Raw genomic sequence first — 57,278 nt, forward strand, 5'->3', positions numbered from 1 at the left:
CCTTTCAGAATGCTGACCGTGTGAACGTTGTAGGGAAGTTCAAGCTCCTCGAGGGCGATGGAGACCTTCCAGCCATTGGGAGTATCGGATGTGTAGAGTTCAATCATGAGAACGCTTTGCTGATGTTTCGGTGCGAGGGGCAGACTTCGTCGTCGTCGGGCCGTGGCGGCACGTGAAGAAAGTATGGGAGAGGAGAGGTCTGGGATAAAGACAGCTGGAAGAGACTGACTGTCGAACGTCAGGCGCCAATGCGAAGCGGCGGGACGGTTCTCGCAGGCCTCTGGTCCCGCATCGTCTGGCGTGGCGGAATTATCGACGGACTAGCGCCGCCGGCGCCCCTCGTTATTCGGCCAAGGGGCGTTCGGCGGCCAGAGCGGGCCGAAGGTTAGCCGGAAATCGCCCCGGCGCCTGCCTTGGCAACCAGGGCATCCTGTGCGGCCTGCACGCCCGAGACCCCGACTGCGCCCACAACCTGGCCGTCGACGACGACCGGCACGCCACCTTCCAGGGTGCCAGACAGCGGTGTGCTCAGGAAGGCCGTGCGTCCACCGTTAATCATGTCTTCATAGACTTTCGACTCCCGACGGCCCAACGCGGATGTGCGTGCCTTTTCGGTGGCAATGTAGCCGCCAATCGGCGCGCACCCATCGAGCCGAAGCAACGCAAGCGGATGGCCGCCATCGTCGACGACGGCGATGGCAACCTTCCAGTCGCTCCGCTCAGCCTCGGCGCGAGCTGCCTCAAGAATATGCGTGACCTCGGCAATGGTCAGTACGGATTTTGTGAGCATGAGGGTGTTCCTGATAAGGGAGTGGGAATCTGTGTGCAAACAACTTACGGAAGCGCCTCTTCGACGAGCTCAATCCAATGCTTGACCGGACGCGCGGAGCCACTCTGAAGATGGACCTGACAGCCGATGTTTGCAGTCACAATCTGGTCGGGGTTGCCGCTTCCAAGCGCTTTCAACTTGTTGTCGCGAAGCGTCGTCGCGAGTTCAGGCTGGGTTATGGAATAGGTTCCCGCGGAGCCGCAGCACAGATGCGAGTCCGGGACGGCAGTGGTCGTGAATCCGAGGCGCTGAAGTATTGCCTCGGCTGACCCATCCAGTTTCTGGGCATGCTGGAGTGTGCACGGGCAATGAAAGGCCACGCGCTTATCAGTTGCTGCGCGTAGCCGTTCAAGAGGCTCACCCCTCAGAACCTCAACGAGGTCCCGTGTCAGTTCGCTGACGCGTTGCGCCTTGGCCTGATACAACGGGTCGTCACGCAGGAGATGACCGTATTCCTTGACGAAGGCGCCGCACCCGCTCGCCGTCATGACGATTGCCTCCGCGCCGGCCTGAATCGCTGGCCACCAGGCGTCGATGTTCCTGCGCGCCCGTGCAAGCCCGGCTTCCTGTGCGTTCAGGTGATAGTCCGTCGCGCCGCAGCAGCCTGTCTGTGGTGCCGCGGTTACACTGATGCCCAGTCTGTCCATTACGCGCGCTGCGGCAGCGTTGGTGTTGGGTGACAGGGTAGGTTGAACACAGCCTTCGAGCATCAGTACCTTACGCGCGTGCTTCGATTGGGGGCGTTCCTTCGCGGCATCAATTCGTTCCGGAATTTTCGCCTGCATCGCCGCCGGCAACAGCGCGCGCGTCAGACGGCCGACGCCGAGTAAGGTCCGAAACAGCTTTGGCCGGGGGATGACCTGGCGTAGTCCTGCTCGCAGGACTCGCTCCTGGAGCGGCCGGGTCACCCGGCGTTCGACTTCCGCGCGGCCCACATCGAGTAACGCGTGATAGTTCACGCCCGACGGACACGTTGTCTCGCAGTTGCGGCAGGTGAGGCATCGGTCCAGATGGCTCTGTGTCTTGCGGGTGACTTCCTCGCCTTCGAGCAGCTGCTTGATAAGGTAGATGCGCCCGCGCGGCCCGTCGAGTTCGTTGCCAAGTACCTGATAGGTTGGGCAGGTGGCATTGCAAAAACCGCAGTGAACGCAGGAGCGCAGAATCGACGCCGCTTCTTCTGCACGCGGCAGAGCCTGTGCGGCTGCACTAAGATTGGTCTGCATCAGGTTGTCTGTCCTTCAGAGTGCCGCGTACATACGCGCCGGATTGAAGATGCCGCGTGGGTCCAGCTGTCGCTTGATGCGCTGATGGAGGCGTAGCATGGCCTCGGGCATTGGATGGAATGGCTCAGCGTCTGCCCGCTGCGAGAACAAGGTCGCATGTCCGCCGAGCTGCTCGGCATCAGCGCGAATGACGGCGGCTGGTGCATCACTCTTCAACCAGCGCTGGGCGCCGCCCCAGTCAAGAAGCACGGAACCTGGAAGAGGGGTGAGCGGGGCGGTTTGCGGTACCGAAATCCGCCAGAGCGGGCGGCGGTCAGCAAAAAAGGGCAATTGCTGGTCGCGTAGCTCATCCCAGAATGCAGGCTCGAGGTCTTCTCCGCCAATCTCCCGCATGGCATTCGCAACAAGTCCGTTGCCGCCTTCCACCCGGACGTGCAGCCAGCTGTCCAGATGACTTGCACCTGTCACTGGCAGCCCAGCATCGCGCCACGCACGCAGCCTTTTCGGGATGTCGGCGGCAGGGAGTTCGAGCAAAAGGCTACGCGTGGCGCGTGGCTTCGGAAGTACCTTCATCGAGACCTCGGTGACGAGGCCCAGGCAACCAAAGCTGCCGACGACGAGTCGCGAGACGTCATAGCCTGCCACGTTTTTCATGACCTCGCCGCCAAATCGAAGGTGTTTCGCCTCCCCGGTGATGACACGGCAGCCGAGTACAAAATCGCGTGTCGCGCCAGCGTAAGGTCGTCGGGGGCCGGACAAACCCGTGGCGACCATGCCGCCAACCGTGGCCTTGCCGTCAAAAGAAGGGGGCTCCCACGGCAGCATTTGTCCATTTTCCGCCAACAAGGCGTCGAGTTCGGCGACGGAGGTGCCGGCGCGGGCCGTGACGACCAGCTCTGTCGGGTCGTAGCTCACAATGCCGCGGTGGGTGCACGTATTCATGTCGATACCATCGACTACGCGACCGGGAAACGGCTTGCTATTGCCGCCACGAATTCGAAGGGCTTTGCCGGTGCCTGCGGCCAAGGCAACTTCAGCGAGCAAACGCCGGCTGTCATCGAAGGAGCTATTATCGGGGTGCATCAGAATCGCTCCAGCTCTGGAAAAGGCACGGCGCCATGGTGAACGTGCATCGAGCCGAATTCGGCACAGCGATGCAGCGTAGGGATGTTCTTGCCCGGATTGAGAAGGCCGCCCGGGTCGAATGCAGCCTTGACGGCGTGAAAAAGCGACAACTCGTCAGAGCTGAACTGGGCGCACATCTGGTTGATTTTCTCGCGGCCCACTCCGTGTTCGCCGGTAATGCTGCCGCCGACGGCCACGCAAAGCTCAAGGATGCGGGCGCCCAACGCTTCGGCCAGGTCCATTTCCCCCGGTGTGTTCGCATCGAAGAGGATGAGGGGATGCATGTTGCCGTCGCCTGCGTGAAAGACATTAGCCACGCGCAAACCGTGTTCGACCGACAGGTCTTCGATGCCCTTGAGCACACGCGGCAACTCTCGTCGCGGAATGGTGCCGTCCATGCAGTAATAGTCGGGCGAGATGCGGCCGACTGCCGGGAACGCGTTTTTCCGGCCCGCCCAGAACCGCTGCCGTTCTGCTTCGCTCCCAGCCAGCCTCACATCGGTTGCGCCCACTTTGCGCAACAACGCGTCGACCATTGCGCAATCTTCGTCGACATCGCTTTCAGCGCCGTCGAGTTCGCACAGGAGAATAGCCTGCGCATCAACCGGGTAGCCCGCGTGAATGAAGTCTTCGGCTGCCCGAATCGCGAGGTTGTCCATCATCTCGAGGCCGCCGGGGATGACCCCCGCGCCGATGATTTCTGCGACCGCAGCGCCGGCCTTGCCGATATCATCGAATGAGGCCAGCAATACCTTTGCGCTTCGCGGTTTGACCAGAAGTTTGACCGTCACTTCCACGACGATGCCCAGCATGCCTTCCGAACCGGTCATGAGGGCCAGCAGGTCGAATCCTGGCGAATCGAGCGCGTCCGAGCCGAAGGTGAGCTGCTCGCCTTCTATCGTGAGCACCTCGAGTTTTTGGATGTTGTGCACGGTCAGCCCGTATTTCAGGCAGTGCACGCCCCCTGCGTTCTCGGCTACGTTGCCACCGATTGAACAGGCTATCTGCGACGACGGGTCCGGCGCATAGTACAGACCGAAGGGCGCGGCCGCCTGGGAGATGGCAAGGTTACGCACCCCGGGCTGAACACATGCTGTGCAAGCCTCAACGTCAACATCAAGGATGCGATTGAACCTGGCCATCACGAGGAGAATGCCCTTCTCAAGCGGTAGTGCACCTCCCGACAGGCCGGTGCCGGCGCCGCGCGCGACAATTGGGATGCTGCGCGCGTGAGCGAAGCGCAGTATTGCCTGCACTTGTTCGACGCGTTCGGGAAGCACGACCATCATCGGCGTCGTTCGATAAGCAGAGAGACCATCGCATTCGTAAGGGCGCAGGTCCTCCAGCTCATGCAGAATATCCAAATCGGGCAGCAGAGAGTGAAGCTCCGCGACGGCCCGCGTCTTGTCATAAGACGCCAGCGCGCCGTCGAATTTTTCGTCGTATTGATATGACATTCGGTATGCTCAATTCCAAGGCGAGAGCTTGGCGAAGCGCGTGTTGCGCCTCAATGCGATGCGTTCACTATTTCAGCGAGCGGCCGCCTTGCCCATCATTTCTGCAGCAAAATCCCTCTCGATGTCGTACGCGGTCCAAAGGGAATTTTCATCCTGATGGTTCATCACCGACCTGATTTGCTGACCAAGGGGATTCGCAAGGTTTTTACTGATATCGAGAGCCATCGCGATTGCCCGGTCTAGCACCGCCTGCGCGTCGGCGGCGAGTTCCTGAACAAACCCCAGGTCGAACGCGCGTTGTCCACTGACGGGCGAGCCGAGTAGGGTCATCGCCCGAGCCACGCCATGCGGGAGGTGCTCCTTCACCATCGCGTAGCCACCGTAGGCTCCAACCTTGACCTCCGGAAGCGCCAGGCGCGTGTCGGCCGTCGAGAGGCGGATGTCGCATGCGCCGGCCAGAATCATTCCGCTGCCCATGACCGCACCATGTAGGGCCGCAATGGAAGGAAGAGGGCTCGAAACAATCGCCTTCATCGCGTCGCGGACCATACCAATGCCGCGCATCGTCTCAGCGCAGGTAATGTTCTCGAACTCCCGAACGTCATTGCCTCCACAGAAATGCTTTTGCGGCAGGCCACTGAAGACGAGTGCTGTAGCCCCCTGTTTTTTTGCACTCGCGATGACGCCAGGCAGTTCACCCCAGGCTGCGAAGGACATTGCATTGACCGGGGGAGCGTCGAGGTGAATAACGGCGATGCCGTTAGCGAGTTCGAGTCGAAACATGGCGGGAGTCCTTGAGCATACTGATTGCTGGGAGCTTGACGCGGCCGCCCAGCCTGGCTGGCTGGCTGGCCGGGCGGCGTAGCGTTAGCTTGGTCTTAGTCCTTGCCGAAAACCGGCTTGCGCTTCTCGGCGAAGGCATCGATAGCTTCGGCGTGGTCGGCGCTGAGGTTCGTGAGGCATTCATAAGCGACACCGGCATCCATGTGTCCGTGGGCGAGCTGACGCAACGGGATGGTGTAGCCCGCCTTCGTCCACCGAATCGCCTTGGTCGCGCCCTTGCGCAGCTTGGCGACGATACTGTCCACCTTGGCATCCAGTTCGGCAGCCGGAACCACGTGGCCGATTGCGCCGAGACGCTGCGCCTCTGCGGCGCTTAACAGGTCACCGGTAAGCAGAAGTTCGCGGGCCTTGCCGAAGCCAATAATCTGCGGCCACAGGAAGCCGCCGCCGTCGGCCGCGTTCAGGCCGACGCGCACGTGAGGGTCACCGATACGTGCGGTGTCGTCAGCGACCGTGATGTCGCAGAGGAGTGCGAGCGTGGCGCCGAGGCCAACGGCGTCGCCGTTGATGCGACCGACGATGGGGATTTCGCAATCGAGCATCGCGTAGACGATGCGCTTGGCTTCCCATGTGACGATTTCGAAGCTTTCCGGGTCACGCACAGCCGCGCGCATCCACTCGATATCGCCGCCGGCACAAAATGCGCGACCCGCACCCGTCAGCACGATGGCCGACAGGTCCCGCCGGGCACCAAGGTCAATGAAGATTTTGGACAGGTCGGTATGCAGCTCGCCATTGACCGCGTTCAAGGCGTCCGGGCGGTTGATGGTGACATAGGCAACGCGGTCGCGAACTTCGAGCAACAATGCTTCAGACATGGCAATTCCTTTCTACAGTGACAAATCGACTTTCGGGTCGGGTTGGTGCTCAGGCAGGTACCTTCGCGGATGATGTCGATGAGGCAAGGCTGTCGCGCAGTTCGCGCTTGAGCACCTTGCCCATCGGGTTTTTCGGCAGCGCGTCCAGCACATGCCACTGGCGTGGTCGCGCATAGTCGGCAAGCTGGCTGGCACAGTGAGCAGCAAGCGCCTCGATATCAAGCGTCTGCCCTGCCGCTGGTACCACGCAGGCGGCCACATCCTCGCCCAGCCCCTCGTGAGGTACCGCAATGACGGCCGCCTCGGCGATACCGGGAAAGCTGTACAGGACGCTCTCCACCGCGGCCGATGAAATCTTGAGGCCACCGCGGTTGATGATGTCTTTTATCCGGTCGACGAAATGGAGTACGCCCTCGTCATCAAAGCGCCCGATGTCGCCGGTGTGGACCCAACCGTCGACAAACGCTTCGCGAGTCGCGTCCGGATTGCCGAAGTAGCCGAGAGCCATTGAAGGGCCACTGAACACGATTTCGCCCAGTTCCCCTTGCGGCACGGGTAGTCCGTCGCTCTCGACGAGGCGCACCGAACACGTTGGCATGGGGAACCCAATCGCGCCTGCTTTACGTGGCAGGAGGTGCGCGGGAAGATACGTTCCGGCTGGCCCTGTTTCCGTCATACCCCAGACATGAACCTGGTCTGCCCAGTGAACACGGGTGGAAATCTTCTCGATGACTTCTGGGGGCATGACCGAGCCGCCGTAACCGAACCGGCGTACCCGCCGCAGGTCGTAGGTGTCCTGGAGGTATTCGTCGATAAGGAAGTGAATGATGGATGTGACGCCGTGGTAGACGGTCGTGCCTTCAGTCTCGATGAGTCGAAGACGTTCCGCGTTGGACAGGGGTACCTGCTCGAGCACGACGCAAGCGCCACTGACCCACGAGGACATGCACGCCATGCTCATGACCGAGCTCGTGAAGAACGGCCATGCCCCCTGATACCGGTCCCCGCGCTCCAGCCCAACCGCGCCACCCATAGCCTGACCAGCATGCAACATGCTGCGGTGGCTATGCATGACAGCTTTAGCGCGGGCGGTAGTGCCCGAGGTGAACAGGAGGCAGGCCAGGTCCGTATGAATGACTTCCACGGGCACGGCGTCGGCCACGAACGTGCGCTCAGGGTCCGGCCAGTACTGTGGAGATTCAGTCGGTGCGTCGAGCAGCATCAGGCTGGCTGCCGGATACAGTTCGCCAAGCCTTGCAGCGGACTCCTGCATGCAGACCACGGCGACCGGTTCGGTCAGTGTCAGCGCGTGCCGGAGCTCTTCGTCGGAAGAGCGTGTGTTCAGCGGCACCACAACGGCGCCAATTTCCAGGCAACCCAGAGCGGTCAGTACGCACTCGCGGTTGGCGTAGTTTGTGAGAAACACAGCCACGCGGTCGCCGTGCCGCACGCCGCGGCGATAAAAGGCGCGCCCCATCATCTCCATCCGGTGGACCAGCTGGTCGTAGCTCAGACGGTCCCGATGGCCCTGCCAGGAGTGCCCGGAGAAAGCCGCGGCTTGCGGTATTTCCGCGGCACGCCGGCGAAGTAGCGCCGGGATGGTCAGTCCGTGAAGCTCGTTGTAGCTCATGAATTACCTGCAATACGTTGTTCGGATTCCCCGGCCGTGGACACAACGTCCGGGGCCGGGTGTTAAGCCACCTTCAGGCAACCGTGTCGACAACGCCACCGTCCACGCGCAGGGCAGCACCTGTGGTTGCAGATGCCTGGGGCGACGAAAGGTAGATGACCAGGTTGGCGACTTCTTCCATGCTCGCCGCGCGGCGGATGAGTGAGGTGGGGCGATGGGCGACGACAAACGCTGCCGCCGTCTCTTCCATCGACAGCCCCGACTTCTCCTGCTCTTCCTTCAGGAGCGCCTGCAGACCGTCGGACAGCGTCGGACCTGGCAACACCGCGTTGACGGTGACGCCTGTGCCGGCCATGCGTTTTGCGAGACCACGTGAGACCGTCAGGTTTGCTGTTTTCGTCGTGGCGTAGTGAAGCATGTCAACCGGAACGTTGAGCGCCGATTCCGACGAGATGAACACGACGCGACCCCAGCCGCGCTCCGCCATGCCCTGAAGATAGGCGCGTGCGGTTCGCACGCCTCCCATCACGTTGATTTCGTACATTCGAAGCCATACGTCGTCGGGTGTCTCGAAGAAGTCCTGCTGGCCATAGATGCCTGCATTGTTGATGAGAATGTCGACTGCAGGCACTGCAGCCTTCAGCGCGGCCACACCTTCAGCAGTGGCGACATTGGCGACAACGCCGCTGATTTCGGCGGTTGGCAATTCTGACTGCAGTCTCTCAATCGCGTGGTCGACTTCATCCTTCGTTAACCCGTTCAAAACCACCGATGCTCCAGCGTTAGCCAGCCCACGCGCAATGGCGAACCCGATTCCCTGGGTGGACCCGGTGACCAGCGCCGTCTTTGAGGTTAAGTCAATCTTCATGGATAGCACTCCTATTTATCGAATATGGATTATTTAAACGTTTAACCGGAGATATCTTTTTCTAGCTAGATGACCGAGTCGAGCAGGTGCGACGAGTGGGACGCTACGAGATGGCGGGCGGGCTCTTCCATCTGTTTGAAATATTGAACGGTAAAATCGACGAAAGTCTTCACCCGTGCTGTAAGACGCTTTGAGCCATCCGTTAGAAGGTGAAAACGTTGGGCTGGCAGGTGGTAGTCCTCCAGCACAGGAACGAGTCGCCCGGCCTTAACGTCAGCGCCGACTTCCCAGGCCCCTTTCCATAACACACCCAAGCCTGCAACGGCCCATTGACGCAGGGCATATCCGTCGTTGGTCATCCTGTTGCCCTTGACCTGCACCGAGGTCGAAAAGCCGTCCTGCATGAACCGCCAGCGGTCGAGCGGAAAGTCATCGCGCAGCAGAATCAAACAGTTGTGATTTCGCAGTTCATCGAGCGTGCGGGGAGGACCGTGCCTATCGATGTAGTCAGGTGAGCAGCAAACGACTGGTCGGTCGTTGCCAAGGGGTCTGGCCACCATTGAGCTATCCGGAAGGTTTCCCCAACGAAATGCAATGTCGAGACCGCGGTCGACGAAGTTCAGCACCTGGTCGCTGAAGTTGATGCGGAAAATAACCCCCGGATTCTCGGCGATAAACGCGTCAATCAATGGAGAGAGGTATTGCCGGCCGAGGTCGATGGGGCAGGTGATTCCGATTGTGCCCTGAAGGTCGGCGTGACCGCCTTTAATCGCGCGGTCGAGCGATTCGACGTCGTCGATAATGCCCACCGAATTCTCGAACAGGTATTGGCCTTCGGGCGTTGTGCTCAATCCGCGGGTGCTCCGCTTGAGCAGGGGCGCTCCGTATTGCTCCTCCATGGCCTTAAGCCGGCCGCTCATGGCCGCAGGCGAAAGGCCTAGTTGCCGTCCTGCGGTTGAAAGTGACCCTGTCTGGACGACCAGACGGAAGAGTCGCATGTCCTGTATGCGGTCAGCCATGGTGCGTTTGTCTCAAGTGTCGTTTTAATTCTGGTCGCTGATGTCGTCGTGATGTCAGCCCAGTACGAGCCAGTATAGGCGGAAGTGCACTCGCAAAGAGGCTTCAGCTTTTCGGAAAAGGCGAAAAGTTATTTCGCTAAATATGAAAACGGTTTTCGGTGATTCCAGTGCTAATGTTTAACGACACAAAGTCGTGACAGTGAAACACGAAGGAGACACAGATGCACGCATATAGCGCGGCGACTGTTGCAACGCCCGAGCTCGCAGCAGGATTCAAATCCGCCATGAGCCGGGTCGCATCGTCCGTAATGCTCATTACCACCGTCGACAGCGACGATTACCCCCACGGTCTTGCGGCCACTGCATTTTCATCGGTCTCGATGGAACCAGCGTCTGCCCTGATTTGCGTGAATCGCTCTGCCAGCGCCTCCCCGATTATCAAGGAAACCGGACTTTTCTGCGTAAGCCTGCTTCAGGCTGCGCACGAGCAGATTAGTACGATTTTTAGCCGCTCGGATATGCGTACCCAGCGATTCGTTGAAGGTGACTGGAAAACCGGCGTCAGAGGCATCCGCTACCTCGCTGACGCTCAGGCTGCGATTTTCTGCGAAGTCGCGCGCGAAATCGAACATGGCACCCACACCATCATCATCGGCAACGTCATCGACGTGGTATTGCCGCAGGTGAGCGAACCGCTGGTGTATGTGGGTGGCCGTTACCGTCGGCTCGACAGCTGAAAGCTAAGTAGTGTGAAGAGTAGTTCCTTGGAGAGTGGCAGTCGGTACTCACTCTGGTCAGCAGAGTCGAAGTTCGCCAGCCACTAAAGTCTGAACCGCCGACGAGCCAGGCTTGCGGCGCGCTAGCGGTTTATCAAGTTGAAAGATTCAGGAGATGATATGAAACTTGGAATGTTCATGCAGCCGTTGCACCTTGCCGGCGCGCAGTATCACCAGATGTACGACATGGATGTAGCGTGCGCGATTCACGCCGACAAGGTTGGGTTCGACGAGCTGTGGGTGGGCGAACATACCTCGCAGCGCACCGAGCCGATTACCAACGCGCTGCAGTTTCTGTCAGCTCTGATTCCGGTTACCCAGCGCATGAAATTGTGCACCGGCGTGTTGAATCTGCCTCATCACCATCCTGCCCGAATCGCGGCCGATGCTGCCATGTTTGACCACATGTCGAAGGGCCGCTTCATCATGGGCATAGGCCCCGGCGGTCTCGCGTCGGACTTCGAAGTCTTTGACAGTGACCACAAGGCAAGCGGCGCGATGCTGGCATCGTGTTACGCCATGATTCGCGCCATCTGGAATACGGACGCACCGTATGACCTCGAGACGGCACATCACAAGGTGAGCATCAAGAACACGGTGAACGAGGCGCTCGGCGTCGGGCTGATGCCCGTTCCGTACCAGAACCCATTCCCGCGCGTGGCGACTTCGGCGATGAGCAACTTTTCCAGCACAGCAAGGCTGGCGGGTGCCAACGACTGGGACGTGATTTCGGCTAACTTCAACCTTCCGTCGACCGTGGCCACGCACTGGCAGTCATACAGCGAAGGCGCGCAAGGCGCGGGTTTCAAGGCTGACCGACGCAACTGGCGAATCGCCCGTTCCGTCTTCGTCGCCGACTCCCAGGCAGAGGCCGACGAATACCTAGCCCGCGAATCCAACGCGCTGGCCAAGTACTTCGATTTCATGGTCACCCACTTGAAGGCTATCGGCTACGCAAGCATCTTCAAGTCGCGCCCCGACATGTCGGACGACGAGGTGAACATCGAGCATTGTATTCGCGAAATGGTTATTGCCGGCGACGCAAACTCGGTTGTTGACCAGCTGGTGGCATTCAGCGAGAAAACCGGCCCGTTCGGTACTCTCCTGACGACCTTCCATGAATGGGATGACGAGGCGCTGTGGCGCCGTTCGATGGAGCTGACGGCGAAGCGGGTGATGCCAAAGCTGAGCGAATACATGGAGCCCCGACTAGCGGAGGCGCAACAGGTCGAGCACGCATAATAAGGAATTTGCGTCTGCTATCGCGGCGTCTGCCGCGATAGCAAAGGGCATCCGTCGGCGCTGCTACGAATGTATCGAATTACTGCGGTGCAATGCACAAACTCTGCGTGCTGCCCCGGAACGCTGAACCTCCATGTTTCTCGATTGAGGAACCGGGGAATCTCCTTGTGCTGGTTTCGCCGTTCGCGTGCATTCCAAGGGCACGCGAGCGGCTTTTTTATTTGGTAAGGCTGGAGGCTCAAATCACCGATGCAAGACATCCTTTTAAATCAGAGTGCTGGCGTGCTGACCATTACATTCAACCGCGCCGGGAAGAAAAACTCCTTTACTGCAGCGATGTACACGGACATGGTCGCTGCGTTAGAAAACGCAGCGGGTGACGACCAGGTTCGCGCTGTCGTCTTTCAGGGCAGCCAGGAGGCGTTTTCGGCTGGCAATGATATCGACGAGTTCATTTCTAACCCGCCCGTTGAGCCGGATGCGCCGGTCTGGCAATTCATCCGGGTGCTTAGTACTTTCCCAAAGCCTGTTGTTGCTGCGGTCAATGGCGTGGTCGTCGGAATCGGGGCCACCATGTTGCTGCACTGCGACCTCGTCTATGCGGCGACCGATGCCCGTTTCCGCGTGCCGTTTGTGAATCTCGGAGTGTGTCCTGAAGCCGGGTCGAGCCTTCTGTTGCAGAAGATTTTTGGATACAGGAACGCAGCCGAAGCTCTGCTGCTCGGAGGGCAGTTCAGCGCGGAAGAGGCGCTCAATGGCGGACTGGTGACCCGGTTGCTGCCTCCTAATGAGGTCCTGGCCTATGCGCGGCAAGAGGCAGCGAATCTGGCTGACAAGCCAGTCTCCGCGCTGATGGAGACAAAACGCCTGCTGAAAAGCCACGACGCTGAGACTGTCAGCGTTCGAATCGAAGAAGAGACCCGCCTGTTTCAGAAGATGGTGACGCAGCCTGCAGCTCGTGAGGCCTTCGCCGCCTTTGGCGAGAAGCGAAGACCCGATTTCCGGAAGGTCGGCCAATAAGGCGCGAATCACTTTTAATACCCCAAGGAGTTGAAATGGAACGCGAAGTAGTTGTCGTAAGCGGCGTACGTACCGCCATTGGAACGTTTGGCGGTAGCCTGAAGGACATCGCGCCGACAGAGCTCGGCGCGCAGGTGGTGCGTGAAGCGCTGCGACGGGCTTCAGTTGGCGGTGATGAGGTCGGACACGTTGTCTTTGGCAATGTCGTTCATACCGAGCCGAAGGACATGTATCTGGCTCGTGTTGCAGCGGTGAACGGCGGAGTGACACAGGACGCACCTGCGCTCACGGTGAATCGCCTTTGCGGCTCTGGTCTGCAGGCGGTCATCTCGGCGGCACAAACAATCCTGCTGGGCGACGCTGACATTGCTGTCGCAGGTGGTGCGGAAAACATGAGCCGCGCGCCATACGCAGTCCCGCAGGCGCGCTTCGGGGCACGCATGGGCGATACACAACTGGTGGATATGCTGGTTGGGGCGCTGAGCGACCCGTTTCATCGATTCCATATGGGTGTCACCGCGGAGAACGTGGCACAGCAGTTCGGTGTGACCCGGGAGCAGCAGGACGCGCTAGCTCTCGAATCCCATCGGCGCGCATCCAATGCCATCGAAAGGGGATATTTCAAGGAGCAGATTCTGCCCGTTGAAGTAAAAGGTAAAAAAGGTCCGACATTGTTCGAAGTTGACGAACACGTTCGCACAGCCCCCGCGTTCGAAGACTTCGCAAAGCTGAAGCCGGTTTTTACGAAGGAGAACGGCACGGTTACCGCCGGCAACGCTTCCGGAATCAATGACGCCGCAGCGGCGCTGGTACTGATGGAGCGAAAAGTGGCCGAGAGCCGTGGTTCAAAGCTGCTGGGCAGGCTGGTCGCCTATGCACACGCCGGCGTCGACCCGAAAATTATGGGAATCGGTCCCGTTCCGGCCAGTCGGGCCGCGCTCGCACGCGCAGGTCTCACCATCGATGACATTGACGTCATCGAGGCTAACGAGGCGTTTGCTGCCCAGGCGTGTGCTGTCGCACGTGAGCTTGGACTGGACCCGGCCAAGGTCAACCCGAATGGTTCGGGTATTTCGCTCGGTCACCCAATTGGCGCCACCGGCGCGCTGATTACCGTCAAGGCGCTCTATGAGTTGCAGCGTACGGGTGGGCGCTACGCGCTGGTCACGATGTGCATTGGTGGCGGCCAGGGTATTGCGGCCATCTTCGAACGGATTTGAGGAGGCGCCGTGGGAATCCAGAATCAGGACAGTACGCCGGTCGCCGCACTGGCAGTAAAGTCGGTCGGCATCGTGGGCTCCGGCACGATGGGGCAGGGAGTCGCGCAGACCCTAAGCGTTTCAGGCTTGCAGGTTGTGCTCATCGACATCTCGACCGCAGCGCTGGAAAAGGGCGTTGGAAAGATTGACACCGCGCTTGGTCGTCTGGTCGAAAAGGGGAAGTTGACTGGCGCAGACAAAGACGCGGCACTTGCGCGGGTAACGACGTCCACGGACTACTCAGTGCTCAAGGACGTTGACTTCGTGATAGAGGCGGCGACGGAAAACGTGGACGCCAAACTTCGCATCTTCGAGCAGATTGTGAAGGCAGTGTCGGCGCAGACCATCGTCAGCTCCAATACGTCATCAATTTCCATCACGCGGCTCGCTGCTCACATCGGGGTGCCGTCGCGCGTAGTCGGCATGCACTTCTTCAACCCGGTGCCACTTATGCCGCTCGTCGAGGTTATCCGAGGGCTTCAAACGAGCGACGTTGCAGTGGAAACCGCGCGTCAGCTCGCCATCGCCGCGGGGAAGACACCCATCGTGGTCGCAAACTCTCCGGGCTTTGTCGTCAACCGCCTGCTGGTGCCTATGATTAACGAAGCGTTTTTCCTGCTTGGAGAAAGGGTGGCTACGGCCGAGGAAATCGATGCGGGTATGAAGCTGGGCGCGAACCACCCGCTTGGGCCGCTCGCGCTTGCAGACATGATTGGTCTGGATGTCTGCCTGTCGGTGATGGAAGTTTTCCATGCCGATTTCGGGGACCCCAAGTACCGTCCGAGCCCTCTGCTGCGCGAGATGGTGACCGCCGGCCGCCTGGGCCGCAAGACTGGACAGGGAGTCTATTCGTACGCGGCTTAGAACCTGCTGCTCGTGGATGAACAAAGGCCCGCTGCATCGAGCGGCGGGCCTTGGATTCTCGGTCGGTCTGGCTGAGGCTCAAGCCGTTGCGAGCGACGCAATCTTGTTGACTGTCTGGACGCAGGCTTTCGCCACCTCTACCCCTTTGACCACGAAATGGTCACGGAAGAACGTCACATGTTCTTCGGACGAGTGAAAGTTGTGCGGTGTAAGCACGGCAGAAAAGACGGGCGTACCGGTCTCGAGTTGAACCTGCATGAGTCCGTTGATGACTGCGGTCGAGACAAAGTCATGACGATAGATTCCGCCGTTAACGATGAGACCCGCAGCCACGATGCCGGCGTATTTGCCACTTTGAGCCAGCATCTTCACATGCAACGGGATTTCGAAGACGCCCGGCACCTCGTAGAAGTCGATGTCGTCTAGCGCGTAGTCTTGCGACTGCATGGTTTCGAGAAAGGCAGTCTTGCACTGGTCGACGATATCCTGATGCCAGCAAGCCTGGATAAACGCAATGCGGCTGCGCGGGCCTTCATCTGCCTTGTTGGACAGCGCGTATTGGGTATCAAAAGCGTTCATTGCGTAGGACCTTGGATAGAGCGAATACGCACGATGCTACCGCCGCGAACGGCTGTGTGGCCTACGAATCACGTGAAGTCACTTTTCACATTATCTGAAAAATGCCGGCACCGTCTGGCGCTGTGCCGCCCGCACAGTGCGGATGGGATAAAAAAGACGTTTGAGTTTGCGAATGAATGATTGATTGTTCATAAAATGACTGTTGACTCATTATTCGTGCGGACATATCTTTCTCACATCTGCAGAACTGCAACCAGGAGAAAGTGTGGACTTCACTGAATCAGGCGAGATGCAACAACTTCGCGACACGCTGCGCCGCTTTGTCGAAAAAGAGATGCCCCGGGAAGCTGCGGCAAAGTGGGACCGGGAAAACGTGTTCCCGCGAGACGTTTTTACCAAGCTCGCATCGCTGGGAGTACTGGGTCTGACCGTCCCGGAAGAATACGGTGGAGCGGGTCGCGACATTGTCGCGACGATGATGGTCATTGAAGAGTTGTCGCGTCGCAGCCTTGCCGTCTCGGTGCCGTACATCATGGCGGCCTGCTATGCCGGCATGAATCTAGTCGAGTGTGGCTCAGAGGAGCAGAAGCGGGAACTGTTGCCGAAAGTCGTCGACGGCAGTCTGCTCTTTGCGTATGGCTGGACGGAACCCGACATCGGTGCTGACCTCGCGAGCGTGAAGACCCGGGCAGAGCGGGTGGGTGACAAGGTCGTCATCAGCGGAGCAAAGCGTTTCTGCTCCGGCGCGTCAGTATGCGATTACATCTTCACGCTGGTCCGCAGCGGGCCGGAGGGTGAGCGGCATCGCAATCTGTCCATGGTGCTGATTCCCCCGAACACGCCGGGCGTAACCATCACCGAAATCGACAGCCTCGGTATGAAAGGCGTGGGTACAACGGATGTCATCTTTGACAACGTCGAAGTGCCAGCGTGGAACATTGTTGGCGGTGACGCAGGATGGCATCAAGGGTGGTCGATGCTGGTTGGCTCCGGGCTCGATGTCGAGAAGCTGGAGGTCGCGGCAGTTGCCACCGGCGTTGCGACCGCGGCATTCGAAGACGCATGGGCATATGCGCACGAGCGCCGGCAGTTCGGCAAGTTGATTGGCGACTATCAGTCCATCAATCACAAGCTCGCGGACATGAAGACCAGCCTGCACGCTGCGCGGCTGATGCTCTATCACGCTTCGTCGATGGCAAACCGGCATGAACGGTGCGCGGTGGAGACCTCCATGACCAAACTGTTTGCCGCAGAAGCCGCGAAGGACATTGCGCTTGAATGCCAGACGATTATGGGCGCGTACGGCTATGTGAAGGAGTTCGGCGCGGAGCGCTATGTCCGGGATGCTCTGCTCATTCCGATTATGGGAGGCTCATCGGCGATTCAGAGAAACAACATCTACAAGTGGACCAACGCGGGGCTCTAGTCCAGGTGCTTCGCGTCGCTTTTCGGGTAGTGGTTTGAACAGTCAAGGATAACTTCATCGTGGATTTCACAGAGTCGGACGATATTCGTCAATTGCGCGACACCCTCCGTCGATTTGTCGACAAGGAGATGCCTCGGGACCTAGTAGCGAAGTGGGATAAGGAAAACCGGTTTCCTCGCGAGGTTTTCGAGAAGCTAGCCGGACTCGGCGTACTCGGGCTGACAGTGCCCGAGGAGTACGGCGGTCTCGGTCGCAACATCATTGGCACGATGGTGGTCATTGAGGAGCTCGCGCGAAGAAGCCTTGCTGTTGCCCTCCCGTATATCAACGCCGCCTGCTACGCGGGGATGAATATCGTCGAGTGCGGAACCCAGCAGCAGAAAGAGGAGATTCTTCCGCGGGTGGTCGACGGTTCCATGATTTTCGCCTACGGATGGACTGAGCCGGATGTAGGCTCCGACCTCGCCAGCATGAGGACGAGGGCCGAGCGCCGGGGAGACACCATCGTCGTCAACGGGGCCAAGCGCTTCTGTTCCGGGGCAGGCGTGAGTGACTACATCTATGCCCTCGTGCGGACCGGGCCAGAGGAGGAGCGCTACCGGAATCTGACGCTTCTCCTGATTCCGCCGACCCAGGCCGGCGTGACAATTGAGCCAATCAACGGTCTTGGCCTGAAGGGATTCCCCACGACTGACGTGACGTTCGAAGATGTGGAGTTGCCGTTGTCGAGCATCGTCGGAGGCGTGGAAAAGTGGAATGGCGCCTGGCCAATGGTGCTTGGCTCGGGCCTTGATGTAGAGAAGCTCGAAGTCGCGGCCATGGCAATCGGCATCGGCCAGGCCGCACTCGATGATGCCTGGACGTATGCGGGCGAGCGGCAGCAGTTCGGCAAGGCGATTGGGAACTATCAGTCTGTCCAGCACAAGCTGGCGGAAATGAAGACCCGCCTTCACGCGGCCCGCCTGATGCTTTATCACGCGGCGAGCCTCGCAGACCGGCATTTGCCGTGCACCGGCGAGACTTCGATGGCCAAGCTCTTTGCCACAGAAGCCGGCAAGGCGATTTCTCTCGAGTGTCAGACCATCTTCGGCGCGTATGGGTACGTCAAGGACTTCGACGTCGAGCGATACGTTCGCGACTCGCTTGCCCTGCCAATCATCGGCGGTTCGTCGGCTATCCAGCGTAACAACATCTACAAATGGATGAAGCGGCAATGAAGCAAGTGGCGAGGCACCGGTAATATCGTGTTTTCTGGGACCTGGGATGACTATGACCTGAGCCGTAAATCGCTGGGCGTCATCTCGCCCTTTGGCAGATGGCAGATAGCGGACACGACATGAACGAGGCAGCCGGTATGACTTCTGAAGTGACAGACAAGGACGTTCCTCGCCCGGCGGGCAAGGCAAGACGCTCTACCCGAGAGATGCGGGCTGAGGAACTGAGAAACAGGATATTTGCGTCGGCATCGACGGTTGTCGGGCGGCATGGGTACGCGGAAGCATCCATCGGCCGGATTACCGAGGAGGCAGGCATTGCGCAGGGCACCTTCTATCTGTATTTCGAATCGCGCCAGGCGCTCTTTGATGTGCTGCTCCCCCATGTGGGTGTCGACATGCTTGCGTACATCAGCAAGAAGGTGCATGGGGCTGAGTCCTTTCTGGAAGTCGAGGAGCGCGGCTTCAGAGCGTTCTTCTCCTACCTGCGGACCAATCCCGGATTTGTTCGCGTGCTAAATGAAGCCGAGGTTGCGGCGCCAATCGCCCACGCGGCGCATATGAAGTTGCTCACCGAGCACTACGTTCATTCTCTTGAGCGAAGCGTGGCCAACGGTGAAATCAAGCGGTTTGACGGTAGGGAGCTCGAGGCGCTGGCCTACATCTTCCAGTCGGCCCGAAGTTATCTGTACATGAGATATGTAAAGGGCCATGAGAAGTCGAAGCTGCCTGAGTGGGTAGTGGACACCTACATGAAGCTCGTACGGCATGGTCTGAAGTAAGGCTGCTCGTAGGCAGCGGACTCTGGGGTGTCAGGCTCGCCTCTGTTCTATCTCGTAACGCCGTTCGACCGTAGTTGCTGTTATTTTTTCTTTTGCGGAGTAAGCCTTGAATCCCAGACTGTTCTCTTCACTGACGCTGCGCTCGGTGTCCTTGCCCAATCGCATTGTCATCAGCCCGATGAGCACCTATTCGTCTGAAGACGGATTTGCCAACGACTGGCATCTCGTCAATTACGGCAAGTTTGCGCAGAGCGGTGCCGGGATGGTCATGGTCGAAACCGCAGCGGTTTCTCCTGATGGACGCGGCACATACGGAGACCTGGGGCTCTGGAGCGACGACCACGTCGCCCCACTGGCACGAGTCGCAGCCTTCATTCGTTCGCAAGGCTCCGTCCCGGCATTGCAGATTGGCCACTCAGGCCGGAAGGGCAGCATGCAGCGCCCGTGGGAAGGTTACGGTGTTCTGACCGATGTAGAGGCTGCGCGCGGCGAGCCCGCCTGGCAGACCGTTGCGCCCTCAGCCATTGCGGCTGCCGATGGCTGGCCCGAACCGATGGAGATGAGCCGGCGTGAACTGGAAGAGGTTGCGCTCGCATGGGAGGCTGCCGCCCGTCGCGCGGCTGACGCGGGCTTTGACGTTCTGGAAGTTCACTGTGCCCACGGCTATCTTCTGCACGAGTTTCTTTCCCCGGTCGCCAACCAGCGTTCCGACGAATATGGCGGTGACGCAACGCGCCGCATGGCGTATCCGCTCGAAATTGTGAAGCGGGTACGCGCGGTCTGGCCGGCGGAGAAACCGTTGATGTGCCGCGTTTCGTCGGTTGATGGCGTGGAGGGTGGCTATGACATCGAGGACACCGTGGCATTCGCGCGAGAGCTTAAAGCACTGGGTGTCGATGTTGTCGACTGCTCGTCGGGTGGAATCTCCGGGTTTGCGACGGTCTCCAGTCGCCTGCCACGCACGTATGGGCACCAGGTGCCATACGCCGCCCGTGTCCGCGCGGGAGCGGGCATCTCGACGATGGCTGTCGGGCTCATCATCAACGCACAGCAGGCCGAGGAAGTACTGGAGGGCGAACAGGCGGACCTCATTGGCATCGGCCGTGAGGCGCTTCACAACCCGAACTGGGCATTGCATGCGCGACACGAGCTGGGGCAGGACACCTTTGATGGGTGGCCCGCTCCTTATGGCTGGTGGTTGGCCAAGCGTGCGCGCCTGATTAAATCGATGGACGAAGCGGGCGTACCGCGACCCGTAGGTCACCAACATGTCTACTGACACCACGCCTGAGATTGATTCCGAGCTGGAAACGGCCGGTTGGGTCGTCCCAGCCGGTTTCCGCCCCGTGCCATCGGAAGACTTTCTGGACACGGTAGGCCCGGTCTATATGCGGGAGGATGCTGGGGGCAGCCTGTGCATTGCCAGCCGGATGCTTGAGCGCCATCGTAACCAGGGCGGCAACGTTCACGGCGGAATGCTCGCGACATTGGCCGACTATGCCATCGGTTTCAACCTGCTCCAGATTGGTCCACGCCCTACCAGATTTGGAACGGTCAGCCTGAATATCGATTTTGTCTCGAACGGCCGCATTGGCGAGTGGCTTGAGGCAACCGTGGCCATTGACAAGGCTGCGGGCCGTGTGAGATTCGCGTCGTGCGTCATTCGCGGCGAGGGTGGCCGATTGGTGGTGCGGGCGAGTGGAGTGTTTTCGGCGTCGACGTCCGAGTAAAGACATCCGTCTGGAAGATTAAACAGCCATAGCAAAGAGGTTCTGAATTGAAAGTTCTCGTTCCAGTGAAGAGAGTGGTCGACTACAACGTGAAAGTGCGTGTGAAGTCGGATGGGTCGGGCGTTGACCTTGCAAACGTCAAGATGTCGATGAATCCGTTCGATGAAATTGCCGTTGAAGAGGCCGTGCGCCTGAAGGAGGCTGGTGTTGCGACGGAGGTCATCGCAGTGTCCGCCGGTGTCGCGCAGGCGCAGGAGACGCTCCGTACAGCCCTAGCGATTGGGGCAGACCGTGCCATCCTCATTGAATCCGGCGAGGAGCTGCAACCGCTCGCGGTGGCCAAGCTGCTCAAGGCGCTGGTTGACAAGGAGCAACCGCAGCTCATCATCCTTGGCAAGCAGGCTATCGATGATGATTCGAATCAGACCGGGCAGATGCTGGCTGCGCTGGCCGGACTCCCTCAGGCTACGTTTGCCTCGAAGTTGACCGTGACGGACGGCAAAGCGCTGGTGTCTCGCGAGGTCGATGGCGGCGCAGAGACGCTCTCGTTGACACTGCCTGCCGTCGTAACGACGGACCTGCGACTCAACGAACCGCGATACGTGACGTTGCCCAACATCATGAAGGCGAAGAAGAAGCCTTTGGAAACCCTCAAGCCGGAAGAACTTGGTATCGATGTTTCGCCGCGGCTCAGGACGCTTAAGGTGGTCGAGCCGCCGAAGCGCTCTGCCGGCGTCAAAGTTCCTGACGTCAAGGCGTTGGTTGAGAAACTGAAGAACGAAGCCAAGGTGCTGTGAAGACATCCGGAGAAACAGGGAAATGACGATTCTGGTAATTGCAGAGCATGACAACTCGGCCCTTAAAGTGGCCACACTGAACGCAGTTGCTGCCGCGCAAGCGATAGGCGGCGATGTTCACATCCTGGTCGCCGGCTTCAATGCGCACGGCGTAGCGGAGGCCGCCGCAAGGGTAGCCGGCGTAACCAGGGTCCTTCATGCTGATTCGCCGCATCTCGAAGCCGGGCTCGCGGAAAACGTAGCAGAGACCGTTCTCGCTAGTGCGGCAAACTATTCGCACATCCTCGCCGCGGCGACAGCTTCCGGCAAGAACGTCACGCCGCGCATTGCTGCAAGACTTGATGTGGCGCAAATCAGCGACATCATCGCGGTCGAGAGCGCGGATACGTTTCAACGCCCCATTTACGCGGGCAACGCCATCGCTACGGTCCAGTCTCACGACGGCATCAAGGTCATCACTGTGCGTACGACCGGCTTCGACGCCGTCGCTCATGAAGGCGGAGCGGCGGTGGTCGAGACTGTCGCTGCTGGACCGGATGCCGGAACGTCGCAATTCGTGAGTCGCGAGGTGACCAAACTCGACCGGCCGGAGCTGACCTCCGCGAACACTATCGTGTCAGGCGGACGCGGGCTCGGCAGCGGGGAGAATTATACGAAGGTGCTTGAACCGCTGGCCGACAAGTTGGGCGCAGCGCTTGGTGCCTCGCGGGCAGCGGTCGATGCCGGCTTTGTCCCCAACGACTATCAGGTCGGCCAGACCGGCAAGATTGTCGCGCCGCAGCTCTACGTTGCGATAGGCATATCGGGCGCCATTCAGCACCTTGCCGGGATGAAAGACTCCAAGGTCATCGTCGCCATCAACAAGGACCCTGAGGCGCCTATCTTCGGTGTCGCCGACTACGGACTTGTTGGGGACCTCTTCTCGGTGATTCCGGAGCTGGCTGAAACGCTCTGATGGAAGCGGAAATCCGGTGCGCAGGGCAACGGAAAGCCGCTTCGGACCCGGTGCTCCATTTCTTCGGCGCCGGGTTCGGGTTCCTCTGCTGGGTCGTCAGGAAAGAACTTGTTTTTGCGCGCTTGCTAGTCTCGCGCTGATTGTCAGCCCGCGACGAAAAATTAATTCGGCAGGTCGACCTTTCGGCGTCCCGGGGCCATCACGTATAGTCCGCCTGCGCTTCTTTTTGTCTGGAACGGCGCATGTCTAATGGAGCTAGCGATGGTGGACCGTGCAGATGTATCTATTCCAGAAATCACGGCTTTTGAGGCGGTTGCGCAGACGGGAAGCTTCACGAAAGCCGCTGAAGCACTCGGCACCGGCAAGTCCAATGTAGGCAAGATTGTTCAGCGGCTCGAAGAGCGCCTGGATACCCGACTGTTCCAACGGACCACTCGTGCGGTCCGGCTGACAGAGGATGGTGAGACGTATCTGCAGGCGGTACAGTTGGCGCTAGGCGGATTGCGCGAGGCAGAGCGGGAACTCGCGGCTCGCCGGAACGAGGTAGTCGGCCGGGTGCGACTGGACCTGCCGGCATCGTTTGGAAGACTGCTTTTCCCGACGTTCGCGACGTTGCGCCGCCGCTATCCGAAATTGACGCTTGAGCTGGCATTCAGCGACAAAATGTCTGACCCCACGGCAGATGGCTGGGACATTGTGGTGCGAATTGGTGAGCTTCCCACAGACAGCGACATGACTGTGCGGAAGTTGTGCGAGACCCGCTTTGGTCTCTATGCATCTCCGGACTACCTGGCTGGACGCGGAATGGTCCACGCTGTCGGCGATTTATCGTCGCACGATGCAGTCCTTTTCCGTGGCACGTCGGGTCGGCTACGGCCATGGGCACTTAACGAAAATGGCCGCATTCGCAGCGTTTTACCCGAGCCCGCGATTATTGTTGAGGACGGTCAGGCGCTTATCGAGGCACTCTCGAACGGACTGGGCGTCTCTCAGCTTCTGGACCGAATCGCGCAACCCCATGTTGAAGCAGGTCGGCTTCAGCACGTTCTGCCGGGCGCGGATGTGGATGGCTTGCCGGTTCACGCCATTATTCCCTTGGGTCAAAAGATGGCGACAAAGACACGGGCGGTCCTGAACCAGCTCGCGGAAGACCTCCAGCATGACACTCGATAAGACAAGCCAGCCCGTTTCTTTATGGTTCGCGGCAGGACGCGTGTCCCGTCGCTCGGATATTGACAACAGGCTGGCGCAGGCGTGCTTTAGATGAGTCCGTTCAGCACTTCCGGATTCAAGTTATTCAGCTGGTCGATGCGGCCTTCGCGAACCTTGTTCGCCCAGTCCGGATTGACCAGCATGCCGCGGCCCACGGCAATCAGGTCGAAGTCGCCGCGGTCGGCGAGTTGCAGCAGGTTGTCGAGCGACGCAACATTACTGCCGTCCCCCATGAGTGTGTCGATATGCTCACCCGTCATGCCGATGGAGCCCACCGTAATGGTCGGCTTGCCGATGCCACCGAAGAGCCCTGACGGACCGACGCGACGCGGCGGCTTATAGTCCGCGCCCTTAGCCTCATACAGGCCATCGACCGTATGCTGTTTCATCTGACCGACGTGCCAAAGCTGCGCAAGAATGGGCGTGCCTTCGGCGTGTACTGCGTCGACGACCTTCTTCCAGCCCGCGAGCGCTTCGACGCCGTACATACGGGGAACGCCCACTTCGTTCGCTGCTGCGTCGTGCGGGACCCACGTGCCTTCCGTGATGATGAGGCCTGCACCGCCCGCAGCCCGTTTGCGGTACTACGCTGCATTCGCCTCACCGGGCACGCCCGCCGGCGCCATCGTACGGGTCATCGGCGACATGATGACGCGATTCTTCAGGGGCAGGCTGCCAACGTGTACCGGCTCGAATAGCTTCGCGGTACGTTCCGCGGCGATGGGTTCTACCGGTTTGTTGGAGTGGTGTGCGCTCATGTGAAACTCCTGCATCGGAATCCAGCTTTTGTCTTAGAGGGGCACCCGACCGTGACTGGGCGCAATGAGGCTTTTCCGGCGACACGACACCGAGAAAACTGCAAGGGCGCATTCGCTCCCGTCTGGTATAGGCGCGTCGAATCTGCTCTGTCCTGTTCACGAGCTAGATGCGGCATCCATCATGGCGATGTGCCAGAGGGAGTGCGAACGGCCCTTGCCGCGGTGAGCTGCGGAGGAACCGTTCGCGCTCGCTAAATACTGGCTTAGAACTCGGGTGAGAAAAAGCCCTTGTCGGGAGACCCTCTGTCGCTTCGCGGGAGTCAATTCTCTATTGCGTCGCGCGCGGCTTTCGTCTAACCGGGGTGAGGTGAAGGCAAGAACGAAGCACCTTCTACGCAATATTCTTTGGTTGGCTTTTCGGCCAGAGCAGGTAGCGCGACGAGTAGGGACTCGGTGCGCCGAAGTCCTTGAACGGTCGCGATACTCCCTTAGGATTGGGCTGTGTCCTTACTGGTGGACGTTATCCACGGCATCGTTGCTGTCTCTCAGACCGGTTGCAGCCTTTGCACGGTGCTCCAGCACGCGCTGTTGTGCAGCCTGTAGACCCCTCGGGTATTGGGTGCGCTCGGAACCGGGCTGGTAGCCGACACTGACAAGTTCTTCGAGCTCCGCGGAAACCTGTGCGCGGGTCTTCGGAGTTTGCTGCGCGGATGCCGGCGCACAAAGAAATACGGTTGCAGCAGTCAATACCGCGGAGATAGTCACTTTCAACATTTTAGGAATTTGAACGGGATAAAGCGGCGTGCGCGCAGAACAATTCGACGCCGTCGTGGGATGCCATAAAACAAGCACTGCGACACTTGACGGGGAAGTGTACGTGGCAAGTCAGCAGGGTGAAAGGCGCTTGCGAGGTAAAACACAATTCGCCATGAACGAATTGAAGACTAATCGTCGAGGACAGTTCGGTGCCAGTGGAGCGCGCTACCACTATTTTCTGGTTAGATAGCTAGCCACAGTACCGCTTTTGTCTGCTCAGCAATTCACCCCGTGCGAATGGAGTATTCGCGATTTTCACGATTATCAGCGCCGCTGCGCGACCTAGACTGGATTTGGTAACGTCCGGTTGGAGTCGTCGTGTTAATTGTATTCTTTGTCGTCAGCCCTGTAGGCATTGTCGCTTTGTTCGCGTTCGCGAAGTTTGCCGATGCCCGGTTCCGAGACTCTCAGCGAGAACCCGGGAACATTGATGAGCAGTAGGTACCGAGATGTTCGGATTGAATTCAGGGCTCCGCTGTTTCATGCACCTTGCTCATCTTCGTGATGTCAAGTGACGGCACGCACAGCATCGCAAGGAAGGCGCACACGGCTACCGCGAACATGCAAAGGAACATCACGTGCAGAGAGTGGTGCAAGGCGAGCCTCAGCGCGTCGCTGGCGGCAAACTTCTCAGCTTGGGAGGCAAGCAGGCGACCGAGCTCTTCCGAAGTGACGGGAGGAGCGCCATTGGTGTGGGCCAGGCCGTAGTTCACAATTGCACCGAACACCGCTGCGCCAAGCGTGTTGCCGAGATTGCGCGAAAACAGGTTTGAAGCAGTTGCGCTACCTCGCTGAGCCGCGGGCACAATCTCCTGAATCAGGACCATGCAGCTGACGCTCAGCACGCCCATTCCGAACCCCATGACGGCCGACCCAATTGCGGCAAAAAGCGCGCTACTTTCTGCTGTCATCAGTACGAAAGGGATGGCGCCTGCGGGCACGAAGAGACTACCGTAAACAAGTATCCGACGCAGTCCGATACGGTGGAACGTTCTGGACGCAATGGTCGCGCCAGACGGCCAGCCCACCATCATCATGGTGAGGGTCATGCCTGCCTCTACAGGCGTACGATGCATCACACCCTGAACATACATTGGCAGGAACGTAGTGAGCCCCATCAGGGACATGCCCGTCAGCACGGTCGCTGCGTTGCAGACAGCAACTGGTCGATGTGCCCATAGGCTCAACGACATCATCGGGTCAACCGCGCGCCGTTCCTGTACAAAGAAAAGGATGCTGCTTATCAGGAGCGTCGCAAGCTCGACTCCGAGACGCACACCGCTCGCACTTCCCGCGTCGGTGAGCAGCATCATCAGGGCCGCAACCGCTATCGTGAAAAGTGCCGCCCCGGCCACATCAATCTGTGGGCGGCCTCGGGGCTTTTCCTCGTGGTAGAAGTAGACAAACCCCATTGAGGCCAGTAGCCCGATTGGCACGTTTATCCAGAAAATCCAGCCCCAGGAGAGCTCGCGAATCAGCAATCCACCTGCCGTTGGGCCAAGGACGGCGCATACGGCCCAGACGCTTGCGAGATACCCCTGAACTTTGCCACGCTCTCTCGGCGGGTACAGGTCGCCAATAATGGTCAACGTGACGGGCAAGATGGCGCCGGCCCCGATGCCTTGTATCAGCCGGAATACAATCATAGCGGGCATGGACCATGAGAAGCCCGCGAGCACGGAGCCCAGTACGAAGACTGCGATGCCAGAGAGTATGGCTAGCTTCCGTCCGAACAGGTCAGCGAGCTTGCCAAACACGACTGTCAAGGCGGTCTGCGTAAGCAGGAACGAAGAGAACACCCAGCTGTAGAGATTAAGACCGCCTAACTCGGACGCAATCTGTGGCATGGCGGTCGAGACGATGGTCGCCTCGATAGCGACCATTGCCATCGAGGCCATCACCGAGATGACGACAAGAGGGCGGACGGTAGTTGTATGTGGCATGCTGTTCGCTGGGACATCAAGGACATTCGAAGGCGGCATCGCATGCGCCGGCGCACCTGTCGATTATGCCCGTCGAACGAATCATCACTATTCGCTGCGCGCGAAAAACCATTTCTCAAACACCGAATAACAGTGGCGCCTCGGGCGTCCAATGATGAAGAAAATACCGATTGTCGAGCAAGGCTGAAAAGTCAATTCGGGATGTCGGGCTTTATTTGTGGCGGTTCGTGGCCTTAGAGTTTCTCGTGGCGCAATAGCGCTGCAATTCTCTTGGCGAGACCTTAAGAATCGACGCAAATGGATTATCTACAGTCACTCCGAATGTTCGTGAAGGTCGCTGAAGTGAGCAGCTTTGTGGGCGCGGCTGAGCAGTTCGACGTTTCTACGGCAGTAGTCACGAGGAACATCTCTTCAATCGAGGAACGCCTTGATGCGCGTTTGCTTCAGCGCACAACGCGCAGCGTGACTCTGACCGAGGCCGGGCGCATCCTGCTGGAGAAGGTGCGGGGGATTGTCGCGGACATCGACGAAGTTGAGGGAGCGCTGCTGGCAGCGAGCAATGCACCGTCCGGAACACTGAGAATTGCAGTGCAAGGGTCGCTTGGAGCTCATTGTCTGGCGAGGATTCTGAAGGAATACGGGCTCCGCTATCCAGCCGTCACGCTCCAGATAGCGTTGACCAGCGGGGCCATTGACCTTGTCGAGCAGCGCTTTGATGTTGTCATTGCTGCGGACGACTATCCTCATCACAGTTCTGTAGTCAGGCGGCGACTTGTACAGTGGGACTTGTGCCTGGTTGCAACCCCGGACTATCTGGTGCCGTACGGGATGCAGGAAGCGGCGCTCAATCTTGACCGCCTGAATCTGCTGTATCTCGAGGACGTTTCAGCCGGCGCGGCAGCAGGCGTCGCTCATCGGTGGGTCAACGAACACGCAGTGGGTGCATCGCGCCTGCAGGTGAACAATGCAGAAGTGCTGCGAAACATGGCATTGGAAAGCATGGGCGCCGCACTGCTGCCGCGATATATCGTCCAGCACGACCTGACCGATGGCCGTCTTGTACAGGTGCCGACGGACGCTTGTATGCCGACTGACGGGTTGAGTGTCGCCTACGCGAGTCGGCGCAATCTCGCGCCAAGCGTCCGGTCCTTTGTAGACTTTCTGGTTGAAGCGTTTGAACAGGAGTCGTCTTCGAACCCACTCATCCAGAAAGAGCTTGTTGAGCTCGAAAGCTGACGGTCCAACTTCGCGGTCAGGTTCACACCTCTCGCTTGTGGGCAGGGAAGTGCGGCAGAACGAACTCGGCGAGTTCGTCAAGAATGTCACTCGCAGGCCGCCGCGTGGGCTTCATGTGCAATCCGACGTGCGCTATGCCCGCCTCCTCCTGCATCTTCCAGAACTCAATAAGCGTATTGCGCCCGGCCCGTAAGACCCGTCCTGGCTGGACCGGCGCATCCGGGTCCTCGTGCAAATCGAAAAGTGTGCCGTAGCCGTACGGCTTGAAGTTCATCCCAGCACAAGCGGCGCGCCAGCGCGGAATGACGTCTGTCATGGTCCGCGCGTCAAAGCCCGCCCAAATCCACGCATCCATATGCTCCGCAATCCATTCGACGGACTGACCGCCGCGCCCGATGGCAATCGTTGGTAGCTTTGGGCCAAGCGGACGAGGCACCATGTCGAGTTGTCCTCGCAGGTTCCCATAATGTTCGGACTCGATTACCGGATACGTATCCTCCGTGACCGCCCTGATGATGCCGCGTGCTTCGCGATAGCGCTCAGCACGATTTACGTATGGCAGACCAAACGCCGGAAACTCCGTCGGACGGTCACCGCCGGCGAGTCCGAGCAGGAAGCGCCCGCCTAGAAGCTGGTCGACGGTGGCTGCCTGCTTCGCGACAAGCAGAGGATGCCGCAGCGGCGCAACGATACCTGCGGTTCCGATTGCAATATCTCGGGTGACTGCGGCGAGCCAGCCCGCGTACACCATAGGGTCGAGTATCTGCCCGACGTCGCCAAAGTTCGGGTCATAGAAGGGAACGTCACGTAGCCACAGCGCAGCCATACCCATTCGGTCCGCCTTTTGAGCCATTGCCGCGTGGTCTGCAAGCGAAGGACCTGGCGAGTCAGGATACCCTTCGAGTGGAGCGATAAAGCCGAACGTCAGTTTGCCCGGTTGAAATACGCGGGAAAATCCCCGGTGCGTTGCGAGCTCGACTGGTAACGAGGTGCCAGGGCCGGATGCATTACTCATGATGTTCTCGTTCATGGCTGTTCGACTGGTATCGAATCAAGGAGGACAACGCTGGTTTGTTTCGCGGCGCGGCAGATGCGAGATGCGCCAACCGACAAAAAAACAAACTCCTCGCCGTAGAGCGAGGAGTTCATTGGTCAGGACCGAGCGGCTAACGCCGCCCGAAAGACGTTACGCAGCCAGTTGTTCCTTGTGCAGCGCGACGAGTTCAGCTTCGTCCTTCAGGGCCTTCTGGGCAGACGGGCGGGCTTCGATACGGGCGATGAAGGCAGCCAGGTTCTTGAGGTGGTCCAGGTTGACGCCCGAACGCTCGTGCCACAGCGTTGCCCACACGTAAGCGTCAGCAACCGTGAACTGTTCGCCCGTCAGGTACGAACGACCGTCGGACAGTTGCTTGTCGAGCACGCCGTATGCCGTGAGCAACTTGTTCGTATGGAATTCGATGCCTTCCGGGGTCATCAGCTTGCGCATCAGGGGGATGTGCTTCTGCGCGATTTCGGTAGCGATGAAGGTCAGCAACTGGTCCATACGAGCGCGCTCAATCGTACCGTGCTTCGGAATCAGGTTCGTTTCCGGATGCTGGTCGGCGAGATAGGACGTGATGGTGATGGTTTCGGTCAACGCTTCCTTTTCGCCGTCCAGCAGCAGCGCCGGCACGTAGAGAAGCGAGTTGACATCAGAGAACGTCGTGCCGTCGGTGGTCGACTTGCCGAACACGTCGAAGTGGACCAGTTCCGGCGTCAGGCCGATTTCGTTAGCGATGGCCTGTGCGGCGAGGGAGCAGGTAGCCTGGGCGATGTAGAGTTTCATTTTGAGCGTCGTCCTACGTAGATGATTGACCGGCTTGGACCGGGTTTCAGGTGGTGCGCCGTGGTGCACCGTTGGGATGAAGTATGGTCAAAATCAGGCCTTCGATAAACAGCGGTTTGAGAGTCAGTCTGTAGAATCGCGAGCGACAATCGGGGCATCCAGGTCCATCCGCGAGAGCTGCGTAGCGACGGCGGCCAGCGAGCAGATGGCGAGCCCGACACCGCAAAGCAGGAAGCCCGTCGAGCCAAGTGCAGACGCAAACACGGCCGCGACAGCCACGCCTGCAAGCACGCCCACGGAGCCGGCGCAGACGTGCAGTGCTGTCGTGACATCGGGTGTTTCTGGAGCAAGTGAACGCAACGTCGACTGTGTGACAAGCATGCCGCCTGAATGCGTTGCACCCCAGCTCAAGACGGCTACAGCAGTCAACGCGTCAGGGCCGTGAGCGAACAGGTATAGCAGCACATAGACAGATGCCAGAGCGATGGGATGAATAAGGGCGGTAAGAGCCGGCTGCTTGCGCAGAAATCCCCCGGCGAGGAGAGCACCCGCGATGCCACCAACACCGAACAGGACCATCAGCAGACTGGCGAACGGAAAGTCGATTGCTGGCTGGTCGGTGAGAAGGTGCAAGGAGTTGCTGAAGACGGAGAACATCGCGGCGTACTGCAGAGCTATCGCCGCGAGGGAGACCCATATGACACCCGTAAGCCGGACAGGGGACGCCAGCTTGGTTACTGCCGCATGACCCGGGCTTCTGCGGCGATGTCGGAGCATCATCCATATGCCGATGGCTGCCGTGAGGTAGGCAGCGGCAACGAACGAGACTGGTTGAGGAAACTTCGTCGAGAGCCAGGTCGCCATCGGCAGTCCGAGTACAAGACCAAATAATGCGCTTCTCGCCGAAGAGGTTCCTTGCCATGGCAAACCAACTGCTCCGTCATTGACCCCACCGCTGGAAACGGCGCCTGCCAGAAGTACGGGATGAAGAAGAGCTGGGTGAAGCGAGAGAGAGAAACTTGGCAAGCCAAAGACCGTGCCAAATGCGGGGTTGATTGCACAAAGGCAACTGCAAACCGCGAGGCAGAACAGAACAGCCGTAAGCAGCCGTGTTCTTTTGGCCGCCGGCGAAAATATGGTCGCCAACGGCATCACGAGACTTGCTGCCAGAATGAGAGCACCCATCGAAACTTCCTTCTAGTCGCACGGCGCGGCACAGCGACCTTTTCAGTACATCCGCGCCCCCCAGTCGCGCTGGGGCAATCGAATCGACCGTACAGACGGGTCCCTTGTCGTGTGGTCTTGCGCTATCGGCCTGGCGTGGAAAAAGTGGACCGCTAGGAGCTGGAGACGTGGCATAGACTCAGACAATTAACTTACCAATATCTCCTGCGAAAAATGTAGCTCGCGCGGCGAGTGAGAAAAAGCCGTCGCCGGCGAATTGAGATTTCGCCGCTGTCTGACAAACAAGCACGGCACAATTGATTACACAGAGTTTTGGCTGAGTTGCTGGAGTTCGGCCGCTAGCTCGTCTATGTACGAGTCTCGCATCTGGCAGTCGGCAAGCGCGCGTTGCAGTTTGAACACGTACTCTGCATTCGTACCGAACGACCCGGATGCAGCTGCCATGAGTGGAGCTATCGCTGCCGGCCGGGCGTCGGGTTCGAATTGAGCCTGCTGCGAGTTGGCCACAAACACGAGGGCCATTACTTCTCCGTCCGTTCTGAACCTGATTGGCGCCCAGGTCGGAGTGTAGGCCCCAGTGACCATCTCGCGAATCCAGAGAATGCGCAGTTCTTCATCCAGGGTTGCTTCGGGCATACGCAGAGCCACACCTTCGGTTGTGCCGCCTGGCTCGAGCGAAAGCATCCTTCCTGGCTTCTCGGGGCTACCGCGGCCAGCGACCAGGCGAATACAGAAACTGCGGTGCCAATCATCGAGTGTCGCTATAACGCGACTGTCATACTCGGAAATGGGATTCCACATCAGCGAACCGTACGCAAAGACCCAAAGTTCTCCCCGCTCCGGGCGGCGCGACATGGTCTCCGCGAGCGATTGGTCAATCTGGGCTTGCGTCCAGAGAATATCTTTCGGCAGCGAGTCAAAGCTTTCGAGATACGCTCCAGAGCTGATGGCAGTTCGGTTCAACATGGCATTAGTCTCATTGGGCCGGAACAGCAGCGCTTACAGGTGAGAATGCACTCGCGGGTGGCTGACACACTCGCGTCAACTCGGGCGACGCTCGGTCCGGTGAATCCATATGTTGTTCTCAGGGACTTGTCTGAGATTGTGATTTGCGAGTATGGCCTGCTACGCGCTTCAGATAAACCCACGTTAAGGAGACGCAGCGTCCGCGCAGGAGCGACAATGCGCTCGACGCGATGAACTCGAATAAAGGATGCTAAGAGAAACTGAAAAAACACCGCTCATCTTTCGGTGGTTCCGAAAACTGCTTGAATGAAGACAGCGGCGGTTGTTCGGCGAAAGCGTGCAGGACAGAAGTAGACAGGAATTGTTCAGGATGACCGACATATATTTTCGCCGGATGCAGCTTTATCGCACTCATTTGATTGAGCAATTTCGGGATAGACCTCGTCAGAGTGTTCTCTGTATGGCTGGCGTCAAAGGTGCGATGTGCGCCTAAGGTCCTTCAGCTGGCGAGCAATAGGAATATGTATGTCTCTGAATAAACTTCTGTCACCCGTGACGATTGGTAGCGTTGCGCCGGAGAACCGCGTGGTTATGGCGCCTCTTACGCGCAACCGGGCCGCACAACCCGGCGACGTGCCAGGGGCGATGAATGTTCGGTACTACGAGCAACGTGCCGGCGCGGGCCTTATCGTGACCGAGGGCACTCAGATTTCGAGGCAAGGGCAGGGTTATTTTGCAACCGCGGACATTTACACCGATGAGCAGGAAGCGGGGTGGGCAGAGGTAGTCAAGACTGTCCACGCAAAGGGCGGCAAGATGTCTCTGCAGCTCTGGCACGTCGGCAGAGTATCGCATCGCCTCGTGCAGGAGAATATGCAGGTCCCTGTTGCTCCTTCGGCGATTCGCGCAGAGAACACAGCGGTGTTTGTGAAACATGGAGATGGTTCGTTCGGAATGGTCCCGGCCGATGAACCGCGCGCTCTCGACGCGGCCGAGCTGCCTGTCATTCTGCGACAGTATGTGGAGGCGGCGAAGCGAGCGAGGCGTGCGGGATTCGATATGGTCGAGGTACACGCCGCAAATGGATATCTATTGCATCAGTTCCTTGCGACCGGGACGAACCTACGGACGGACGCATACGGCGGCAGTGTAGAAAAGCGTGCCCGGTTCGTCGTTGAGGTCGTCGAAGCGGTAGCGGGCGTTTTTGGCGCTGACAGGGTGGGCGTACGGGTGTCACCCAACGTTGTCGCATTTGGGATGAGCGATTCCGAGGCGCAGGCCTCCACGCTCCACCTTGCCACGCACTTGGAGCGATTGGGCATCGCCTACATCCACATCGCCGAGCCGGACTGGGTGGGCGGTGAGGCGCTTTCGGATGATTTTCGCGCCGAGTTAAGGGCGATATACGGCGGTAAGATTATCGTCGCGGGCAACTACACGCCTGAGACGGCGGAGGAGCGACTCGAGAAAGGGCAGGCTGACGCGATTGCATTTGGGCGGCCCTTTCTCGCCAATCCGGACCTCGTCGAGCGGTTTCGCCCGGGTGGCCCACTGAACACTCCCGACGCAGCTACGTTCTTCGGTGGCGGCGAAGCGGGATATACGGATTACCCGACGCTCGATAGCGCACTCGTCTCCCCTGAATAAGGCGCGCCACTGAGCCAAGCCGGCCACCCTCCCGGGAAACTGCTCGGGGGAGGGTGGCCGCAGCCGCTCCCTCAGCTCCCAACCTTGAATGCGGATACCGCTCCCGCGAGCGTCTGTGCCTGGCTCTCCAGGGACTGGGCGGCAGCCGCCGCCTGCTCGACAAGTGCTGCGTTCTGCTGCGTCACCTCGTCCATCTGCGAAATGGCCTTGCTGACCTGCTCGATACCGGCGGTCTGCTCCCCCGATGCAGCCGCGATTTCGGCCATCAGGTCGGTCACCTGCTGTACCGACTGAACAACATCCGTCATCGTTTTGCCGGTGCGGTCGACCTGAGCACTACCGACTGCAATGCGAGAGGTCGAATCTTCAATCAGTTGCTTGATTTCTTTGGCGGCCGTGGCACTGCGCTGGGCGAGGCTGCGGACCTCGCCGGCGACGACTGCGAAACCCCGTCCGTCCTCACCGGCGCGCGCGGCCTCCACGGCAGCATTCAGAGCAAGGATATTAGTCTGGAAAGCAATGCCTTCAATGACGCTGATGATGTCTTTAATTTCCTCGGAACTCCGCGCGATGCTCTGCATGGTGTCGATGACCTGCTGGACAGCAATGCCGCCATCGCGCGCGGTTCCGGAAGCCATAGTGGCCAGCCGGCTTGCCTGCTGGGCGCTCTCGGTGTTCTGTCGCACAGTGGCAGTCAACTGCTCCATGCTCGAAGCGGTTTCCTCGAGCGCCGCTGCCTGCTCTTCAGTGCGCGCCGAAAGGTCGGTGTTGCCCGCGGAGAGCTCGCGGACCCCGGTGACCATCGAGTCGGAGCCGCCGCGTACGTTTTGAACGATGGCGGTGAGGTTCACCTGCATCAATTGCAGTGCTTCAGCCAGTGTGCCAATCTCGCTGCGGGATGGAGGGGGAAGTTGCGTCACGAGATTGCCGCGAGCCACTTCGCCTACGGCAAGGACTGCTTCGCGCAATGGCCGAACGAGCACACGGTTGAGTGCCCAGTATGACAAGGCAATCAGGATGACTGCGCAGGCAACGACAACGCCGGTAATGGCGAACATCCGGACCGTGTTTCGGTCGCGCTCCTGCTCGAGAACCTTTGATGCGGTTGCCTGAACCTTGAAGAATTCGTCGGATGCCTTACCGAACGCGACACTGGTCGCCGTCATGGGCCCCTCGTTCACACTGGCATAGAGCTGCATGTCGCCAGCCTTCACAATTTCAAAGAGCTTGTCGAATACCGCAGCATGGGCTCGAAACGTCTTCTCGACAACGGCCGCCGCGGCGCGCTCCTCCTCGCTGCCCTTGGTAACGCCGACGAACGCATCAAACGACTTATGAGCGGTCGCGTAAAAGCCTGTTGCGGCTGAGATAGCTCCCTGTCTGGCTGATACGTTTTCGCTCTGGGCGATGTAGGCCCGCGCGAGTGCACTACGTGCCTTCAGGTTGTTCAGGTAAGTGTCCTTGAGGTCGATGGTGGCTATATCAAGCGTGCGAATAGATTGTGAGACGGCGATGGTTCGTTCGAGCGCCTTCATCGCAACCAGACCGGTCGCCAGTACCAGAAGCCCAAAGAGGACGAGTAGTGTCACGAGCCCACGGCGTAGCGGAATATCTCTGAGGTTCATGCTGAAGTCTTTGGCGTAAAGCGCGTAATTGAAACCCTTTTTATCGGCTGCCCTTACGAATACTTTACGCATGCATTTTAGACATTTCGCGCTTGATACCGCAGTTGTTTTCCTGGTTCGAATAATTGGATTCGACTATCAGTTTGCGGTGAAAAGAGGCGTGAAAATCGCGTCCAGTGAAGGGTCGCCTCAAGGCGAAGTTCCGCGGCTTTGTTCAAATCTGGCGACATGATTATTCGCTCATGGTGCGTTTTCGAAGTCGGCAATAGTACGTAGGATGGGCATCAGTCGAACTTTGCCGTTCCTGTCATTTCAGGAGCAGCGCGCACAGGAAAAGGAGTTTTCATGCAACAAGCGGAAAGGGCCATCAAGCTGCCCGACGCCACCCATCGCATCAGCCTGGCAATGACCGGGGTCCACGTGCTTGTGAAAAGCGGAGGACGAATCGTCGCGAATACACGGCGCGCAGTGACGTTCACCGAAGCGAAATACCCGCCTGTTCAATACATTCCACGCGACGATGTGGACATGACGCTGCTGGAACCCACGGAGCACAAGAGCTATTGCCCATATAAAGGCGAAGCGACGTACTTCACCATAAAAGGTATTGGTGAGCGCGGGATAAACGCCGTATGGTCGTATGTGGGGACCTACCCGGCTGTGGCGCAGATTGATGGGTGTCTCGCGTTCTACCCGGACCGAGTGGATTCTATTCAGATTCTTGAGGACTGATAGCTCCTCGAAAAAAATGGCACCTGAGACTTCCAGGTGCCATTTGTGCTTTAGCGCTAGCTGACAACTGCCGGACAGACACCCGGTGAATCAGTTCGGCGTAGGAGCCAGGATGTGGCCCTCAGTTTCCGATTCGCGCACCTTGGCGAATGCTGCCCGGACTTCTGCCGCGAAGATTTCCGGTTGTTCAAACGCGGCAAAGTGGCCGCCCTTGGACGTGCGGTTCCAGTAGAACATGTTGCTGAACGTACGCTCGGCCCATTCCTTCGGCGGAGTATAGATTTCGCCCGGGAACACGCTGACAGCGACCGGAATGTCGACCGGCACCGCGGCGAAGGTCAGACCCGGATGCTCGGCGTACATACGTGCCGAAGAGGCGCCGCTGTTCGTCAGCCAGTACAACGTGATGTTGTCGAGCATCTGGTCGTAGGAGAACACGTCTTCCGGGATGCCCTTGCTATCGCTCCACGCGCCGAGCTTCTCGTAAATCCATGCAGCGAGGCCGACGGGCGAATCGGCCAGCGAATAGCCAATGGTTTGGGGTCGAGTCGTCTGGAGGTGGTGATAGTACGAGCCGTCATTCGCGAACCGCAGGCATTGGTCGATTGCAATCTGCTCTTCCGCTGTCGGTACTTCCGGGAACTGGGCCGGGGCAACGAATGGCAAGTTGACGTGAATAGCGCGTAGCCCCTCAAGCTTGATGCGGCCCATCTCGGTGGTGATGACACTGCCCCAATCGCCGCCTTGTGCAACGTATTCGTTGTAGCCCAGGCCTTTCATGATGGTGTCCCAGGCGCGGCCGATGCGATTGCGCTCCCATCCCTTTGCCGTCGGCTTGTCGCTAAAGCCGTAACCGGGAATCGACGGCAGCACGACGTGGAATGCGTCTTCAGCTTTGCCGCCGTGCGCGGTCGGGTCGACGAGCAGGTCAATGACGTCGAGGAATTCGATGATGGAACCCGGCCAGCCGTGAGTCAGGACAACCGGCAGCGCATTTTCGTGCTTCGAGCGGATGTGCAGAAAGTGGATGCCAATGCCGTCGACTTCGGTCTTGAACTGGGGATAGCTGTTGATGCGAGCTTCGACGCGGCGCCAGTCGTACTGGGTGCGCCAGTATTCGACGAGCTTCTGAACCGGGTCCAGCTGCGCGCCTTGGGAATGGTCGTCCACGGTCTCGCGCTCAGGAAAACGGGTGGCGTCCAGACGTTTCTTCAGGTCATCGAGTTCGGCCTGCGGGATGTCAATGTGAAACGGGGTGATGTTCATCTTTGTACCTGCCTGGTGAGAGTCGTGAAAGTGACGTCATCGTAGGCAATCGGATGATTTTGAAAAAGCCGTCTCGTGGAGACGCAGTGTCGCTTCGTGGGCGACAGTTCGGGGAAACGATTGTCGCTTCAGGGGAGACGCTCTAACCACCGCTGCGGTGTTTATCTTCGCAGCGGTGTTCTGCAGAATGACGCCGTTTGACGGGCTCATTGCGTATGAGTGCGTCGCTCCGCTTCGCAACCCATCATCTCAAAGGTCCGCCGATGAATACCTCAATGTCGCAGGGACAAGACAGTAACAAGCTGCTAATTCTTGCAGCCGTCTGTCTGTCCGCGCTAGTTTTGCCACTTGCCTTTTCAGGAGGCGCTGTCGCTACGCCAGCAATCGGACGGGACCTGGGCGGCAGCCCCGCCATGCTGACCTGGGTGACTAATGCGTTCATGCTGAGCTTCGGCAGTCTGCTGATGGCTGCCGGCGCACTGGCTGACCAGTTCGGCCGCAAGCGCCTGTTTGTTCTCGGGCTGGGCGGTTTCATCATCACTTCGTTCGCCATGAGCTTCGCGCCGTCGGTGCTATGGCTCGATATTTTGCGTGGCGTACAGGGTATCGCGGCTGCGGCGTCGCTCTCTAGCGGCGGCGCATCGCTTGCCCAGGAGTTCGACGGGCATGCCCGTACGCGGGCATTCAGCATGCTTGGCACGAGCTTCGGCATCGGTCTTGCCTTTGGCCCGCTGATGGCCGGTGTCCTCATCGAACACTTCGGCTGGCGCTCGATTTTTCAGGTCATCGCCGCCATCGGCGTCGTCGCATTCATCTTCGGCGTGCCGCGTATGCGCGAGACGCGCGACCCGGGCGCAACGGGTCTCGACTATCCGGGTACCGTGACCTTCACGGCAACCCTTGCTCTTTTTACGTTCGGTGTGATTCAGGCGCCGGAAAGTGGTTGGGGTAGTCCGCTCGTCGTCACGCTTCTCGCGGCGTCCGCTTTCTTTCTCGCTGCGTTCATTCTCGTTGAAACGCGCGTCAAGCGTCCGATGCTCGAACTGAGCCTGTTTAGGTACCCGCGCTTTGTCGGCGTGCAGATTCTGCCGGTCGGCACTTGCTATTGCTACATCGTGCTTATCGTGATGCTGCCGCTGCGCTTTATCGGCGCCGAAGGTCTGAGCGAAATCGATGCCGGCATGCTGATGATTGCGCTCTCCGCACCCATGCTCGTCGTGCCGATGCTGGTCGCTTCATTCACGCGCTGGATGTCTGCTGGCGTGCTCTCGGGTATCGGTTTCCTGATTGCTGCCGCCGGTCTCTACTGGTTGAGCCTTGTCGACTTTAGCGGACCGAAGGCTGAGCTCATCATGCCGATGCTGGTGATTGGCATTGGTGCAGGCATGCCGTGGGGTTTGATGGACGGCCTGTCGGTCAGCGTGGTGCCGAAAGAGCGCGCAGGGATGGCTTCGGGCATCTTCAGCACAACCCGCGTTGCAGGTGAAGGTATCGCTCTCGCAATCGCGACTGCAGTTCTTGGGGCGCTGGCGCATACCAGTCTTTCCCGTGTCATTCCTGACAATGGTGGCGACATCTCCGCTCGGGTTGCCGAGGCCGCCCAGCGAGTGACCGCCGGTGACATGGTGCATGCCGCGTCGACCCTGCCGGAAGTAACCCGGCATGCATTGTCGACGAGCTATGCGGATGCTTTCACAAGCCTGCTGCACGTGCTGATTGTTATTACACTGCTGTCGGCATTGGCCACCTTCGCTTTCCTGAGCAAGACGCCTGCACAGGATGACGAACCAGGCGCGCAGTCCGACGAGAAGAATGACGTCAAAGAGGCGGTGAGCGCATAAGGTTTGAGTTGCTGCGCTGCAGGGGGCTGCCCGGATGCGGTAGCCCCGTGGCATATCAGTTGAGGCTAATCAGGGTGAACTGGTCTGGACAGGCGAAGTGATGGCTGACAGGGACGCAACGAGTTTCTTTATCTCGAAACTGCAAAGAAGTTATCGGGAAGTGCGCGGCCGCAGCATTGAGTTGGCACGTCCGCTGACAGCGGAGGACCAATGCATCCAGTCCATGCCGGACGCAAGTCCAACAAAATGGCATCTGGCGCACACTACCTGGTTCTTCGAGACGGTTGTGCTCATGAAGCATGTCGCAGGATACGTGCCGTTCAATGAGAAGTACCAGTACCTTTTCAACTCGTATTATGAGGCGCTTGGTCCGCGTCACGCGCGGCCGATGCGAGGTCTGTTGTCCCGGCCGTCGGTAGAGGACGTGCATCGCTATCGCCACCACGTGGACGAGGCAATGCTTCGGTTGATAGCCACGGCGGACGTTGGGACGCTCTCGCAACTCGAGCCCATTATCGTGTTGGGATTAAATCACGAGCAGCAGCACCAGGAGCTTCTTCTTACCGACATCCTGCACGCATTCTCGTGCAATCCAATGCGGCCCGCTTACGCGAGCGTGCCCGCGGTACACGCAGACGAAGATATTCCAGGGGAAATTCGGCCTGTCCAGTGGCTTCGTCAAGCTGGCGGCGTACTTGACATCGGTTTCGGCGGCCAGGCCTTCGCGTTCGACAACGAGAGTCCACGGCACAAGGTATTGCTGCGCCCGTACGAAATAGCAGACCACCTCGTGAGCAATGGCGAATTCGCCGACTTTGTAGCCGACGGAGGGTATGAGCGCCCCGAGTTCTGGCTGTCGGACGGCTGGGCGATGGTCCAGCGCGAAGGGTTGAAGGCGCCTGCTTACTGGATTGCAACAGCGGAGCCGGCGGGCGCGCCTTGCTGTCTCCGTGTGTGGGAAGAGTTTGGTTTGCAGGGGCGGCACCCGCTAGTGTCAACTGCAGCGGTTTGCCACATCAGTTTCTACGAAGCCGCTGCGTACGCAGAGTGGTCGGGCGCGCGGCTACCGACCGAATTCGAGTGGGAAGCAGCGTTTCATGCCCCGGGTATCCAGCACATGACCGGTCATGTCTGGCAATGGACCCGGTCCTCCTATGACCCATATCCCGGGTTTCGGCCGTTGCCTGGGGTTGCGGCTGAATACAACGGCAAATTCATGGTTGGGCAGCAGGTTCTCCGCGGCGGCAGCATTGCCACGCCGAAGGGGCATACGCGACCAACTTACCGCAACTTCTTCCCGCCGGCGACGCGCTGGCAATTCTCGGGGGTGCGTCTTGTCAGGGACATCTGAAATTAAAGCGCTGCAGGAAGGTGAGCGTGAGCTGCTTCTGGCTATCCGGGAAAGCGATTTTGGCCGGAACCTACTCGCGGGACTGTCGAGGTCGCCCCGCAGTATTGCGCCGAAGTTTTTTTACGACGCCACCGGCTCAGCCCTCTTCGACCGGATTTGCGAACTGCCGGAATACTATCCGACCCGGACTGAGCTCGACATCCTGCATTCGAACGCATCGCAAATTGCCGAGCAGATGGGTGCCCATGCGAACATTATCGAGTTCGGTGCGGGCTCGCTTGAGAAAATCCGTGTGCTGCTCGATGCCTTCCCGCCGGATAGGGCCCCGGACCGCTTTATCCCTGTGGACATCTCCGCAGAACATCTGGAGGATTCCGCCCAGAGCTTGCGTAGCGCATACCCGTGTCTCGAGGTTCTGCCCATTGCAGGCGACTATATGAAGCCCGAACAGCTCGTAGATATCGAGGAGATGGGTGGGCGCAAGGTAGGTTTTTTCTCGGGCTCGACCATCGGAAATTTCACGCCGAACGAGACCACGGCTTTCCTGCGCCGAGCTCAGAAGATGCTGGCGGGCGGGGGGTTGCTGGTTGGCGTTGACCTTGTGAAGGATGCACAGACCTTGCATCAGGCCTACAACGATAGTGAAGGCGTAACGGCAGCGTTCAACCTCAATCTGCTTGTGCGGGCGAATGCGGAGCTACAAGCAGATTTTGACCCGGACGGCTTCATGCATCAAGCGTTCTATAACGAACCTATGCAGCGCGTCGAGATGCATCTGGTGAGCCTGCGCCGACAGACCGTCCGCGTTGCGGGCTACAACTTCCGCTTCGAGGAAGGCGACACCATCCACACCGAGAACTCTCACAAGTTCACGGTGGAGGGTTTCAGGGAGATTGCGGCCGCCGCCGGATTCAGGCCCGGTCCGGTCTGGACGGACGATGCGGGTCTGTTTAGCATTCACTGGCTGGAGAGCCCGAGCGCCACGCCTGTGCCGCGGTGACTGCACAGCGGCTACTCGCAGGCTGCAGGCGCCTGATACAGTCTGATTTTCCCACCTTGCGTAACGGGGCTAAGAGATGAGCGAGCGGGTAGATGCACCCATAAACGAGATAGCGGTGTTTGTGGCGGTTGCCCAAACCGGCAGCTTCACACGCGCAGCCGAAGAAATCGGTAGCAGCAAGTCCAATGTGGGTAAGGCGGTCCAGCGCCTTGAGGCCCGACTCGGCTCGCAGCTCTTTCAGCGCACGACCCGCGCGGTCCGGCTGACCGAGGACGGCGAGACGTATCTCCTTGCTGCGCAGGAGGCTCTCGATGGTCTTCGAGAAGCGGAGCAGCAGCTCGCCTCGAGGCGCGCTGAGCCCGCTGGGCGGGTCAAGATTGACCTGCCAGCAGGCTTTGGACGACTGTTGCTGCCGAGCTTCATCCAGCTTCGGGAAAAGTATCCCAAGCTCACGGTGGAGATGGCCCTGACTGACCGGATGTCTGACCCGGTCGGGGAGGGCTGGGACGTTGTTGTTCGCATTGGCGCGTTGCCGGACGACAGCGAATTTACCGTGCGCAAGCTCTGCGACCTGAAGCTAGGGCTGTACGCATCGCCTGAGTATCTCGCGCGCCGGGGTGGAGTAAAGATGCTTGCGGAGCTGACAGACCACGACGCTATAGTTTTCCGTGGCCCGACCGGTCGACTACGGCCGTGGACTGCGCGAGAAAACGATACCGTGAGGGAAATCGTGCCGCACCCTGTGCTCGTACTTGCGGATGGGCAGGCGCTTGTCGAGGCGGCGGTGGCGGGTTTTGGCATTGCGCAGATTCACGACCGCGTGGCGCTGCCTCACGTACGAGCAGGACGGCTTGTACACCTGCTGCCCGAGGCAGATGTCAACGGGCCACCCGTGCATGCCATCATCTCTCTTGGGCAGAAGATGGCCGCCAAGACCCGAGCGGTGGTTAATCACCTTGCCGAGACTCTGCAGAAAGAATAACAAACAGGCGTGCGTTGGATGCCCGGCTGTGATGCCGGGCAGGCCCGACCTGGTTCGTGGTAGCCCTGGCGGTTTGAAGGATGCGTCCGTGCAGCTGATTTCATCAGTGCCCGCGCGGCAGACTCGCGTGACGCGAGGCCCGCAGCTGCACGCGGCAAATCTGTGACGCATTCCAGTCGAAGTGGTGCGACCGGATGCGACTTCCCGAATTCCTGACGCCGACTCCTGATACTCCCTCGCTTTCAGTTGCTCCAGTGAAGTGGAGCAACAATGGAGCAGCATTGTTCCGCGCTGTTAATCCTATTAACACTACAGATTACGCCGTGGAAAAATTATATTTTCGCCGATTCAGAGCAATCTATATCCGCGGCTTTACCTTGCACGGCGGCTAATTCCGACTGTCGCTTCTCAGGCTACACACTAACCACTCCGACGAGCTTTATCTGAAGTCTGAAAGGTCTCAGAATTGCAAGCATCGGTCGAGTTGCAAAAAAGGCGCGAAGTTAGACAGCGTGCCCGCTGGACGACAGGCGCCATCAATGAAGCTTTTCTACTGGCATGCGGTTGCTTTGCGCAGATGACGCTATCAGGTGTTGCAGCGCGCACAAGAGAGAACGCAAGGGTAGCGGCTTGTTTCAGGAGCAGACAATGCGTTTTCTCGAGAACCAGAGGGACCCGTGGGGCCACCTGCTTGGCGAGCTCAGGGTTTTTTCAAAGGGCGGACAACAGGATACAACCCGCCGGTTTTCCGCAACGCAAGTCGTACTTGGCGCGCGGACGATTTATACGCCGTCGCCAGAACTTGTTGTGAACATTGTTGAGCGCACGGGGCCGACGTCGGCGACCGTAACCTGGAATGAGCCGAGCTGCAGGTATGGTTACCAGACCTGGCGAGCCGCAATATCACGCCTGTCCGGTGTCTGCGTCATCAGCGGCAAAGTTATTCGACGGGGCGACCTGGTATTCAAGCCGCAGGTAAGACCGATTCCTCTGAACGCGCACGCAATGATTCTTCAATCGGTCGTCGACAGACTTGCGCCACTTCTTGAAGAAGACGAGTCCGAGTAAGTTGGTATAAAGCGTAAATCGGGCAATCCGGTGATTGTTCGGTAACGACAAGAAATCAATTCGGAAAACCAATCTTTATCTGAAGCGACAGTCTGGCTAATCTTGATTTGCCTGGCGGCGGGATGCCTCCAGCAGCCAAATGAAGGGGTCTTGCCATGACCAATGCTTTCACTCATCAAACTGGAGATTCAAATGGGTTCACGACTTCTGCGCGTTTCGCTCGCGCTGATTCTGGCCGGCGCCGCGAGCGCCGCTCTCGCGGAGGGCGGCGGAGGCATTGGTCGCGCAGGCACTTACCCGCCGCAATTCGGACCGAATACACCGTCACACAAAGACCTGCTCGAGCTACGGAAGGAAAAGCGCGAGCAGGCTAGCCGTGCGGTGGTAGCTGATGCTACGTCGGATGTGGGTGGCACGGCCGACATAGTCTCGCAAGCAGGTGTAGCAACGGCTGCGCCGTCGATTCACAGCCATCACTAAACAGCGTGACGTTGTGCGCGCGGGAGCATCTGCGCGACGAAACCTCACCTCCCATTTTTCGAACGTTTTTGGTCCTGCGATAGCTGGAGCGCATTTTCGACATGGCGGAGGTAACTGTAGTCCGTCACGGAGACAAAATGGCTATCGCAGCAATCGTAGTGAGCTTTCTGGTAAGCCTCGTAGGTGGTCCGAGTCTGCTGGACCACCTGTCTAAGACGCAGGTCGAGCACCTGCAGCAATCAGAAGAAGTGCAGCACTCGCAACTGCCGCCGGAACAGCAGGGGCCGCTAGCGCCCGCGCAAGATGTCGCGCCGACGTCGGTATCGGTCGCGAAAGAGAGCAGTAACTCCTGAACCTTGTACCTTGATTTGGCGGCGGTGACCCGGGGAAGAAGCACTGTCCACCTGTTCGCTGCTGGTCGTCGGCGATAGACGACCGAGAATTATTGAAGGAAGCAGCAAAGATGAAGAAGTTGTGGAACACGCGTGTCGCAGGTGTCCTTATGGGCGTCGCCGCGGTAACGGGGCTGACTGCTTGCGCAACGGGGCCCGACCGGAAGGCGTCGGACCCGCTTGAGCCCATGAACAGGGCGGTCTTCTCATTCAATGAGAGCCTTGACCAGCATGTCGCCAAGCCTGTGGCGACCGGTTATACGAAAGTGATACCACAGCCCTTGCGCAATGCCGTCAGCAATTTCTTTTCGAACCTCGGTGACATTGGCAATTTCGCTAATAACCTGCTGCAATTTAAGGTCACCGCAGCAACCGAAGACCTGATGCGCTTCACGTTTAACTCAACGTTCGGTCTTGGCGGCCTGCTCGACTGGGCGTCGGCTGCGGGTCTGCCGAAGCATCATGAGGATTTCGGGCTTACGCTTGGGCATTATGGCGTACCCGCGGGCCCTTATCTTGTACTGCCACTGTTTGGACCGAGCTCCGCGCGCGACGCAAGCGGCTGGGTTGTTGCGAGTGCGCTCACTCCTACGGCCTATCTTCCGGTTGAGGCGGGTGCACCTCTCTTTGGGCTGAACGTCGTAAGTGCGCGCGCCGATATGCTGGGTGCGACTGACCTTCTTGAACAGGCGGCTCTCGATAAGTACAGCTTTGTGCGTGACGGATACATGCAGCGACGTGCATACCTGTTGAACGACGGTAACGCTCTGCCTTCATACGAAGAGCCCGCCGAGAGCACCGGCGATTTAGCAGCTCAGGCGCAGCCCGATGGCGGAGCCATGCCTGCTTCGAAGTAGAGATGAGGGGTTGGACTTATGGACGGCGCAATAACCCGCAACGGGGGGCACGTTGTCATGTCCGGCTTTGACATCGCACTACAGGTCGAATGCGAAATCTGCGGGTCGACGGACGTTTCCGTGCTCGGCGACGAGGACGCAAGAACGATGTTCGAGTTCGTCAGGGATGGCGCGGCGGGTCACAGAGGAGGCCTTGTAGCCTCAACAATGGTGGTCTCGTGTGCCGAGTGCGGTATAACTTACGAGTTCCAGTCCTGATTCGATGTGGCAGGAAAAAAGCGCGAAGACGGCAGTCCTCGCGCTTTTTTTATTTTCTTCTGGTCGGGCCAGAAGAAAGCTGGCCCGACCTCGGAGCTTAGAACTTGTGGCGGATACCCACGATTGCGATTTCCTGATGGCTGGTGCCGGCGTAGCCGTACGAACCAATGGATGCCTGGGCGGCTTGCGTCGTGCGCGTGCCAGTTGCCGCGTCGTACACCGACTGCGTGCCGCTCGCGTGTTGATAGGCGGCCATCGCGTAGAAGTCCGTGCGCTTGGACAGCGCATAGTCGGCACCCAACGAAGCCTGGTGATAGCTCGCTGACGTGTCGCCGCTCGCCTTCATGTACGTGTAGCCTGCACCCACGAGCAATGCGGGCGTGAGCTGGTACGCTGCGAAGACGTTGCCGATATTGTACTTCTCGGTCTCGCTGAAGCCGGACTTGCCGTCCGGGCTGTAACGCGCGTTGCTGTACGAGAGGCCGACCGTCGCGGAGCCGAAGACGTACTGACCTGCAACCCGCGCGATGCCGATGGAGTGTGCTGTCGAGTAGCCGTTATTGACGGGACTGTTGAAGAGCGAGTCGGAAGACGGGCTGTTCCAGCCTGTCGTACGATTTGCAGTTGGATTATTCGCGTAGAAGTAGCCTGCGGCAAGCGATACGGGACCGTTGTTGTACGTTGCTGCGCCGCTCCACGTCTGCCCCTGGCCTGTCGTGCCCGCGCCATTGCTGAAGCCGTAGAGGCCTTCGAGCTGGAACCCTGCATAGGTGGGCGAAACGTACTTCACTGCGTTGGACGTACGCAGGCTGTTGTCGTAGTTGTCGACGTCGCCCGGCGTCGCGAAGATGCCGCCGAAGAAGTTGTCGCCCGTGATGCCCTGCACCATGTCGACAAGCGGGTCGTACTGACGGCCGAGTGTGACAGTACCGTACTTGTCGCTGGTCAGTCCCACGAAGGCCTGACGACCGAACTCACGACCACCCTGGTTCAGTTTGCCGGTGCCCGGGTCAAAACCACTTTCCAACTGAAAAACCGCCTTCAGTCCACTGCCCAGGTCCTCGGAACCCTTGATACCCCAGCGGTTGCCGTTCATGTTGCCGTTAATCATCCCCACCTGTTTCTTGTTGCCATCAGCGTTGTGCACATAGCCGATGCCTGCGTCGACGATGCCGTAAAGCGTGACGCTGGATTGCGCGTTGGCTGCCACCGTGAAGCCAGCGAGCGCAATTGCGATAGGGGTCAATACGTACTGCTTCATATCTTCGTTCTCCAGATGTTTTACTTACGTCGGTAATGCGACCGTAAAGATAACGTGTCAGAACGATGGCGATAATTGGCAAAGTGAAGGGTGTATCAGGTGCGCTACGCAAAAATGAGCGTTTGTGCCGGTTGATAAAGTAGAAGCTGGAATCAGGAGAGCGTTAAATGCCTGTATTCATTGAACTCACCTTCCACCTGTCAGGCGCTGTTCGGAATGAGCGAAAAGACTATTCGTAAGCCAGGTCTTCCGGATAGAAGCTCGGCGATGTACGCTTCACTCAACCCTATCTCCTCGCAGTTGTTGTTGCCCTGGGCCAGGGACTTCGCGCTCTTCACGCGAAGTCCCGATTCTCCTCCCTCCGCGTCGTTACCGCCTGTCCAATTTTCAATCTAGGAAACTCCGCAATTTGCAGGGGAATCGACGCGAGTGTGAACGTGCTTTCCGTATGTTCTATTCGTTGTGGGCGAACACAGTATTCGTGCAACGGGACCTTACAACGTGGTTCTGCCCGAGATAAGATGCGGCCAGCCTAGGTGCTTCCCGCAAGTTGTCACCCGGGCCCGGGGTTCCGCTCACAAGGCGGCCCCCGCCTCAGTCCGCTTCTCTTGAGACGTTGGCTCTGTCCGCTCGCTGCATATGGCGCGTCCCTCCAGTTACCAGTCGTTGACTAGTCGCAATCGCCGCACCGACCTTCCCGTGTTCTTTAGAAAAGCAATACACACCGAACGGCGTCCGCTATGGCCAGAAGGATTGCCATCCCTATCGCGAGCACAGCGACACCGAAATAGAGAACCGACGCGACGATGGCGATGCGCAGCATTTTCGCGGGATAGAGGACGTTAATCGAGCGTATCCGTCGGCCGATAGCCCGATGCAGCCGGTTAATCGGTGTTCCGAGAATCGTGTTCGACATGGCGGATTTCATGATGTCACTCCAGAAAGCGGCAGGCCCATCCGATGCTCTGGATGGGCCTGCGTAATGCTCAACTCACAACTGCTCCGTTACTTCTGTGCGACTGCTGTTTGCACCGGAGCTGTGGGCGCTACCTGTCCCATGGCCGGCTGACCAGGTTGCGGCACAACGTCGCCCCATCCGCCACCAAGCGCGCGAATCAGGTTGACAGTGGACGCCGCCTGCACACCCTGCAGCTGCACCGCTGAGCGGCGAGCCTGCAGAACGGTACGCTCCGCATCGATGACGTCCAGATAGTTCACCGCGCCCTCGGTGTACTGCGACCGCGAGAGGTCCGCTGCACGTTGCGATGCCTTGACTGCTTCGTTCTGCGTTTTCGTCTGGTCTTCCAGGATGCGCATGTCCGACAGGTTGTCTTCGACTTCACGGAACGCTACGAGTACCTGCTGCCGGTAGTTGGCGACGTCCTCCTCGTAGACGGCGCGCGCATTCGCAAGGTTTCCCTTGCGGCGTCCACCGTCAAAAATCGGAATATTTAGCGCCGTACCGGCAAGTGGACCGAGCAGGAATGCGCGGCTGCTCCATTTGAAGAGGTCGCCAATCGTAGCCGATTCGAAGCCACCCGTACCAGTGATGGTGAGTGAGGGGAAGAACGCCGCCTTCGCGATACCGATGCGCGAGTTCGCCGCGGCCATCGAACGCTCTGCAGCGGCAATGTCCGGTCGACGCTCGAGCAGCGAAGATGGCAGGCCCGGCGGCACGCGCAGGTTGACCGGGCGAATCGGGTCCGCCGCCATCGAGAACTCGGCCGGTGCCTTGCCGAGCAACACGGCGAGGCTATGCTCAGAGGCGGCTCGAAGACGCTGCACGGTCATTGCATCCGACTGCGCAGTGGCCAGTTCCGCCTTAGCCCGCGAGAGGTCGAGTTCAGTGATTTCGCCTTCCGTATAGCGGCGCTGTACCAGCTTCAGGGCCTGCTGTCTGAGGTCAACCGCGTTCCTGAACACCTCGGACTCGGCGTCGAGCTCACGCAGCGCAAAGTAGTTCTGCGCGACGTCCGCCTGCAGGGCAAGCGTCACTGAGCGGAAGAGCGCCTCACTGCGCTGCGTGTCGGCACGGGCCGCGTCAACTGTCGACGCGACTCGACCGAACAGGTCCACTTCGTACGAAGCGCTGGCCTGAGCGCGCCAGAACGTCTGCTGAGGCACATTCGTGCCATCCGACTCGAAGAGCGACGCGGCTGAGACCCGCTGCCTCGTCGGACCAAACCCGGCGTCGAGCGACGGGAAGAGCCCAGCGCGCGCAGCCTGATTCATCGCCCGCGCTTCTTTCACGCGGGCTGCTGCGGATTTCAGGTTCTGGTTCGCATCCAGGGCCTGCTGTTCGAGGTCGTTCAGCTTCGCGTCCTCGAACACTTTCCACCATTCGCCGCGGGCGACGTCTTCCGACGGTTGCGCTGTCTTCCACGTGCCAGCTTCTTCCGGTGACAACGGCTGCTGCGGTGCCTCTTTGAAAGTCGCAGTAGTCGGTGTGGACGGCACGTCGTACTTCGGTGCCAGCGAGCAGCCGGCCAGAACCAGCAGGGCGCCCAGCAGGAACGAGCCGGTGAAACCCGTCTTCATTGAAAAAATCCCTTTCATGATGGTCTCCTTACTCCTGGAATGCCGGTTCGGGAGCCTTCGCGCCCGGTTTGGCAGACGGACCAGTTGAGCCGCCGCTGCCGCCATGCCCGCCATCGTTGTCGTCCGGACCGTGGATGTGCGGATGGTTGCCGTGCTTGTCCGTAAGCTGTTTACCGCCCGAGAGTTTGCGGAGAATCACATAGAACACAGGTGTGAGAATGAGGCCGAAGAGCGTCACTCCCAACATCCCGAAGAACACTGCGATACCCATTGCACGACGCATTTCGGAGCCGGCACCCGTGGACACGACCAGCGGAATCACACCCATGATGAACGCGATAGACGTCATCAGAATCGGGCGCAGACGCAGACGGCAGGCTTCAATCGCGGCCTGAACAATCGTGCGGCCCTGGATTTCCAACTCGCGTGCGAACTCCACAATCAGAATCGCGTTCTTCGCCGACAGCCCCACCAGCACCATCAGACCAATTTGCGTGAAGATGTTGTTGTCGCCACGCGTGAGCCACACCCCGAAGAGCGCGGACAGAATGCTCATCGGCACAATCAGCAGAATGGCGAGCGGCAACGTCAGGCTTTCGTACATGGCAGCCAGCACGAGGAACACAAGTAGCACGCTGATAGGGAACACCCAGAACGCGGCGTTGCCGGTCAGAATCTGCTGGTAGGTCAAGTCTGTCCATTCGAACTTGATGCCGCGCGGCAGGGTTTGAGCTGCGATGCGTTCAACCGCCGCCATAGCCTGGCCAGACGAATATCCCGGCGCGGGGCCACCGTTGATGTCTGCTGCGAGGAAGCCGTTGTACCGAATCACCGTCTCCGGGCCGAACGTCGGCGTCACCTTAATGAGCGACGACAGGGGCACCATCTCGCCTGCCGCATTGCGGGTCTTGAGCTGCAGAATGCTTTCAGCCGACGTGCGGAACGGAGCATCAGCCTGTGCACGCACCTGGTAGACGCGACCGAACTTGTTAAAGTCGTTCACGTACAGCGAGCCCAGGTAAATCTGCATCGTGTCGAACACGTCAGTCACCGAGACGCCCAATTGCTTGGCCTTCTCGCGGTCCAGCTCGACGTTCAGCTGCGGAACGTTAATCTGGTAGCTCGAGAACGAGGGGCCGAGTTCAGGCGCTTTTGCTGCTGCAGCGAGGAATGCCTGCACTGCCTTGTTCAGCGCTTCATAACCCAGCGCGCCGCGGTCCTCAATCTGCAGCTTGAAGCCGCCGATAGTACCCAGACCCGACACCGGAGGAGGCGGGAAGGTCGCAATCATTGCGTCCTTGATGCCGGCATATTCCTTGTTCAGGTTACCGACAATCGCCGCTGCCGATTCATCCTTGCTGCGCTCCTTCGAGGGACTCATGACCGGGAACACCAGGCCGCTGCTCGACGAATTCATCAGGCCGGTAACGTTCAGGCCCGGGAATTCCGGCGAGTGCACGACACCAGGCTGTTTGCGGGCAATGATGCCCATCTCATGAACGACTTTTTCTGTCCGGTCGAGCGATGCACCCGGGGGCAACTGCAGAATGCTAACGAGATAGTCCTTGTCCTGACCCGGCACAAAGCCGCCGGGCACAATCTTGCCGAACAGGAACGTGCCGCCCAGCAGGACACCATAGACGACCATCATCGCGGCCTTGCGATTGATGATGCCGCCGACACCCTTACCGTACGCTTCCGAGCCACGATGGAACACCTTGTTGAACACGTTGAAGAACGGTCCAAGAATGCGGTCCATGATTCGGGTGAGCCAGTCCTTCGGCGCGTGATGGTCCTTCAGCAGCAGCGCTGAAAGCGCGGGCGACAGTGTGAGCGAGTTGAACGCCGAGATGACGGTCGAAATCGCAATCGTCATGGCGAACTGCTTGTAGAACTGACCCGTCAGGCCCGACATGAATGCCAGCGGCACGAACACGGCTACGAGAGTCAGTGCAATGGCGATAATCGGCCCACTCACTTCCCGCATCGCTTCGTACGAAGCCTCAAGTGGCGTCAGGCCCGCAGCGATGTTCCGCTCGACGTTCTCCACCACCACAATCGCATCGTCGACCACAATCCCGATGGCCAGAACCATGCCGAACAGGGACAACGCATTGATGGTGAAGCCGAATGCCAGCATCAACGAGAACGTGCCCACAATCGACACGGGCACTGCCAGCAACGGAATCAGCGATGCGCGCCAGGTCTGCAGGAAGACGATGACGACGATAACGACAAGGACGATAGCCTCAAACAGAGTGTGAACGACCGCGTCGATACTTTCCCGGACAAACTGCGTTGGGTCATAGACAATCTTCGCTTCAACGCCTTCGGGCATGTCCTTCTGCAACTCTGCCGTGATTCGGCGAACATCGGTCGAAATCTGAAGCGAGTTCGCGTTGGGCTGCTGGAAGATGATGAGCTGCACGCCCGGCTTACCGTCGAGGCTCGCTCGCAGTGCATACTCTGCGGCACCCATTTCCACGCGTGCCACATCGCTCAGATGCGTCACCGCGCCGTCTGGGGATGTCTTCAGGATGATGTTGCGGAACTCTTCTTCGGTCTTCAGACGGCCCTGGGCGTTCACGCTCAGTTGCATCGGAACGTTGGTCGTCATCGGAGCGCCGCCGACGATGCCCGCCGCGACCTGAACATTCTGCTCGCGGATTGCCTTCACGACGTCGGTCGCCGTCAGGTTCTGACGGGCCACCTTCGTCGGGTCAAGCCAGACGCGCATGGAGTAGTCGCCTGCGCCCCACATCGCGACTTCGCCGACGCCGGGGACCTGTGCAAGCCGGTCCTTGACATTAATAAGGGCGTAGTTGCGCAGATAGGTGAGGTCGTAGCGTCCGTTGGGCGATACGAGGTTCACACCCATCGTCAGGGTAGGCGACGACTTAATGGTATTTACACCAAGGCGCTGCACGTCCTCCGGAAGACGAGGCATGGCTTGCGACACGCGGTTCTGCACGAGTTGCTGTGCCTTGTCCGGGTCAGTGCCGAGCTTGAACGTCACGGTCGTCGTCATGTTGCCGTCGCTGTTAGCCTGCGACTGCATGTACAGCATGTTTTCGACGCCGTTAATCTGCTCTTCGATTGGAGAGGCAACGGTTTCGGCAATGACCTTCGGATTCGCGCCAGGATACTGTGCGCGTACCACAACCGATGGCGGCACAACTTCCGGATATTCGGCCGTTGGCAATTTTGTCAGCGCGATGAAGCCCGCCAGCACAATCACCACCGACAGAACGGCCGCAAAGATTGGCCTGTCGATGAAAAATTTTGAGATGTTCATGGTGACCTTCTCGCGTTGTTACGCTACGGATTTGGCAGCGTCGGCCATGTTGACCATGTGCGGGCTGACGGTGTCGCTCGGCTTGGCGTGCATCATGCCGTTCACGACGATGCGCTCACCCGCCTTGAGTCCCGAGGTCACGACGCGAAGGTTGTCGTGCAAGGAGCCAAGCTGAACTTCCCGGTAGACGACCTTGTTCGTGCCATCCACAACCAACACAAATTTCTTCGCCTGGTCGGTGCCCACGGCGGCATCGTCAATCAGAATGGCCGGATGCGGTTCGCCACCGCCAACCTTGACACGCGCGTAGAGACCCGGAACGAGTGCGCCGTCCGTGTTTTCGATAGTGGCGCGGACGCGGATGGTGCCGGATGACGTGTCGAGCCTGTTATCAACCGACGTAACCGCACCTTTGCGCGAATATCCGTCTTCATTCGCAAGACCCAGCGACACCGGGACCTTGGTGTTGCGGTCGCGGCCCAGGTATTGCAGATACGTCTGCTCGTCTACATCGAACGAGGCGTAAATCGGCGACACGGAAACCAGCGTCGTAAGCAAGGGCGCGCTTGCACCAATCGAAACAACGTTACCGACAGTCAGTTCCGCACGTGATACGCGGCCGGTCACCGGGGCGGTGATTTTGGTGTATCCGAGATTGACCTGTGCGGCCTCCAGGGCGGCTTCTGCAGCTTTCACACCTGCGGCAGCTTCGCGAGAGGCATTCTGCTTTTCGTCGTAGTCGCGCTTTGCGATGGCATTGTCGGCCAGCAGGCGGTCAGCTCGTGCAGCATCGGTCGACGTGTAAATCGCACGAGCCTTGGCTGCTGCAACCTGTGCCGCAGCGCGGTCGACTTCGGCCTGGTAGGGGCGCGGGTCAATCGTGAAAAGCGGGTCGCCTTTCTTCACCAGCGCGCCATCCTTGAAGTGAACGGCGACAATAGTGCCGGGAACGAGCGGGCGGACATCGACGTGGTCAATGGCTTCGAGACGGCCGGAATAGCTTTGCCAGTCCGTGATGGTCTGCGAGAGGACGGTCGCGACGTCCACCTGGGTAGCTGGTGGCGGCGCGTCAGCGGCCTGAGCTGCACTCACCGGACCTGATGTGGTCCCGTGGGTGAAGCCAATGCCGGCGACTGCGCCGACAACTGCCAGCGCACCGAGCGCGGCAGTAAGTCGTTTGTGATTGGTGAGCATGAGTAGTACTCCTTATAGATGCAAAGTGGTCTGTAAAAACGTGACAGGTTTGAATTTCAGTTCATAACCGTCTCGGCCTTACATCCATCACTGGGTGTAGAGCGTTGACGGAAGTATGGACTCCGTGTTTCTGGTTATAAAGTAGCGAACAGTGGTTTCTTTGTATCCGTCGGAGCGACAATATGGTCAGGCAATCAATCGCGCGCGAGCCGCTTGCGCAGGAACTCGACAACATCGTTAAGCGCCGGCGCATGTGAGATGAGCTCACCATGGCAGACCCCGCCATGGCGCGTCATCTCAACGGGTACGCCCGCCGTAATAAGCTCCCGCGCATAGGTTTCGCCATCTCCCCGCACGAGGTCCTGTTCCGCAGTCGCTATCAACGTCGGGGGCAGGGTGCTAAGGCGTCGTGATTCGAGCGGCGCTGCATAAGGGTGGATACGGTGGTTTGCGCTTGGCAGGTACGCTCGGTACGAGCGCGCGCAATCCTCCGGGGCAAGGTCGTTCCTGCCAGAGCGCTGCCCCTCCACCAGTCGGGTCATGCTCGGGTCTAGCATTGGCGCGAGTAGTGCCTGGCCCGACAGGCGACGCACGCCCCGGTCGCGAGCGATGGCGGCAAGTCCCGTCGCGATGTTGCCTCCAGCGTCGTGTCCGACCGCGGCAATGCGGTTCGAGTCTGCGCGATACTCGCGAGCGCTATCCACTGCCCACTCGAGAGCCAGATGGGCGTCCTCGGTCGCGGCTGGAAACGGGAACTCTGGCGCGAGCGAATAACCCACGGCAATGACCCATGCCGGGATTCTTGCTGCAATGAGCGAGGCAGGCTTGCTAGCCTCGTTCAGTGAGCCCTTGACGAAGCCACCGCCGTGGAAATACAACACGATTGGCATACCGCTGTGAGCGCACGGATTGAAGCTGCGCAACATGATGTCTTGCGCATGCCCTGCAATCGTGATGTCCGAGATGTCCAGCCTGGCTTTCATCAAAGTGTCTGCGCTATGCGCCAAAGATAAAGGAGGTTTAAGCAGCCGGAATTTTGCATACATCCGGTAGCCAGATAAACATCTCACTTTCGATAAGACAATTCGGTCGTAGCGAATTGTGCTGTCAAAGAACGCGCGCCACATGGCAACGCTCCGCGGCCTTGCCAGACCGCTTACATCGGCGCCATATCCCTGCTGCGCGCACCCGGTGCCCGCGCTGATTCCAGCACGTGACCCGCAGCGTTGGAGGCTTGGCGATGCTTGACGTATTGGGCAATACCGGACGGAAGCACGTTGTCAGCGCGAAGCAATTGACAGTTCTCAAACAGTTCGGCAACCCATTCGACGAACACTCGGACCTGTGGGGATAGGTGACGATTCTGTGGATATACCGCCGAAATCGGAAACGGGCTGGGTCGCCATTTCCCGAGCACTTCAATTAGGGCGCCTGATTCCAGATGGGGCTGCGCAAGGAAGTGAGGCACCTGAATGAGCCCGAGGCCTCGCAATCCGCACTGGAGGTAAGCATCGCCATCATTGGCGGCGAGCTTCGAGCGCATGCGGACTTCGACAGGCTTGCTGTCGACGATGAAATCCATCTCCACAATGCGGCCGTTGCGACTGGAGAAATAGTTAACAGCGGTGTGCGTCTCTAACTCCGCGAGTGATGCCGGAGCGCCATTGCGGGCGATGTATTCGGGACTTGCTACGGTGACAAACTCCGATACGCCGACCCGACGTGCAACAAGCGTGGAGTCCTGCATCGGGCCCATGCGGATGGCGCAGTCCACACTGTCCTGAATAAGGTCTACTGCCTTGTCTCCGACGCCGAGCATGAGGTCAATATCCGGGTATCGGGAGTGGAACTCATCCAGCGCTGGAACGACTAAAAGGCGTCCGATTGACCCCGGCATATCGACTTTGAGCTTGCCTCGCGGGGCGGACGCCCGTGAAAACGAGCTCTCGGAATCTTCGACCTCGGCGAGGATGCGCGAGCAGCGCTCATAGTAAGCGGCTCCGTCCGGAGTGAGGCTGATGCGGCGGGTCGTGCGATTGAGTAGCCTCACCTTCAGGTAGGCCTCAAGAGCCTGGATAATGGTCGTCACCGACGAACGCGTCATGTGCAGGGAGTCGGCAGCACCGGAAAAGCTGTTGGTGTCGACTACCCGCGTGAAGACCTGCATCGCTTGAAGTTTGTCCATGATTCTCACTTAAGGCAATTACGCTGGGCGGCTTGTTCTGCGCCGCTGCAGTCATTCGGATGCGCCGGGTACGTCGCAGCGGGCTCGTCGCGATAGGCGCTCAATCTCGCTGGCGAGCTCTTCGATATAGGAGTCCTCCAGGCCGCACTCAAACAAAGCCTCGCGCAGCTTCAGCAGGTACTCGGTATTGCTTCCAAACTTTCCTGTTGCGGTGCCGATGAGCGGAGCGACGGTTGCCACGCTTGAATCCGCCTCAAACTGTTCGCGACATTCATCTGCGACAAAGGCAAGTGCATGGGTCTCGGTACCGTCGCCCAGCGTTATGGATGCCCACGTTGGCCTGTAAGACCCAAGCACCATCTCCCGAATCCAGATGAGCCGAAGCTCTTGGTCCAGCATTGCGTCCGGTAACTTCAGCGCGACGCCGTTCGTGTGGCCGCCCGGCCGCAGCGCGAGCATGCGCCCCGGCCCATCGGGGCTCCCTCGACCTGCAACCATGCGCAGGCAAAAGCTTCGGTGCCAACCGTGCAATGTTGCCGTCTGCCTTTTCTCGAACTCGACCATCGGGTTCCACATCAGGGAGCCGTAGGCGAAAATCCAAGTGTCATCCGCATCGGTCGGCCTCGCCTGCAGGGTTTCTGTGAGCGAACTGTGGATTCGCTCCAGGGTCCACAGGTTCGGCAGCGCCTCGAAATGTTCGAAGTACGCGCCTGAGCTAATCGCCTCTCTTGTCAACATCGCCATTGCCCCGTCACCTTCTAAGTTGCTGGGGCAATGCGTTCCGGCGTTGCTGGCAAGCGCGTTTGCGATGGCAACCTGGTACGGTGTGACAGCCTGGTCCGTGCGTAGCCTTCAGAAGGAAAAGACGGAACTCCAAGAAAGCGTCGCGTTGCTTGAGCAGCATGGGGG

The 57,278-nt window shown here is 59.2% G+C and carries 52 protein-coding genes and 1 pseudogene (1 of these 53 running past the window's edge); 24 read left to right on the forward strand and 29 right to left on the reverse strand.

The window, feature by feature from the left end:
- From PDMSB3_RS04870 to PDMSB3_RS04915, 10 genes are all read right to left on the reverse strand, one after another.
- Positions 1-107 carry the start of a glutathione S-transferase family protein gene (locus tag PDMSB3_RS04870; RefSeq protein WP_165185183.1) on the reverse strand. 589 nt of this gene lie to the left of the window's left edge, so only the first 107 of its 696 coding nucleotides appear in the window; the start codon lies at positions 105-107; the stop codon falls past the left edge of the window.
- Positions 108-385: 278 nt separating this feature from the next.
- Positions 386-790: a heme-binding protein gene (locus PDMSB3_RS04875; protein ID WP_165185186.1), complete on the reverse strand. Its 405-nt coding sequence runs from the start codon at positions 788-790 to the stop codon at positions 386-388.
- A 44-nt stretch (positions 791-834) separates the two neighbouring features.
- Positions 835-2,052, reverse strand: a complete 1,218-nt coding sequence (glcF, locus tag PDMSB3_RS04880) for a glycolate oxidase subunit GlcF (protein WP_165185188.1) — start codon at positions 2,050-2,052, stop codon at positions 835-837.
- A gap of 15 nt (positions 2,053-2,067) precedes the next feature.
- Positions 2,068-3,135 carry a glycolate oxidase subunit GlcE gene (gene glcE / locus PDMSB3_RS04885; RefSeq protein WP_165185191.1) on the reverse strand — a complete coding sequence of 356 codons (1,068 nt, stop codon included), beginning with the start codon at positions 3,133-3,135 and terminating at the stop codon, positions 2,068-2,070.
- Complete coding sequence (gene glcD / locus PDMSB3_RS04890; protein ID WP_165185193.1) at positions 3,135-4,634, reverse strand: glycolate oxidase subunit GlcD; 1,500 nt, start codon at positions 4,632-4,634, stop codon at positions 3,135-3,137. Before glcD ends, glcE begins: the two co-directional genes overlap by 1 nt.
- A 72-nt stretch (positions 4,635-4,706) precedes the next feature.
- On the reverse strand, positions 4,707-5,417 hold the full coding sequence (locus PDMSB3_RS04895) for an enoyl-CoA hydratase/isomerase family protein (protein ID WP_165185196.1): 711 nt from the start codon (positions 5,415-5,417) through the stop codon (positions 4,707-4,709).
- A 95-nt stretch (positions 5,418-5,512) separates the two neighbouring features.
- Entirely contained in the window at positions 5,513-6,295 is a 783-nt protein-coding gene (locus tag PDMSB3_RS04900; RefSeq protein WP_165185198.1) for an enoyl-CoA hydratase/isomerase family protein, read from the reverse strand.
- Between the two features lie 49 nt (positions 6,296-6,344).
- Positions 6,345-7,925, reverse strand: coding sequence for a class I adenylate-forming enzyme family protein (locus PDMSB3_RS04905; protein ID WP_165185201.1), 1,581 nt, complete (start codon positions 7,923-7,925; stop codon positions 6,345-6,347).
- Positions 7,926-7,998: 73 nt separating this feature from the next.
- Positions 7,999-8,793, reverse strand: a complete 795-nt coding sequence (locus PDMSB3_RS04910) for an SDR family NAD(P)-dependent oxidoreductase (RefSeq protein WP_165185204.1) — start codon at positions 8,791-8,793, stop codon at positions 7,999-8,001.
- A gap of 65 nt (positions 8,794-8,858) precedes the next feature.
- Complete coding sequence (locus PDMSB3_RS04915) at positions 8,859-9,812, reverse strand: LysR family transcriptional regulator (protein WP_165185206.1); 954 nt, start codon at positions 9,810-9,812, stop codon at positions 8,859-8,861.
- Between the two features lie 221 nt (positions 9,813-10,033).
- Here PDMSB3_RS04915 and PDMSB3_RS04920 point away from each other — a divergent pair, with 221 nt between their 5' ends.
- The 5 genes from PDMSB3_RS04920 (at position 10,034) to PDMSB3_RS04940 (ending at position 14,973) form a co-directional block, all read left to right on the forward strand.
- Positions 10,034-10,549 carry a flavin reductase family protein gene (locus PDMSB3_RS04920; protein WP_165185209.1) on the forward strand — a complete coding sequence of 172 codons (516 nt, stop codon included), beginning with the start codon at positions 10,034-10,036 and terminating at the stop codon, positions 10,547-10,549.
- 159 nt (positions 10,550-10,708) lie between these two features.
- On the forward strand, positions 10,709-11,830 hold the full coding sequence (locus PDMSB3_RS04925) for an LLM class flavin-dependent oxidoreductase (protein WP_165185212.1): 1,122 nt from the start codon (positions 10,709-10,711) through the stop codon (positions 11,828-11,830).
- A 249-nt stretch (positions 11,831-12,079) separates the two neighbouring features.
- Complete coding sequence (locus tag PDMSB3_RS04930) at positions 12,080-12,850, forward strand: enoyl-CoA hydratase (protein ID WP_165185215.1); 771 nt, start codon at positions 12,080-12,082, stop codon at positions 12,848-12,850.
- Positions 12,851-12,885: 35 nt separating this feature from the next.
- Positions 12,886-14,070 carry a beta-ketothiolase BktB gene (gene bktB, locus PDMSB3_RS04935; RefSeq protein ID WP_165185218.1) on the forward strand — a complete coding sequence of 395 codons (1,185 nt, stop codon included), beginning with the start codon at positions 12,886-12,888 and terminating at the stop codon, positions 14,068-14,070.
- Positions 14,071-14,118: 48 nt separating this feature from the next.
- The gene (locus PDMSB3_RS04940) at positions 14,119-14,973 is read left to right on the forward strand and encodes a 3-hydroxybutyryl-CoA dehydrogenase (protein WP_165187377.1); all 855 of its coding nucleotides are present in this window, start codon (positions 14,119-14,121) and stop codon (positions 14,971-14,973) included.
- Positions 14,974-15,051: 78 nt separating this feature from the next.
- Here the strand turns inward: PDMSB3_RS04940 and PDMSB3_RS04945 are convergent, their stop codons facing one another.
- Positions 15,052-15,552: a 6,7-dimethyl-8-ribityllumazine synthase gene (locus tag PDMSB3_RS04945; protein WP_165185220.1), complete on the reverse strand. Its 501-nt coding sequence runs from the start codon at positions 15,550-15,552 to the stop codon at positions 15,052-15,054.
- A gap of 265 nt (positions 15,553-15,817) precedes the next feature.
- On the opposite strand from PDMSB3_RS04945, the gene PDMSB3_RS04950 reads away from it, so the two are divergent.
- The 8 genes from PDMSB3_RS04950 (at position 15,818) to PDMSB3_RS04985 (ending at position 23,629) form a co-directional block, all read left to right on the forward strand.
- Positions 15,818-16,978, forward strand: coding sequence for an acyl-CoA dehydrogenase family protein (locus PDMSB3_RS04950; RefSeq protein ID WP_197740210.1), 1,161 nt, complete (start codon positions 15,818-15,820; stop codon positions 16,976-16,978).
- 59 nt (positions 16,979-17,037) lie between these two features.
- Positions 17,038-18,195: an acyl-CoA dehydrogenase family protein gene (locus tag PDMSB3_RS04955; RefSeq protein WP_165185223.1), complete on the forward strand. Its 1,158-nt coding sequence runs from the start codon at positions 17,038-17,040 to the stop codon at positions 18,193-18,195.
- A gap of 119 nt (positions 18,196-18,314) precedes the next feature.
- Positions 18,315-18,974, forward strand: coding sequence for a TetR/AcrR family transcriptional regulator (locus tag PDMSB3_RS04960; protein WP_197740211.1), 660 nt, complete (start codon positions 18,315-18,317; stop codon positions 18,972-18,974).
- A 106-nt stretch (positions 18,975-19,080) separates the two neighbouring features.
- Positions 19,081-20,253 (forward strand): NADH:flavin oxidoreductase/NADH oxidase, encoded by a 1,173-nt coding sequence (locus PDMSB3_RS04965; protein WP_165185226.1) that lies wholly within the window; start codon positions 19,081-19,083, stop codon positions 20,251-20,253.
- A complete protein-coding gene (locus PDMSB3_RS04970; protein ID WP_165185229.1) occupies positions 20,243-20,704 on the forward strand; it encodes a PaaI family thioesterase in 462 nt (153 codons plus the stop codon). The genes PDMSB3_RS04965 and PDMSB3_RS04970 overlap by 11 nt, the downstream gene beginning before the upstream one ends.
- Before the next feature lie 47 nt (positions 20,705-20,751).
- Entirely contained in the window at positions 20,752-21,501 is a 750-nt protein-coding gene (locus tag PDMSB3_RS04975) for an electron transfer flavoprotein subunit beta/FixA family protein (RefSeq protein ID WP_165185232.1), read from the forward strand.
- Positions 21,502-21,523: 22 nt separating this feature from the next.
- Positions 21,524-22,456 (forward strand): electron transfer flavoprotein subunit alpha/FixB family protein, encoded by a 933-nt coding sequence (locus tag PDMSB3_RS04980; protein ID WP_165185234.1) that lies wholly within the window; start codon positions 21,524-21,526, stop codon positions 22,454-22,456.
- A 261-nt stretch (positions 22,457-22,717) separates the two neighbouring features.
- The gene (locus PDMSB3_RS04985) at positions 22,718-23,629 is read left to right on the forward strand and encodes a LysR family transcriptional regulator (RefSeq protein ID WP_165185237.1); all 912 of its coding nucleotides are present in this window, start codon (positions 22,718-22,720) and stop codon (positions 23,627-23,629) included.
- An 86-nt stretch (positions 23,630-23,715) separates the two neighbouring features.
- Here PDMSB3_RS04985 and PDMSB3_RS04990 read toward each other — a convergent pair.
- From PDMSB3_RS04990 to PDMSB3_RS05000, 4 genes and pseudogenes are all read right to left on the reverse strand, one after another.
- A pseudogene (locus PDMSB3_RS04990) lies at positions 23,716-24,240 on the reverse strand (oxidoreductase); the annotation flags it as partial.
- Positions 24,241-24,252: 12 nt separating this feature from the next.
- Entirely contained in the window at positions 24,253-24,426 is a 174-nt protein-coding gene (locus PDMSB3_RS38280) for a hypothetical protein (protein ID WP_197740212.1), read from the reverse strand.
- Positions 24,427-24,933: 507 nt separating this feature from the next.
- Positions 24,934-25,200, reverse strand: coding sequence for a DUF4148 domain-containing protein (locus PDMSB3_RS04995; RefSeq protein ID WP_165185239.1), 267 nt, complete (start codon positions 25,198-25,200; stop codon positions 24,934-24,936).
- 506 nt (positions 25,201-25,706) lie between these two features.
- Positions 25,707-27,185 (reverse strand): MDR family MFS transporter, encoded by a 1,479-nt coding sequence (locus PDMSB3_RS05000; RefSeq protein ID WP_232064114.1) that lies wholly within the window; start codon positions 27,183-27,185, stop codon positions 25,707-25,709.
- A 297-nt stretch (positions 27,186-27,482) separates the two neighbouring features.
- On the opposite strand from PDMSB3_RS05000, the gene PDMSB3_RS05005 reads away from it, so the two are divergent.
- Complete coding sequence (locus tag PDMSB3_RS05005; protein WP_165185242.1) at positions 27,483-28,421, forward strand: LysR family transcriptional regulator; 939 nt, start codon at positions 27,483-27,485, stop codon at positions 28,419-28,421.
- 22 nt (positions 28,422-28,443) lie between these two features.
- On the opposite strand, the gene PDMSB3_RS05010 is transcribed toward PDMSB3_RS05005, so the two are convergent.
- The 4 genes from PDMSB3_RS05010 to PDMSB3_RS05025 all read right to left on the reverse strand — a co-directional run bounded on the left by PDMSB3_RS05010 (position 28,444) and on the right by PDMSB3_RS05025 (position 32,397).
- Positions 28,444-29,451, reverse strand: coding sequence for an LLM class oxidoreductase (locus PDMSB3_RS05010; protein WP_232064116.1), 1,008 nt, complete (start codon positions 29,449-29,451; stop codon positions 28,444-28,446).
- Positions 29,452-29,607: 156 nt separating this feature from the next.
- On the reverse strand, positions 29,608-30,246 hold the full coding sequence (locus PDMSB3_RS05015) for a glutathione S-transferase family protein (RefSeq protein WP_165185245.1): 639 nt from the start codon (positions 30,244-30,246) through the stop codon (positions 29,608-29,610).
- A 123-nt stretch (positions 30,247-30,369) separates the two neighbouring features.
- The gene (locus PDMSB3_RS05020; RefSeq protein WP_165185248.1) at positions 30,370-31,431 is read right to left on the reverse strand and encodes an MFS transporter; all 1,062 of its coding nucleotides are present in this window, start codon (positions 31,429-31,431) and stop codon (positions 30,370-30,372) included.
- 300 nt (positions 31,432-31,731) lie between these two features.
- On the reverse strand, positions 31,732-32,397 hold the full coding sequence (locus PDMSB3_RS05025) for a gamma-glutamylcyclotransferase (RefSeq protein ID WP_165185251.1): 666 nt from the start codon (positions 32,395-32,397) through the stop codon (positions 31,732-31,734).
- Positions 32,398-32,922: 525 nt separating this feature from the next.
- Between PDMSB3_RS05025 and PDMSB3_RS05030 the strand changes: the two genes are divergently transcribed.
- Positions 32,923-34,044, forward strand: coding sequence for an alkene reductase (locus tag PDMSB3_RS05030; protein WP_165185254.1), 1,122 nt, complete (start codon positions 32,923-32,925; stop codon positions 34,042-34,044).
- Between the two features lie 71 nt (positions 34,045-34,115).
- Here the strand turns inward: PDMSB3_RS05030 and PDMSB3_RS05035 are convergent, their stop codons facing one another.
- On the reverse strand, positions 34,116-35,741 hold the full coding sequence (locus PDMSB3_RS05035; protein WP_232064117.1) for a methyl-accepting chemotaxis protein: 1,626 nt from the start codon (positions 35,739-35,741) through the stop codon (positions 34,116-34,118).
- Between the two features lie 273 nt (positions 35,742-36,014).
- Here PDMSB3_RS05035 and PDMSB3_RS05040 point away from each other — a divergent pair, with 273 nt between their 5' ends.
- Positions 36,015-36,401: a DUF427 domain-containing protein gene (locus PDMSB3_RS05040; RefSeq protein ID WP_165185257.1), complete on the forward strand. Its 387-nt coding sequence runs from the start codon at positions 36,015-36,017 to the stop codon at positions 36,399-36,401.
- Positions 36,402-36,491: 90 nt separating this feature from the next.
- On the opposite strand, the gene PDMSB3_RS05045 is transcribed toward PDMSB3_RS05040, so the two are convergent.
- Complete coding sequence (locus PDMSB3_RS05045; protein WP_165185261.1) at positions 36,492-37,667, reverse strand: epoxide hydrolase family protein; 1,176 nt, start codon at positions 37,665-37,667, stop codon at positions 36,492-36,494.
- A gap of 263 nt (positions 37,668-37,930) precedes the next feature.
- Between PDMSB3_RS05045 and PDMSB3_RS05050 the strand changes: the two genes are divergently transcribed.
- The 8 genes from PDMSB3_RS05050 to PDMSB3_RS05085 all read left to right on the forward strand — a co-directional run bounded on the left by PDMSB3_RS05050 (position 37,931) and on the right by PDMSB3_RS05085 (position 45,638).
- Positions 37,931-39,508 carry an MFS transporter gene (locus PDMSB3_RS05050; RefSeq protein WP_165185264.1) on the forward strand — a complete coding sequence of 526 codons (1,578 nt, stop codon included), beginning with the start codon at positions 37,931-37,933 and terminating at the stop codon, positions 39,506-39,508.
- Between the two features lie 100 nt (positions 39,509-39,608).
- Positions 39,609-40,859 carry an ergothioneine biosynthesis protein EgtB gene (gene egtB, locus PDMSB3_RS05055; RefSeq protein WP_165185267.1) on the forward strand — a complete coding sequence of 417 codons (1,251 nt, stop codon included), beginning with the start codon at positions 39,609-39,611 and terminating at the stop codon, positions 40,857-40,859.
- Complete coding sequence (gene egtD / locus PDMSB3_RS05060; protein WP_405044828.1) at positions 40,843-41,859, forward strand: L-histidine N(alpha)-methyltransferase; 1,017 nt, start codon at positions 40,843-40,845, stop codon at positions 41,857-41,859. Before egtB ends, egtD begins: the two co-directional genes overlap by 17 nt.
- Before the next feature lie 76 nt (positions 41,860-41,935).
- Entirely contained in the window at positions 41,936-42,841 is a 906-nt protein-coding gene (locus PDMSB3_RS05065) for a LysR family transcriptional regulator (protein ID WP_165185270.1), read from the forward strand.
- A 648-nt stretch (positions 42,842-43,489) separates the two neighbouring features.
- Positions 43,490-43,909, forward strand: coding sequence for a DUF3331 domain-containing protein (locus PDMSB3_RS05070; protein WP_165185272.1), 420 nt, complete (start codon positions 43,490-43,492; stop codon positions 43,907-43,909).
- 192 nt (positions 43,910-44,101) lie between these two features.
- Positions 44,102-44,389: a hypothetical protein gene (locus PDMSB3_RS05075; RefSeq protein ID WP_165185275.1), complete on the forward strand. Its 288-nt coding sequence runs from the start codon at positions 44,102-44,104 to the stop codon at positions 44,387-44,389.
- A 137-nt stretch (positions 44,390-44,526) separates the two neighbouring features.
- Complete coding sequence (locus tag PDMSB3_RS05080) at positions 44,527-44,742, forward strand: hypothetical protein (protein WP_165185278.1); 216 nt, start codon at positions 44,527-44,529, stop codon at positions 44,740-44,742.
- A gap of 92 nt (positions 44,743-44,834) precedes the next feature.
- Positions 44,835-45,638 (forward strand): MlaA family lipoprotein, encoded by an 804-nt coding sequence (locus PDMSB3_RS05085; RefSeq protein ID WP_405044827.1) that lies wholly within the window; start codon positions 44,835-44,837, stop codon positions 45,636-45,638.
- Positions 45,639-45,993: 355 nt separating this feature from the next.
- Here PDMSB3_RS05085 and PDMSB3_RS05090 read toward each other — a convergent pair whose 3' ends face one another.
- From PDMSB3_RS05090 to PDMSB3_RS05125, 8 genes are all read right to left on the reverse strand, one after another.
- Complete coding sequence (locus PDMSB3_RS05090) at positions 45,994-47,157, reverse strand: porin (RefSeq protein WP_165185279.1); 1,164 nt, start codon at positions 47,155-47,157, stop codon at positions 45,994-45,996.
- Between the two features lie 706 nt (positions 47,158-47,863).
- Entirely contained in the window at positions 47,864-48,085 is a 222-nt protein-coding gene (locus tag PDMSB3_RS05095; RefSeq protein ID WP_165185281.1) for a hypothetical protein, read from the reverse strand.
- Between the two features lie 77 nt (positions 48,086-48,162).
- A complete protein-coding gene (locus PDMSB3_RS05100) occupies positions 48,163-49,713 on the reverse strand; it encodes an efflux transporter outer membrane subunit (RefSeq protein WP_165185282.1) in 1,551 nt (516 codons plus the stop codon).
- Between the two features lie 10 nt (positions 49,714-49,723).
- Positions 49,724-52,990, reverse strand: a complete 3,267-nt coding sequence (locus PDMSB3_RS05105) for an efflux RND transporter permease subunit (RefSeq protein WP_165185284.1) — start codon at positions 52,988-52,990, stop codon at positions 49,724-49,726.
- Between the two features lie 18 nt (positions 52,991-53,008).
- Positions 53,009-54,184 carry an efflux RND transporter periplasmic adaptor subunit gene (locus tag PDMSB3_RS05110; RefSeq protein ID WP_165185285.1) on the reverse strand — a complete coding sequence of 392 codons (1,176 nt, stop codon included), beginning with the start codon at positions 54,182-54,184 and terminating at the stop codon, positions 53,009-53,011.
- A gap of 194 nt (positions 54,185-54,378) precedes the next feature.
- Positions 54,379-55,311 (reverse strand): alpha/beta hydrolase, encoded by a 933-nt coding sequence (locus tag PDMSB3_RS05115; RefSeq protein WP_232064118.1) that lies wholly within the window; start codon positions 55,309-55,311, stop codon positions 54,379-54,381.
- Positions 55,312-55,340: 29 nt separating this feature from the next.
- Complete coding sequence (locus tag PDMSB3_RS05120; RefSeq protein ID WP_165185287.1) at positions 55,341-56,369, reverse strand: LysR family transcriptional regulator; 1,029 nt, start codon at positions 56,367-56,369, stop codon at positions 55,341-55,343.
- A gap of 51 nt (positions 56,370-56,420) precedes the next feature.
- Positions 56,421-57,107, reverse strand: a complete 687-nt coding sequence (locus tag PDMSB3_RS05125) for a gamma-glutamylcyclotransferase (RefSeq protein WP_165187396.1) — start codon at positions 57,105-57,107, stop codon at positions 56,421-56,423.
- Positions 57,108-57,278 lie beyond the last annotated feature (171 nt).

This window comes from Paraburkholderia dioscoreae (assembly GCF_902459535.1).
Classification (GTDB): Bacteria; Pseudomonadota; Gammaproteobacteria; order Burkholderiales; family Burkholderiaceae; genus Paraburkholderia; species Paraburkholderia dioscoreae.

Coding starts and splice junctions, on each gene's coding strand:
- PDMSB3_RS04875 (WP_165185186.1), bottom strand. CDS start 790: ATGCTCACAAAATCCGTACTGACCATTGCCGAGGTCACGCATATTCTT.
- glcF (WP_165185188.1), bottom strand. CDS start 2,052: ATGCAGACCAATCTTAGTGCAGCCGCACAGGCTCTGCCGCGTGCAGAA.
- glcE (WP_165185191.1), bottom strand. CDS start 3,135: ATGCACCCCGATAATAGCTCCTTCGATGACAGCCGGCGTTTGCTCGCT.
- glcD (WP_165185193.1), bottom strand. CDS start 4,634: ATGTCATATCAATACGACGAAAAATTCGACGGCGCGCTGGCGTCTTAT.
- PDMSB3_RS04895 (WP_165185196.1), bottom strand. CDS start 5,417: ATGTTTCGACTCGAACTCGCTAACGGCATCGCCGTTATTCACCTCGAC.
- PDMSB3_RS04900 (WP_165185198.1), bottom strand. CDS start 6,295: ATGTCTGAAGCATTGTTGCTCGAAGTTCGCGACCGCGTTGCCTATGTC.
- PDMSB3_RS04905 (WP_165185201.1), bottom strand. CDS start 7,925: ATGAGCTACAACGAGCTTCACGGACTGACCATCCCGGCGCTACTTCGC.
- PDMSB3_RS04910 (WP_165185204.1), bottom strand. CDS start 8,793: ATGAAGATTGACTTAACCTCAAAGACGGCGCTGGTCACCGGGTCCACC.
- PDMSB3_RS04915 (WP_165185206.1), bottom strand. CDS start 9,812: ATGGCTGACCGCATACAGGACATGCGACTCTTCCGTCTGGTCGTCCAG.
- PDMSB3_RS04920 (WP_165185209.1), top strand. CDS start 10,034: ATGCACGCATATAGCGCGGCGACTGTTGCAACGCCCGAGCTCGCAGCA.
- PDMSB3_RS04925 (WP_165185212.1), top strand. CDS start 10,709: ATGAAACTTGGAATGTTCATGCAGCCGTTGCACCTTGCCGGCGCGCAG.
- PDMSB3_RS04930 (WP_165185215.1), top strand. CDS start 12,080: ATGCAAGACATCCTTTTAAATCAGAGTGCTGGCGTGCTGACCATTACA.
- bktB (WP_165185218.1), top strand. CDS start 12,886: ATGGAACGCGAAGTAGTTGTCGTAAGCGGCGTACGTACCGCCATTGGA.
- PDMSB3_RS04945 (WP_165185220.1), bottom strand. CDS start 15,552: ATGAACGCTTTTGATACCCAATACGCGCTGTCCAACAAGGCAGATGAA.
- PDMSB3_RS04960 (WP_197740211.1), top strand. CDS start 18,315: ATGAACGAGGCAGCCGGTATGACTTCTGAAGTGACAGACAAGGACGTT.
- PDMSB3_RS04970 (WP_165185229.1), top strand. CDS start 20,243: ATGTCTACTGACACCACGCCTGAGATTGATTCCGAGCTGGAAACGGCC.
- PDMSB3_RS04980 (WP_165185234.1), top strand. CDS start 21,524: ATGACGATTCTGGTAATTGCAGAGCATGACAACTCGGCCCTTAAAGTG.
- PDMSB3_RS04985 (WP_165185237.1), top strand. CDS start 22,718: ATGGTGGACCGTGCAGATGTATCTATTCCAGAAATCACGGCTTTTGAG.
- PDMSB3_RS38280 (WP_197740212.1), bottom strand. CDS start 24,426: ATGAGCGCACACCACTCCAACAAACCGGTAGAACCCATCGCCGCGGAA.
- PDMSB3_RS04995 (WP_165185239.1), bottom strand. CDS start 25,200: ATGTTGAAAGTGACTATCTCCGCGGTATTGACTGCTGCAACCGTATTT.
- PDMSB3_RS05000 (WP_232064114.1), bottom strand. CDS start 27,185: ATGCCACATACAACTACCGTCCGCCCTCTTGTCGTCATCTCGGTGATG.
- PDMSB3_RS05005 (WP_165185242.1), top strand. CDS start 27,483: ATGGATTATCTACAGTCACTCCGAATGTTCGTGAAGGTCGCTGAAGTG.
- PDMSB3_RS05010 (WP_232064116.1), bottom strand. CDS start 29,451: ATGAACGAGAACATCATGAGTAATGCATCCGGCCCTGGCACCTCGTTA.
- PDMSB3_RS05015 (WP_165185245.1), bottom strand. CDS start 30,246: ATGAAACTCTACATCGCCCAGGCTACCTGCTCCCTCGCCGCACAGGCC.
- PDMSB3_RS05020 (WP_165185248.1), bottom strand. CDS start 31,431: ATGGGTGCTCTCATTCTGGCAGCAAGTCTCGTGATGCCGTTGGCGACC.
- PDMSB3_RS05025 (WP_165185251.1), bottom strand. CDS start 32,397: ATGTTGAACCGAACTGCCATCAGCTCTGGAGCGTATCTCGAAAGCTTT.
- PDMSB3_RS05030 (WP_165185254.1), top strand. CDS start 32,923: ATGTCTCTGAATAAACTTCTGTCACCCGTGACGATTGGTAGCGTTGCG.
- PDMSB3_RS05035 (WP_232064117.1), bottom strand. CDS start 35,741: ATGCGTAAAGTATTCGTAAGGGCAGCCGATAAAAAGGGTTTCAATTAC.
- PDMSB3_RS05040 (WP_165185257.1), top strand. CDS start 36,015: ATGCAACAAGCGGAAAGGGCCATCAAGCTGCCCGACGCCACCCATCGC.
- PDMSB3_RS05045 (WP_165185261.1), bottom strand. CDS start 37,667: ATGAACATCACCCCGTTTCACATTGACATCCCGCAGGCCGAACTCGAT.
- PDMSB3_RS05050 (WP_165185264.1), top strand. CDS start 37,931: ATGAATACCTCAATGTCGCAGGGACAAGACAGTAACAAGCTGCTAATT.
- egtB (WP_165185267.1), top strand. CDS start 39,609: ATGGCTGACAGGGACGCAACGAGTTTCTTTATCTCGAAACTGCAAAGA.
- PDMSB3_RS05065 (WP_165185270.1), top strand. CDS start 41,936: ATGAGCGAGCGGGTAGATGCACCCATAAACGAGATAGCGGTGTTTGTG.
- PDMSB3_RS05070 (WP_165185272.1), top strand. CDS start 43,490: ATGCGTTTTCTCGAGAACCAGAGGGACCCGTGGGGCCACCTGCTTGGC.
- PDMSB3_RS05075 (WP_165185275.1), top strand. CDS start 44,102: ATGGGTTCACGACTTCTGCGCGTTTCGCTCGCGCTGATTCTGGCCGGC.
- PDMSB3_RS05080 (WP_165185278.1), top strand. CDS start 44,527: ATGGCTATCGCAGCAATCGTAGTGAGCTTTCTGGTAAGCCTCGTAGGT.
- PDMSB3_RS05090 (WP_165185279.1), bottom strand. CDS start 47,157: ATGAAGCAGTACGTATTGACCCCTATCGCAATTGCGCTCGCTGGCTTC.
- PDMSB3_RS05095 (WP_165185281.1), bottom strand. CDS start 48,085: ATGAAATCCGCCATGTCGAACACGATTCTCGGAACACCGATTAACCGG.
- PDMSB3_RS05100 (WP_165185282.1), bottom strand. CDS start 49,713: ATGAAAGGGATTTTTTCAATGAAGACGGGTTTCACCGGCTCGTTCCTG.
- PDMSB3_RS05105 (WP_165185284.1), bottom strand. CDS start 52,990: ATGAACATCTCAAAATTTTTCATCGACAGGCCAATCTTTGCGGCCGTT.
- PDMSB3_RS05110 (WP_165185285.1), bottom strand. CDS start 54,184: ATGCTCACCAATCACAAACGACTTACTGCCGCGCTCGGTGCGCTGGCA.
- PDMSB3_RS05115 (WP_232064118.1), bottom strand. CDS start 55,311: ATGTGGCGCGCGTTCTTTGACAGCACAATTCGCTACGACCGAATTGTC.
- PDMSB3_RS05120 (WP_165185287.1), bottom strand. CDS start 56,369: ATGGACAAACTTCAAGCGATGCAGGTCTTCACGCGGGTAGTCGACACC.
- PDMSB3_RS05125 (WP_165187396.1), bottom strand. CDS start 57,107: ATGTTGACAAGAGAGGCGATTAGCTCAGGCGCGTACTTCGAACATTTC.